Source organism: Actinomycetota bacterium, assembly GCA_030017835.1.
Classification (GTDB): domain Bacteria; phylum Actinomycetota; class Aquicultoria; order UBA3085; family Oleimmundimicrobiaceae; genus Yes70-04.
In genome coordinates, this window is the sequence record JASEGU010000004.1 from 1 (window position 1) to 57,274 (window position 57,274).

Below are 57,274 nucleotides of genomic sequence, written 5' to 3' on the forward strand. Positions count from 1 at the left end.
CTGCGTCAGGCTTTCGCCCATTGCGCAAAATTCCCCACTGCTGCCTCCCGTAGGAGTCTGGGCCGTGTCTCAGTCCCAGTGTGGCCGATCACCCTCTCAGGCCGGCTATCCATCGCGGTCTTGGTAGGCCGTTACCCCACCAACAAACTAATGGAACGCGAGCTCATCCTAGAGCGGCCTTGCGGCCTTTCTTGGCATCCTCATGCGAAAACGCCAAGGTATCCGGTATTAGCCCGAGTTTCCCCGAGTTATCCCAGACTTTAGGGCAGATTGCTCACGCGTTACTCACCCGTTCGCCACTATCTCACTCCCCACTCTGCCGAAGCTTTGTGAGGCGAGACCGTTCGACTTGCATGTGTTAGGCACGCCGCCAGCGTTTGTCCTGAGCCAGGATCAAACTCTCCGTTGAAACTTGATCGACCATTCGATAAATCGAAGGGCCGAGTTTTAACGAGTTTTAATTGCTTTTTTCATCAGCTATAAGCTGATAGAGATCCGCTAGCTGCTAAGCTGTAAGCTTTTTACAATACTGTTTAGTTTTCAAAGACCGATAAACGCAAAAAGAAATGCTAACAGATGGTTTATGCCCTGTCAATAAGGAAGTTGAAAAAGGACAAAAAAATTACCGCCACTTTCTGCGGCGGCAAAAATACGAGGTTGCTTGACTAGTCTCGGACAAAGCTCCCTATATTTTTGTCGCCCCCATTCGGTAAATCACCAATCAAACCACTCCAAACAAGGTCTGCTTAAATGATCTCCTTATTATTATAACACCTCGAAATGGGGTGTCAATTGAGCCATAAGCCCCCATTCCTTAGACAATATTATCGGCAAATCACCCGCTAAAGCTCGCATATTGGTCCGTGCTATGGGCGGGCCTTAAAAGGTCCAATGATTTCGGCTTCGGTCACTATATAATCCGCCTTGACATCGTGGGACTCGAAGGGAACCTCGGCCACTATTTGGGCCTCAAAGGCGAGACCGATCGAGACGGCCCCCTCCTTTATGCCCTTTAGAAACCTGTCATAGTAGCCACAGCCGTAACCGAGTCTGCTCCCCGTTCGGTCAAAAGCCAGAGCCGGCAGTATAACCACGTCAATCTCGTCGGCCTTGACCAGGCGTCCCTTGGTTTCTATCGGCTCAAGTATGCCATAGGCGCCCTCTTGGGTCTCTCCATCAAGGCCGGCGATGCACACCATATCGAGCCTTCTCTCGCAAGCTTTGGAGACCGGGGCGCAGACCCTTTTGCCCATCCTAACCGCCCTTTCGATCATTTCGGCGGTCTCGACCTCGTCCTTGCATGATATATAGAAGGCGATGGTTTCGGCCCGCTTGATCTGTTCCATCGAGAAGAGGAGGGTCGATAGCTTCTTGCTCTTCTCTCCTCTTTCGACCACGGTGAGAACGGCCCTGGCCTTTAAGCTGATCTTTCGAAGCGACTCTTTATCCGGCAAGAATTCCCTTTCCACGCGGTATTATTTCAAGCAAGCCCCCGTTTTTCCTGCACAAAAAAATGATTGACAGCCCCTTTTGACGGGTCTATCATTGCTAAAATAAGCCAAATAAGCAAGCTTTTTGGAGATTTATTATGTATGTTATAGTCATCGGGTGCGGTCGGGTCGGGTCGCAGCTCGCCAAGAATTTGGCCAGTGACGGACATAATGTGGTCGTCGTTGACAAGGACGCATCCTCCTTCAGACGCCTCGGGTCCACCTTCAATGGTTTAACCTTAGAGGGGATGGGATTCGACGAAGAGGTCCTTCAAGAGGCCGGAATCGAAAAGGCCGACGCCGTCGCCGCCGTGACCGATTTTGATAATACCAATCTAATGATAACCGAGATGGCAACCAAGCTCTTCGGGGTGGAGAGAGCCATCGCCCGTCTCTACAACCCCGAAAAAGAACGGACCTATCAACAGCTGGGCTTGGAATACGTCTGCGGAACGCTCCTTACGGCCGAACGGATCTTGGACAAGATCGTCAGAGGCCACAGTCGCCATCTTCCCGTCGGCAGTGATGTCGAAATCATAGAGTTTGAAGCGAGCAAAAACCTGGAGAAGAAGAAGGTCAGCGAGATAGAGGTGGCTGATGAGATAAAAATATCGGCAATCGTCAGAAAGGGCGAGGCAATCCTGCCCGATGGAGAGACCTCCCTCCAAGAGAACGACCATATCTTCTGCGCTGTTCGTCGCTGGGCCATCCCGAAGATAAATAGGCTCATCCAGGATTAGGGGGACAATAAATGTACATCGTTATCAACGGCGGCGGCAAGGTAGGCTCCTTTTTGGCCGGCAAGCTCGGCAAGAAGGGCCATAGCGTGGCCCTGATAGAACGGGACGGCATCCTTTGCCAAAAACTCGCCGCAAACATGCAGAACGTCTTGGTCATAAACGGTGATGGCTGCGATGTCTCGGCTCAGGAGGATGCCGGCATGTCTCATGCCGATGTCTTCGCCTCGGTGACCGGAGATGATGACGATAATTTGGTCGCCTGCGAGCTGGCCAAAGTGACCTTCGATACTCCAAGGACAGTCGCCAGAGTAAATAACCCCAAGAATGAACGGATCTTCCATCGCATGGGCATTGACGCGATAAGCAGCACCACCATCATTTCGAGGCTCATCGAAGAGGAGGCCACCATCGGCGACGTCATAACGCTCTATACCATGAAAAAGGGTCAAGTTTCGCTGGTCGAAGTGGAGCTCCCGACCGATCGCTGCACCGTATGTAACAAGAAAATCGCCGAGCTTAAACTGCCCGAAGATTGCGTCATAGCCACAATTGTAAGGGGAGATGACGTCATAATCCCCACAGGAAGCACGACACTTGAAGCCGGAGATTCGGTTATAGCTATAACCAGGACCGAAAGGGAAAAAGAGCTTAAGAGGGCCTTGACCGGAGAGTCATGAAAAAAAAGGTCTTTGTCGAGTCGATCCCGAGCTACCTTGCTGGAATGGCAATAGAGATACTCTCGGTGCTCTTCCTTTCCGCATTCGCCTTCTTGCTTATAGCCCTCTTGGTGAGTTGGTATAGTTGATACAGAGACCGAGGATCCCCGATTATAAAAATATCGCCTTCTATGCCGGAAAGATAATCTTCGGCGTCGGGTTGCTGATGATCTTGCCCTTAATCACCGCCATTATTTTTGCCGAGTGGAGCCCGGCTTTAGATTTTTTGATCGGCATCTTCTCCTGTTTTACATTCGGCATATCGATGCAGCTATTCTTCCGGTCTGAACACGATCTAAGCTGGCTCCAGGGGATGGTTGTCGTCTCCTTCTCCTGGCTCTTGGCCATGCTGCTTGGTGCGATACCCCACTATTTGAGCGGCCATTTCGGCTCCTTTTTGGATGCCTGTTTCGATCTGATGAGCGGCTATACCACGACCGGCCTCTTTCTGCTCCAGGATTTGGATCACGTCTCCCATGCCATGAACATGTGGAGACACCTTCTGACTTACGCGGGGGGTCAAGGGATAATCGTGGTAGCCTTGACTTTCTTGGTCAGCGGAAGTGGCAGCGCCTTTAAGATATATGTGGGAGAGGGCAAGGACGAAAAGCTCCTTCCCAACATCATCCAGACGGCTCGAGCGATCTGGCTGATAAGCTTAAGCTATCTCTTCCTCGGCTCATTGATCCTCTGGGTAATAACCATCTTCGACGGCATGACCCCGACAAGGGGTCTGTTGCACGCCATTTGGATATTCATGGGGGCCTGGAGTACGGGCGGCTTTGCCCCCCAGTCCTTCAACACCGCCTATTACCACAGCCTCCTCTTTGAGATGGCCTCAATCGTGATAATGATAATTGGCTCCTTCAATTTTGCTCTCCATTGGGCCGTCTGGACCAAGAATCGCAGGGAGATCTATCGCAACATCGAGATAATCTCTTTCTCGGTGACCATCGCCATAGCTTTGGTAATAACTACGACCGGCCTCATGCGCCTGGGCGTATACCCCGAGGCGGTCGCGATGTTTAGAAAGGCCTTCTACCAGATAGCCTCCGGCCATACCACAACCGGCTTCATGACCATGCAGGCCAGATCATTCGTGAGGCAATGGGGCGAGATGGGCATGCTCGGCGTGATCATGGCCATGGCCATCGGCGCTTCGGCCTGTTCGACGGCGGGCGGATTTAAAGGTCTGCGCATGGGCATCATCTTCAAGGCCTTGGTCCAAGAGATAAGAAAGATGCTCTCTCCGGAATCCGCTATCGTAGTCGAAAAGATCCATCACATCAAGGAGATGGTGATGGGGGAGCGCCACGTCAGAAGCGCCATGCTGATAGTTCTCTCATATATCATGATTTATATGATTGCAACGATCGTCGGGATTTACTATCGCTACCCCTTCATCGAATCCCTCTTCGACGGCGTCTCGGCTGGCAGCAACACCGGTCTCTCTTGCGGCTTAACCTCGCCGGCCATGCCGGCCACCTTGAAGGTCGTTTACATAGCAGCCATGTGGATGGGCAGATTGGAATTTATGGCCATCTTTGGTCTGGTGGGCTTTTTGGTCGCCTCGCTCAGAGGAAGATGATCAACTCCAGAAATCATCAGAACAGTTAAGCATCTCCCAAATCTCTGGGCATTGGGGACAGGGGCAAGACATTCTTCAGATTTTTATCCCCGCCTTGTGCAAAAATTGTCGACCATATGGTAAGTGAGAGATTTGAGGAAGTGCCTGCAAGATGATATGATAACCTGGTCACCTCGAGAAGCGGCCGAAGTTTTTGGATTCGCCCTGAGAATAGAGGCTGCAAGAGCATAAATTTTAGGTCCGGGCTTTGGGCTCCAGGAGCGGTGGCGCTCTTTCGATGGCAAGCTTTACTATAGCCCATCAAGGAATGCCGGCCCTAAGCGACCTGAAAATCTCTGGAGGCGCATTATGAGGAAAAGGGAGCGCGACTTAAAGATCTTCTTAAACTATTTGGCCGGGATGGCTACGGAAATAATGACCACGATTATCATCGCAACGATATCTTTTCTGCTCGTCTTTTTGATCGTGAGGCGTTAATTGATACTTCGTCCCCGCCTTGAGGATTATAGAAATATAGCCTACTACAGCGGTAAGATAATTTACGGCGTTGGACTGCTGATGATTCTGCCCCTTGCAATTGCCGTTATATTTTATGAGTGGAACCAGGCTCTCAACTTCTTGATCGGTATTTTCTCCTGCTTCAGCCTTGGGCTGTCCCTTCAGGTATTCTTTCCTTCCAAGGAGGATTTAAGCTGGCTTCAAGGCATGGTTGTCGTCTCCTTCTCCTGGCTCTTGGCCATGCTGCTTGGTGCGATACCCCACTATTTGAGCGGCCATTTCGGCTCCTTTTTGGATGCCTGTTTCGATCTGATGAGCGGCTATACCACGACCGGCCTATTTCTGCTCCAGGATTTGGATCACGTCTCCCATGCCATGAACATGTGGAGACACCTTCTGACTTACGCGGGGGGTCAAGGGATAATCGTGGTAGCCTTGACTTTCTTGGTCAGCGGAAGTGGCAGCGCCTTTAAGATATATGTGGGAGAGGGCAAGGAGGAAAAGCTCCTACCCAACATCATCCAGACGGCTCGAGCGATCTGGCTGATAAGCTTAAGCTATCTCTTCCTCGGCTCATTGATCCTCTGGGTAATAACCATCTTCGACGGCATGACCCCGACAAGGGGTCTGTTGCACGCCATTTGGATATTCATGGCCGCCTGGAGTACGGGTGGTTTCGCCCCCCAGTCCTTTAACGTCTCTTACTATCATAACTTCGCCTTCGAGGTGATAACCGTCATACTCTTCATGGCGGGGTCATTCAATTTCGCCCTACACTGGGCCGTTTGGACCGGAAAAAGGCGCGAGATACATAAAAACATCGAAATTATCTCGTTTGCCACCACGATAACCATGGCGACCCTGATAACGTTGGCTGGGCTTGCCGCCTTAAACACATACCCGGAGATTACAGCGATGTTTAGAAAGGGCTTTTACCACGTCGCTTCCGGACACACTGGAACCGGTTTCATGACAGTCCACTCAAGGACATTCGTGAGGCAATGGGGCGAGATGGGAATGCTCGGCGTCATCACTTTGGCCATGGCCATCGGGGGTCGGCCTGCTCGACCTGTGGCGGCTTCAAGGGCCTTAGGGTCGGCATCATCTCTAAGGCCTTGCTTCAAGATGTCAAAAAGATCATATCTCCCGAGTCAACCGTCATCGTTCAGAAGATACATCACATCAAAGATATCGTCTTAAACGATAAGATGGTCAGGGGAGCCTTGCTGATAGTGTTATCATATATCGGGATATATCTTTTGGCCACGCTGGTTGGAGTCTATTATGGCTATCCGCTCGTTGATGCCCTTTTCGACAGCGTATCTGCGGGAAGCACTACGGGTCTTTCGTGCGGGGTAACCTCGCCGGCCATGCCCGCCCCGCTTAAGGTCGTATGCATCCTTGCCATGTGGATGTGCAGGCTCGAATTTATGGCGATCTTCGGACTCTTCGGTTTCATATTTGCGTCCTATGGGGGGAAGTGATGGACCTAAAAAGGTTTATGATTCTTTTGAAAATATCAATCTTCTCAGGCTTGCTTCTCCCCTCCTTTGTAGGGGCGACCGCCTTTGCCCTGACATCATCCACCCAGCTAATCGAGGAGCATCAGGACTACAACGGTAAAACTGTAACCTTCGAGGGAGAAGCCATCGGAGACGTCATGATCAGGGGCGAAAGTGCTTGGATACATCTAAACGACGACCCATACGGCAAGAACCGCTCCCGCGAACTATCCGGATACAATTCGGGCATGGCGGTATGGATTTCAGCCGATGAAGCAGGCAAAATAGAGACGCTTGGCAACTACAACAACTGGGGAGACCTGGTGAGAGTCGTCGGCACCTTCAATGCCGCCTGCTTAGAGCATGGAGGAGACATGGATATTCACGCAAGCTCCCTTTCCGTAATCAAGCCGGGAGAGGGCATAGATCACCCTATAAGGGCGGAGCGGATCTTTTGGGCAGCAGGCCTTGGGTTTCTATCCGCGACCCTCTTTCTTCTTAACAGGCGCAAGGCAAGATCATGATCAGCCCCGGCGGTCGCCTGCAGCTTAACATGATTCAGTCGCTTGCTGTATAATCTTTTCCACGCGGGAATAGCTCAGTTGGTAGAGCGTCAGCTTCCCAAGCTGAAGGTCGCGGGTTCGAGACCCGTTTCCCGCTCCAACCATACTCCCAAAACATTTAATTAGCAGTGCTTCAAAGAGGCTCGTGACCAAGGTGTCTACTTTTTCGGCGTCGCCTTCTTGGCCGCAGTCTCCTTCTTCGGCTTTTCGGCGCCCTTTTCCTCTTTCGGCTCAGGCGAAATGGCCTCTTGGGACTCGGATGATTTCAATCTCTCGATCCCTTTTTCGAAATTTTTTGTAACCTCATCCACCTTTACCTTAAGCTCCTTGCTCTTCTTTGCAAAATCCTTCTTTCCGGCGGCCACAAGCTCTTCGCTTTTGGCCTTCAAGTCCTCCCTGGTCTCTTTGCCCGCCTTTGGGGCCATAAGAAGACCGAGGGTGGCGCCCGAGATGGCTCCGGCCAAGAAACCGAGTACGGTCTTTATGGGACCACGCTTGTCTTTGGACATATCCCTCTCCTCTCTTCCGCGGTTATATATTCGATTTTAGCCAAGCAAAAAGATATTATCAAATCGAAGGGCGAATCTGAGTATGAGCAGAAGGTGCGCTCTAAAGCAGAAACCCCTTTATTAGCTGGCCCGATTTGACACGGGCATAAGGCTATTATAATATTGGCTCAATTTTAAGCGCGCAAAACCCACCCTCAAATCTGAGCGATTTACGGGGCAGAAGACACCCTCCCGTTTGGACAATGGAACTTTGGAGAACCGATGGCTCCAGAAATAAGGTTGGATAAATGGAAGGACCTATACTCTAAGCGGGCTCTGGCCCTAAAGTCCTCGGTAATCCGCGACCTCTTCATCGTCGCCTCGCGCCCCGACATAATCTCCTTTGCGGGCGGCATGCCCGATACCCGGAGCCTACCGATGAATCTCATAGCCGATGCGACCAGGAGGGTTCTGGAGAGAGAAGGGGCGGCGGCCCTCCAATACGGCTCCTCAGATGGGCATTTGGGTCTTAGGGAGCGCATAGCAAGCCTGATGAAGGACGACGGCATGGTCGTCGATGTCGAAGAGATAATAGTGACCGACGGCGGCCAGCAGGCCCTCGATTTTCTGGGAAAGATCCTGATAAACCCGGGCGACGAAATCATCGTCGAAGGACCAAGCTACGTCGGAGCCATTCAGGCCTTCTCCAGCTATCAAGCAAGATTTTTGTCCGTCCCCCTAGATGACGACGGCATTCAGATAGAGCCCCTTGAAAAACTCTTGAAAGACCTGAAGGAGGCGGGCAAAAGACCCAAGTTTTTGTATCTGGTGCCAGCCTTTCACAACCCGGCCGGGGTGACCCTCGCACTCGAAAGGCGAAGGAGGATAGTCGAGATGGCCAGGGAGCACTCTCTCTTGGTGATAGAGGATAACCCCTACGACCAGCTTCGCTTCGACGGAGAGCCGCTTGCCACTTTAAGGTCGATGGATGATTCGATCGTCTACATGAGCACCTTCTCTAAAATATTCTCTCCCGGGGTGCGCCTGGGTTGGATCGCTGCGCCCAAGCCGATCTTGGAAAAGCTCAACTTTGCCAAGCAGGCAGCAAACCTCTGTTCGAGCTCGTTCTCCCAAAGGGTGGTCGAAGAGTACTTCAACACCTGTCCCTGGGAGAAGTACCTCAAGAAACAGACCGACCTCTATAAGGAGAGACGCAACGTCATGCTCTCAGCTTTGGAAGAATTCTTTCCAAGCGAGGCCAGATGGACCCGCCCGATGGGAGGACTCTTCCTCTGGGTCACATTGCCCGACTACATTAATACTTCGGAGATGTTGGCCGAATCGATCGACCAAGCCAAGGTGGCCTACGTGCCGGGCGAAGCTTTCTTTACCGACGGCAGCGGCAAGAACTCGATGCGCTTAAACTTCTCCTATCCACACAAGGAGAGCATCAGAGAGGGGATTGAGCGGCTGGGAGATTTGATAAAATCACAGATGAGACTCTATGAGACCTTCACCAAGAAGCTTAAAATAGATGAGGATAAAAAGCGATGATATGGATGAGACATTAGGAGGAGATATGAGCAAGCCTAAAGTTGCCGTCCTGATGGGCGGACGCTCGCTGGAGAGGGAGGTCTCCCTAAAGAGCGGCCACCGAGTCTCCGAAGCCCTAAAGTCTAAGGGCTACCCCATAATCCAGATCGATGTAAGCGAGAACCTTGTAGATCTGCTCAAGCAAGAGCGGCCCGAGGTAGTCTACATCGCTCTACATGGCAAGTACGGTGAGGACGGAACGGTTCAGGAGCTCCTCGAGATACTCGACATCCCATATACCGGGCCGGGCGTCTACTCAAGCATCATCGGATTCGACAAGGCCATATCGAAGGAGATCTTTCAGATAAATTCCATCCCAACGGCCCCCTTCGTCTCCTTGAGCGAGGGCGCCTTCAAAGAGATGGGAGCCTCCGCAGCCCTGGCCGAGGTGATAGCGAAGATAGGTCTGCCCTTGATCGTAAAGCCGGCCCGGCAGGGATCGGCCCTTGGGATCAAGTACGTCAAGGAGCGGGGCGAGCTGGCCGAAGCCCTCCTTGGTGCCTTAAGCTACGACAAGAAGGTGATAATAGAGAAATTCATAAAGGGTAAGGAGCTTGCCATCAGCATCCTGGAAGAGGACGGCCAGCCTAAGGCCCTGCCGATAGTCGAGATCGTAACCGAAAAGGATTTCTTCGACTTCGAGGCGATGTATTCGATGGGAGAAACCAAATATTTCGTGCCGGCCCGGCTTTCAAAAGACGAGACCAAAGATGTTCAAGAACTGGCTGTAAGGGTCCATCGGACCCTTCTCTGCCGCGACGTCTCGAGGGTGGATATGATCCTCTCTGAAGACGGCCCGATCGTTCTGGAGCTAAATACCGGCCCCGGCATGACCGAGACGAGCCTCCTTCCGATGGCGGCCGAGGCGGCGGGGGTAGAATATGGCGACCTAGTCCAGCGCCTGATAGTGATGGCCTTAAAAAGAAGATGTTGACCCGCCCCGGCCGCCGCCCTATAATCTCTTTTTGGGCCCCCGTAGCTCAGGGGATAGAGCAAAGGTTTCCTAAACCTTGTGTCGCAGGTTCGATTCCTGCCGGGGGCACCATCTCTCTTTCATAATTTGCAAATCAGCTTAAGAGAGCCTCTCGGCTATGGACAGGCCGAACCTATTGGCGGCCGCCGGGCCGTTTGCGGTGATTATTCTGCCGTCCACCACCACGTTCTCATCGATTAAGATCGCCCCCTTCGACAGGAGGTCCCCCTTCATCGACCCAAAGACCGTAGCCCTCTTCCCTTGAAGCAGTCCGGCATTGGCGAGTATGACCGGGGCGATGCAGATGGCAGCAGTGATTTTTCCGGCTTTTAGAGACGCCTTGGCAAGATCCATGGCCACCTCGTCCTCGAAGTACTCCTTGGCTCCGGACCCGCCCACGAAGATGATCGCCTCGTAATCCTCCGCCCGTGCCTCCTTTAGGGCGATGTCGGCAAGGACGCGCGCCCCGCCAATCCCCCTCGACTCACGCCCCGTTGATGAGGCAACCGTAACCTTGGCTCCAAAAGACTCGAGAACGTGCCTCGGCTCCAGATACTCTTCGTCTCTGAAGTTATTGCTCGCAACAACCATCAAGACCTTCATCTTAAATCTCCTCCCCTTTTCTCGGTCGAAAAGACCGAGTAAAATCTTGTTAAATATTATGTTAAGCTATGGAGGATGATCCCTCAAGGAGGCGGGAAGGAGCTTAGCTTTTGATGGTAAGCATAGCGAAAGAGAGAGGTCTTGAGAAAAATAGACGCCTGATCAAGAGCCTTATCGGGCCAACCAGGGTAATATATACGGATGTGGACGGAACCCTGGTTGGCCCGAAGGGCTCTCTTTTTAGAGCGGCCGATGGCAGCCTCACTTTGGCTGCGGCCAAGGCCATAATGCTGGCGAGCGAACGTGGCATCGATATCGTGATGGTCTCGGGAAGAAGCGCCCGCCAACTCTTCGGCGATGCTCGAATTTTGGGCTTTAATAACTACATCGCCGAGATGGGCTGCGAGATAGTCTATGGAGGCGGATCGGAGATAGTCAAAAACTTCGAAGACCTGGCGGGGAGCGATGCCGGTCTCTATGAAGCCATAGCAAAATCCGGCTCGGTAGAGCTCCTCTTCGAGAGGTACCCTGGCAGGCTGGAATATCACACCCCTTGGTCCGAAGGAAGAAACTGCACTCATGTCTTTCGGGGTCATGTCGACATCGACCAGGCCATGAGCCTGTTGGAGAGGGAGGGCTTAAAAGATCTCAAGCTCATCGACAACGGAATAATCGCCCGTAGAGGCACGCTGGACAAATCCGTAAAAGAGATCCACGCCTATCACCTGATGCCGAGGTCGGCATCGAAGCAGAGCGGGCTCGCAAGAGATATGGAAATCCGAAAGATACCTAGGAAGACGACCATTGCCATCGGCGACGCCGTCTCGGACGTGGCAATGGCCGAGCACGTCGGAGTCTTCTTCCTGGTAAGAAATGCCCTGATGTCTAAAGAGTGCCTCGGACTTGAAGGGGAGATTGCAAAATACAAAAATGTCTTCGTCACCGAGGGCGAGGTGGGCGAGGGCTTTGCTGAGGTCGTTGAGCTTGCGTTGGAGGATCGATAGGATCACTTTCAAACACAAAAAGGGAGGGCATTCGCCCTCCCTTTAGTCTATGGGTCGCCCTCGCTCATTTTAAGGCTTATTTCCATCTGGCGTCGTCATGGACAGCCGCCTTCTGCTTTACAGCAGTACCACCGGTGCATTCTCATGTCAAACAATCAAATCACCTCCTTCCAAAGAGAAAGGATATGGTATAGTGTAAATCAAAATTTTAGCATAGATTTAAGCCGCCTTCAAACCAGCTCAGCGGTCGAGGTGCTTTAAGGCTATCTCTTCACCAAGCTCCTTAAGCAATTCGGCCGCCCGCTCGATCGACTCGTCCTTTGAGCCACCCGCTCTCTCAAGAAGAGAATAAGCCGCGGTCGCCCCAGCCTCCAAGATGCTTTCACCCGCCCCCTCTTCAACCACTCCGGCTACCACCACGCAAGGGACGCCAAGGCTCCTGGCAAGGCTAAGTACACCAAGGGGCGTTTTTCCGAAGGCCGTCTGGACGTCCAGCTTTCCCTCTCCGGTTATTACAAGATCCACCAAGGCCATTTTCTCCTTAAGATGAGAGACCGCGATGATGAGGTCGATGCCCGAATGCATCTTGGCCCCGAGGAAGACCATTAGGCCGGCGCCAAGGCCGCCCGCCGCTCCGGCGCCGGTCTTGTTCGCGACATCGATTCCAAGGTCCCTTAGGATGACATCCGCAAAATTTCTAAGCCCCCGATCCAGCATCTCGACGATCTTCGGATCGGCTCCCTTTTGAGGGGAGTAGACGAAGGCTGCGCCGTCCGGACCGTAAAGGTGGTTCTTCACATCGGAGGCGACGATAAAGTCGACTCCCTTGATCCGTTCGTCGATTTTGGAAGCATCGATCCTTGCAACTTTTTCTAAAAGAGCTCCGGAGCCGAAATCCTTTATTTCCTCGGCCGCCTCGTCGAAGAATTTTACTCCGAGAGCCTGGGCCATACCCATGCCTCCATCGGTCGTCGCGCTTCCGCCTATTCCTATGATAATCTTTGACGGCCGCCTTTTTAAGGCGGCCAAAACGAGTTCCCCCGTACCATAGGTGGTCGTAAATAAGGGATTTCTCTTCTCTTTCGGGATCAAGGATAGGCCTGAGGCGGCGGCCATCTCTAAAACCGCAACTTCCTCTTTCTTTTGGCCCAATTCCTCATTGATGAGACCAAAGAATGCCAGCGTCATCTCGCCAAGAGGTCCCGTGACTAAGGCCTCTATGCGCTCTCCGCCAGCCCCGGCTATTAGGGCGTCGACCGTTCCTTCGCCGCCGTCGGCTAAGGGGGCGGTGATTATGTGAGTCGCTGGTCGCACCCTTTCCATGCCGGTTTTGAGGGCGGCGGCAACTTCGGAAGCCGAAAGGGAGTCCTTGAATTTGTCGGGAGCGATGAGGACGGTGGCCAACTTGTCCCCTTTGCCTTCAGGGCCTCTTAAGATCTATGCCTCTCTTAAGAATGCTTTCTCTTCTGCGGTGTCGAGCATCTTAGAGACCTTGACGATCTCATAGCCCTCTTCAAACAAAAAATCTATGACCTTGGGCAGCGCCATTATCGTGTTTGTCCGGTTCTTCTGCTTGCACCCGATCAAAGAGCCGTTATCGTGAAAGAGGATTATCGCGCCATCGCGCACAAAGAGCTTGACCCGCCAGAGAATAGCCTTGGGCTTTACCCCTCGCCAATCGAGCGAGCTTAAGGTCCAGAGAACTATCCGATAGCCCTCTTTGAGAATCTCTCTTCTGGTCTTAGTCCTGGTAAATCCGCGGGGAGGACGGAAGATGTTGGTCTTGATCCCAGTGGCCCGAAATATCGATTCTTCGGCCCGAGCTATATCGCTTAAAATGGCTTTGTCCTTAGAGAGACCCATTTCGATGTGGCTGTGGGTATGATTACCTATCTCGTGGCCTTCGGCTACGATGCGTCTGGCTAGCTCGGGATACTTGTCGACGTAGCTGCCGGTCAAAAAAAAGGTCGCCTTGACGCCCTTATCGCTTAGAATATCCAGAATCTTTGGGGTGTTTTTGGGACTTGGACCGTCGTCGAAGGTTATGGCGACCATTTGGCTTAAGAGTCCTTGGCGAAAGACCCCCTCTTGACAGCCGATGCCATGATACTCCGAGTAGCTGGCAAAGATGGCCAGGGCCGCATATAGGACGAGGAATAAGAGGATGTAGCTCTGGCTTCCCCTGCCAATCTTAAGCAGGACGTTTCCATAAGGCAGGCTCCTAAGAAAGATTACCCCCGCTATCGACAAGGTCAGACCATAGGTTAGTTTGGGAAAAAAATACTTAAAGTACCTCTTCAAACAGCTTTTCTCCTTAAGAAGGATGGGGCTTCGAAGCGGAGCCCCATCCACAATTATCCATTACTCGCCCGGAACGAACCTGTCCTTTAGCTTCTCCATGACCATGGGCATCGTCGTGTATTCCATCTCTTCCAAGGGAAGACGATGGGGCTCGAAGGGGCCGTGAGCCCTTAAGTAATCGGCCGCATCCAGGGCCTTCTTCCTGGCATTGTCGTAGCTGGGATCGTCGAACATATCGCGCGGTCCCACGAAGTTACCGCCCGAAATCTGAAAGCCCAAGCAGACGACCCTGGGCGGTCCATCGAACCTGGTCGGGTTGGCCTTCTCCACCGATACCGGCATGAGCGGACCATGATGGGAGCCGCGCATCCAGCCAGCCACCGCATGGGGGAAAGAGAAGGGCTCGACGACTTCGCCCACGGCCGGCATGCCGCTCTGTGACCTGACGATCATCACCGGATCATCCTTTCCGACGTACCGACCGGCCATCAGGTTGAGCCGCTGGGTCGAGGTGACGGCCGCTATTTCGTTATCGCCCTTGCGGTAGACATGCTTGATGGCAAATCTGGAAGGGGCCCCGATGAAGATGAGCATGTTGTATAGCTCTTCGGGACAAGAGAAGGTGACCTTCTTGTGCTCCATCATATCGACGACCTCGAAGTTGAAGCCGTCATGCATATTCGGGTCTATAACCAGACCGATGGTGTTGAAGGGATCGGCAAACATCTTGTAGAGTGGCAGATTCCAGGCGCCAGGCTCCGTCTTGTCGGCCAAAAATATCAGAATCGGCTCGCTCTTTCTCTCTTCAAACTCCATCTCGGCAAAGCCGGGACCCATCCCCTTTAGGTTGCCGGAGAATGCATCGGACAACAGGTCTTGGCCCGCCCCGTACAGCTTGAGCTTCTTGGCAACCTCGGTTGTCTTCATGAAGGTCTCCCAAGCAAATTTGTGGATCTTCTCGTTCTCGATCCCGTGCTCATGGGTCATTATCAGAGCTATGTCATCACCCACGTGACCACAGTGAACATCGATGAGCAGACCGCTTTTCTTGGCCTTTTCGAGTTCTCCGGCCGACTCACCGAGCAGATCATCATGGACCGAAGAGTGACCGACATAGCCGCCCACGTCGGCCTTGATAACGCTCAGCGTAATCTTGTCTCCCATAAATCCTCCTTTAATTGAATATTCAGATATACATTCTATCTCAAAGAAACAAATCGTGCCTTACTTGCCTTGCGCAACAATGGGTCAACTGGGTTATCGAAAAGAACTCCCCTGCGCTTTACATAAAAGCCCCTTCTGATATTCTATTTTAATAGCAATTTGAACAAATTAAACCCCAAAGATAATTTACTAGAAGGCGGCGATTTGAGCAACGTGGAGACTTGGCACACAAAAGAGGTTTCTGAGGCGATCTTGTCCTTTAACACTTCCGGCGTGACCGGTCTTTCGGCTGCCGAGGCGAAAAAAAGGCTCGGCGAGGACGGCCCCAATAGCTTCAGGGAAGCCGAGACCATATCGCCGATCTCCCTTTTCTTTTCGCAATTTAATGACTTTATGATCTGGGTTCTCATAGTGGCGGCCATCATCGCAGGTCTCTTCTTGAAAGAGATGGTCGATGCGGCCGCCATTTTTGTGATCCTCATCTTGAATGCAGCCTTGGGTTTCATTCAGGAGTTTAGGGCGGAAAGGGCGATGGAGGCCCTAAAGAGGATGACCGCTCCCACGGCCCGGGTCTTAAGGGGCGGCCTGGAGAGCGTGATAGCGGCCGAGGACTTGGTGGCCGGAGACATAATCCTCTTGGAGGCTGGCGACTCCGTTCCTGCCGACGCAAGGATAATGGATTGCGCTGTATTCTACGTGGACGAGGCCTCCTTAACGGGAGAGTCTCTGCCCGAAGCCAAGGCGGCCGCTCGCCTCGCCGATGAGGGTCTCGCCCTTGGAAACAGGAGGAACATGATCTATATGGGAACCTCCGTCAAGAGCGGCCGGGCGAGGGCGATCGTCGTCGCGACCGGTCACTCAACCGAAGTGGGCAAGATAGCCGAATCTATCTTAAGCCCAAATGAGAAGACCCCCCTTCAGATTGAGCTCAAGAAGGTGGGCAAGACCATAGCCCTCATCTGCCTCTTCATCTGCAGCATAGTCTTTGCAACCGGAGCGCTGGGCGGCAAAGACCCTTCGTTAATGTTTTTGACCGCCGTCAGCCTGGCCGTGGCCGCCATCCCGGAGGGCCTTCCGGCCATCGTGACTGTCTCTTTGGCGCTCGGCGTTCAGAGCATGGCCAGAAATAATGCCTTGGTCCGCAGGCTTCATGCGGTTGAGACTCTCGGCTCTACCTCGATCATATGTACCGACAAGACGGGAACATTGACCCTAAACAAGATGACGGTAAGGCCAATTTATATTTCCAATCGGTTAATTCAGCTAGATGAGCCTCTTGCGGAATCCTATCCTAATGAGTTAAGTGACGACTTAAGAGCACTTTTCATCACGGCCGCTCTCTGTAACGACGCCAGGCTGTCGGGAAAGGATCTCATCGGCGAGCCAACCGAAGCTGCTCTGCTCAAGGCGGCCATGGACTTCGGCCTCGATAAAGCCCTGCTGGAGAAGAGGATGAAAAGGGTTAACGAAATCCCCTTCGATTCCGACCGCAAGGAGATGACCACGCTCCACAAAAGCGACGACGCCTTCCCCTTCGCAAAGGGCTTCGAATTCATATCCTTGACCAAGGGAGCTCCAGAGGCAGTAATCGCTCAATCAAAAGCCGTCCTCATCGAGGGCTCCATCCAGGAGCTAAGCGATGCCACAAGAGGCGAACTCTTGTCGGCCAACGAATCCTTGGCCGCCCAGGGATACCGGATGATGGCCGTGGCCTTTAAGGGAGCGAGGAATAAGGACGAAAAGGACCTCGAGAGTGATCTCATCTTCTCGGGCTTGCTCGGCCTGCTCGATCCGCCCAGAAAAGAGGTCTATGCGGCCATAGATACTTGCAAGAAGGCAAATATTCGGGTGATGATGATAACTGGGGATCATAAGCTTACGGCCGAGAGCATAGCCAAAGAGATCGGCCTTCTTGAGGGCGGCCAGACCCTTACCGGAAGAGAGCTCGATGAGATTGGCGACGACGAGCTCTCTGACCTTGTCTCAAGGATCTCCGTCTACTCTAGGGTCGCCCCCCTTCACAAAGTTAGGATAGTCGATGCCTTAAGAAATAAGGGCTATATAGTCGCCATGACCGGCGACGGGGTCAACGATGCACCGGCCATAAAGCGGGCCGACATCGGCATCAGCATGGGAATAGTCGGAACCGATGTCACCAAGGAGGCCTCCGACATGGTCCTGGCCGATGACAATTTTGCCACGATCGTCGGAGCCGTGCGTGAGGGCCGCCTCATCTTTGACAACATCAGAAAGTTCATTCACTTCTTGCTCTCCTGCAACATAAGCGAGGTCTTGACGATGTTTATCGCTATGGTCGCCTGGGGAAGGCTTGCCCTCTTGCCCGTCCAGATCCTCTGGATGAATTTGATAACGGATGGCCTTCCGGCCATGGCCCTTGGAGTCAGCAAGCCGGAAGATGGCCTGATGACCAGGCCGCCGAGATCGAGGGAGGACGGCATCTTGAGCGGCATTGCTCTGAAGAAGACTTTGCAGCAGGGGCTTCTCTTGACCGCCTGCGCCCTCTCAATATTCTGGCTGGGACTCTTCCGTTTGGGCCTTCCCCTTGATAGGATTCAGACCATGACCTTCAGCTCGCTCGTGGCAATCCAGCTCTTCCACGCCCTAAGCTATGGAAGCGAAAAATCGATATTATCGAGGGATGCCTTCAAAAACATGTTTTTGCTCGGGGCCATAGGGGGCTCTTTCGTCCTGCAGCTCCTCATAGTCTACTCCCCGCCGCTATCAAAAATATTTAAGACCACGCCGCTTCTTGGCAGCGACTGGCTCTATGTGGCAGCCTCGGTAGCCTTAACCGCGGGGGCCTTGGATCTTTTCAAGAGGTATGGAAGAGAAGGCCTATGAAGCTAAGATACCTCATATTGACCGTAATGCCTTGGATAGAGCTTAGGGGAGCCATACCTTTGGCGATCAAAGATGGGGAGTATCTGGCCGTACCCTTCATAATGGCCATAAACATCCTCATCTTCTTCCCGACCTACTATGGCTTGGAGTTGATGAGGCGCTGGGTCAAGGAGGGCTCTTGGCTAAGCCGGCGGCTCAAAGTGGTCGAAGAAAAATCGGCGCCGCTGGTGAGGAGGTACGGTCTTTTGGGGCTTGCGGTCTTTGTCATGATTCCGCTTCCCGGAACCGGAGCCTATTCCGGCACGGCGGCTGCCTGGCTTCTTGGCTTTAGGAAGAGGACGGCCTTCTTTGCGGTGGCCCTCGGGGTGATCCTGGCGGGAATCATCGTCTCGCTAATAAGCCTCTCTGTAAGGAGCGGGTTATTTGGGCTCCTCTAGAGCAAGTTCGACTATCCTTGAAACCAGATCTCCCATGTCCATGCCGGCCGCCTTGGCCGCATCGGGAAAGAGGCTTAAAGGGGTCATGCCCGGACTCGTGTTTATCTCCAGAACGTACGGCGTGCCGTCCTTTGAGACGATGAAGTCGACCCTGGAAAACCCCCGGCAAAACAGCATCTTGTGGACTCTGGTGGCGAGTTTTTGCGCCGCTTCGTTCGCCGCCCCAGGAATTCTGGCCGGAATCACATGATGACTCATTCCGGCGGTATACTTCGATTCATAGTCATAGATTTCACCCTCATAGGTGATCTCTAGGGTGGGAAGGGCAACAAGATCGCGGTTTCCAAGAACGCCGACGGTAATCTCCGTCCCCTCTATATGCTCCTCCACCAATACCTCTTCGTCATAGCGGAAGGCCTCCTTAAGGGCCGGACCAAGATCGGCCTCCTCCTTGACGATGCTCATCCCGATGGTCGACCCTTCGCAGGCTGGCTTGACGACTAGGGGTAGGTCCAGCTTAGAGATAATCTCCTTAAAAGCGTCTTTGGCCTCAAAAATAAAATCCGACCGCGTAAGGGGAATGAACTCGGCGGTCGGTACGCCCTCAAATTTGAGCAGTTTTTTGGTGACGATCTTGTTGAGACCAAGGGCGCTCGCCAGGATCTTGGAGCCGGTGTAGGGTATGCCGAGGATCTCGAGAAGACCCTGGATCGCTCCGTCCTCCCCCAGGCGGCCATGGAGGGCTATGAAGGCCACATCAGGCCGGGCCTCCTTTAGGCGCTCCGAGATATCTATATCCAGATCTATCTTGATTGCCTGGTAGCCCCGGCCAGCCAGGGCCTTGTAGGCCTCTTCGCCCGAGATGAGGGATATCTCCCTCTCTTTGGAGCTGCCGCCGCAGATTATCGCCACTCTAAGTCCGTTCATGTCCTCCACTAATGGCTAGGCTTCGCTCGCGTCGTAGCGTTTTAGGTCTTCTCTGAGCGACTCTATCTTCTTCCAAGCTATCTTCTCCTGCAGCCCCATCAGAGACTCGGCCCTCTCTATCAGGGCCTCCAGGCTCTTTTTAGTCTGCTCGATGAGTTCGTCGGCGATCAGCTTGGCCTCTTCGGTCCGCCTTGCTATCTGCATCCTGGTCGCTTCGCCGGACTGGGGAGCCATGAGAACCCCTATCAGAAGGCCGAGCGCGGCTCCAGCCAGTAGGCCGGCTCCGAAATTTTCCAGGCTGAACTCCCTCTCTTCGCCCATCTCTCTCCTTTCAAAAAGACCGATTTTATGGTTTATCTCTCTTCTTCTACAATAATATATAAGAGAGCGACAATTGCAAACATTATGGTTGCCGCGGCAGCGGCCGCTCCGGTGTCGTTGAAGATGAAGGCGGCCAGCGCCCCAGATGAGGTGCCAATAAAGCCCGCGACCAGGCTGGGGCGCTCCCGCTTAAGCTTATCGAAGAAGCCGACCGGGCGGAAGAAGAGCATCGGGGAGACGAGCAGGGTGGCAAGGAGTATCCTCGTCCAGACCGTATATTTCATGCCCCGGTAATTCATGGCTATCTTCCGTCTTGTGATTTCCAACAGCTCCTTTACCCCGCCCTCGTAGATCATCATGACGCTCCGCCCCGCATGGCTGGTCGCCCCGCCCCGAAATATGTCTATGGCCAAAAAGATGAGAAGGGCTCCGAGGGCGGCTCCGGCGACGTAGAGAAAGTGCCTCCTTTTGAGCGAGCCCTGAAACAGGACTATCAGAGTGATGGCGAAACCGACCGAGGCGGCTATGGTTCCTCCGACGTTGGCTCCCAGGGCGGGATGTCCTATCGCCACCACCACGGCCGCAAACATCAGGCCGGCCAGAAGATGGTGCGCTCTCAATCGAAGCTTCTTTACATCGAGCAAGGATGTTATGCCGATTATGCTCGCCCCGATCAGAATGCCCATATATTCGTTTCCGATGCCGTAAAATCTGGCTCCGATGTTGGGACAGTAGCCCAAGATTGAGGTCCTTATGAGGTTCCAGCCGGTCATCATGTCAAGGGTCAGGATGACCACGGTCAAGAGGCAGATCAGGACTATCGGCATAAGTTGCGAGCCCTTGAAATAGCGGGCGCACATGACGATGGCGCCCGCTATGGCTGATACGAGGAGAATCGGCAGAATCATGTGACCGTAGTCGATGGGGGCGAATATTTCGAAGGCCACGGGTATGCTGAGCAGCCAAAGAAAGATCACCTGGATGGCCCCCACCAGTCTCTTTGGGATATTTTTGAAGAATGAAACAAGGGCGGCCAGGATGACCATTATCGAAACTAAGGTAACATAGCCTTTGAGCAGCGGGACTCTGGCTATCGCTTTATTCTCATACCTGGTGCTCATCCGCCCCATGTAAGATGGGTCAACCCTTCTGTCCAAGAACCTTATTGGCCTGCCCGTCATCTCCTCTCCCTTTTCGGCGCCGAGGATGCTCAAGATGGTCGGGGCGATATCGGTGCTGTCGACTATCCCAGGCCACCTGGTCGTATCCGAGATCAAAAGGCCTCCATCGACGCTAGCTCCGATCATAATTGCGGGAGCCAGAAAGTTGCCCCGCTCCATCGCCTCAGGCGGGTTGGAGGGAGCGAGGAGCATTAGGGTGGTATCATCACCCAAGATGCTCAAAACCTCGCCAAGATAGCGGTCGACCGCCTCCATCTTGAATTTGCGCCTCTTGATGATGGCCTCTTCCGTATATAGATTATTTCTGCTCTCAAGACGAGTCGTATCCCCGAGCTCGACGACCAGAAGGTCGGATGTGGCAAGCAGGTCCTTGGTCTTTGTAAAGAGCGCGGCGTAGTCGGTTATCGTTCCCGTCTCTTTAGAGATAGTGTTGGTCGCGGCCGAGACGTCGCCAAGGTAAGTCAAGCCCAGCTCGTCCATGGTTATCAATGAGGCCTCCCTGTGAGGCTCGCCCACGTTATCGCCGTTTCCAATGAGGGCCGCCTTGAGGCCACCCTCCTTTAGGGCTTTGCCCAGAGAGCCCGGCAGGTTGCTTCTGGGGATCGTCTTCGAGGTGGCTATGATGTTGGCGATCGAAAGGTTGGCTATGCTGCCCAAGGGAGGCTCGATGCCGGTCCTCTGGAGAAAGATGTCGGACGCAAGGATTCCGCTTGGATGGACCTCGTCCCGGTTGAAAGATTCGCCAGCCGTCCCGCCCGTCTTGGTCTTTGCCCCGACTCCAATGCAGAGATAGCCGTCATAAGGGTTTGGACCCGCCTGGGTCCTGACGTTCATGAGGCCTGCGGCGCCCTCTTTGGCAATTTTTGATAGGTTCGGCGCCGCGGCCTCGGCAAGCTCGCTCGCCCCAAGACCGTTGGTGATGACCATGATAACTTTTGGTTTGGCTTCTGCGGCCGCCTTGGGCGCGCCTCCCAGGGCGGCCGCAAGTAAAGAGATGAGGGCGAACAAGAGAAGCGCCCTTAAGATGATGCTTTTACGAAGGGGGCCGGAAAAGGATATGTGGACTCATCCTCTCTTTAGAATTTAAGGGAGTTGTCTCGGCTCTATGCTACTCGGCCTCTTCGAGGTCTTGGTCGAAAGAGCTTGAGCCCATGACCGTTCGAAATATCCGCTCCAAGTCGTTTAATGACTTGAAGTCTATCTCTATCTTGCCCTTTTTTTCGGTCATCTTGATCCTGACCTTGGCAGAGAGCTTTTCGCTAAGGCTCCTCGCCATGGTCCTAAAGGCCTTGGGTTGAAGGGGCTTGGGGCCAGCGGCCTGCCTGCTGGAGGATAGAGATGACATCTTGACCGTGCTCTCAGTCTGGCGAACGGACATGCCCTCCTCCAGGATCCTTCTGGCCAGCTCGATCTGTCTCTCCTCATCGTCTAGGGAAAGAAGGGCTCTGGCGTGGCCGGAAGAGATTTCGTTCTTCTCCAGCATGGTTCTTACTTCGGCGGGGAGCTGCAATAGCCTGAGCGAATTGGTTACAGCAACCCGGCTCTTTCCCACGATGGCCGAGAGATCGCCCTGGGTCAGACCAAACTTCTCTATCAACTCTTTAAAGCCCTCGGCCTCCTCGATGGGACTTAGGTTCTCTCTCTGTATGTTCTCGATGAGGGCGAGTTCGAGCGATTCGATATCGCTGGAGTCCTTGACGATTGCCGGGATGGCCTCAAGACCAGCATCGGCAGCTGCCCTTAGCCTGCGCTCGCCGGCTATCAGTTCGAATCCTAACCCCTTGGTTCTGACCATGACCGGCTGGAGCACGCCAAACTGTTTGACCGATGAGACCAGTTCTTCGAAAGCCTTGGGGTCGAATTTTTTTCGCGGCTGGTTTGGGTTGGGCTCGACGGCCTTGATCGGTATCTCTTTTAAGATCGAGGAGTTTAAGATCGAGGAGTCGCCCCTTTCTTGGCCCTCTTGAGCCGCCGGAATCAGTGAATTTAACCCCTTGCCGAGGCCCCTTTTATTAGCCACGATCCATCACTTCCTTCGCGAACCCCTGGTAGGCAAGGGAGCCCTGACAGACCGGATCGTAGATGGTTATCGGCTGACCAAAACTTGGGGCCTCGCTCAGCCTGACCGTTCTTGGAATTATGGTCTTGTAGACCTTGTCCTTAAAATATTTGGCGACCTCGTCTACGACCTGCTGCGAGAGCTTGGTCCTTGAGTCGTGCATGGTCATTAAAACGCCAGCGATCTCGAGGTCGGGGTTGAGGTGCTGGCGTATCAACTTTACGCTCTCCAAGAGCTTGGAGAGGCCCTCTAGGGCGTAGTATTCGCACTGTATCGGGATTATGATCTGGTCGGCGGCCGTCAGAGCGTTCACGGTGAGAAGGCCCAGCGAAGGAGGACAGTCGATCAAAATATACTCGAAGTCTTCTCTCAAGGGTTCTATCGCCCTTTTAAGTTTGGTCTCTCTTGAAATGGTCGAGACCAGTTCTATCTCTGCGCCGGCCAGCTGGATGGTGGCCGGGACGACGAATAAGTTTTCGATCTGGGTCGACTCTATCAAATCCTTTATGGGAGCCTCTTCTATAAGGGCATTATAAACGCAGCTGCTCCTGCTCCCCTTGTCCAAACCAAGCCCGCTGGTCGAGTTGCCCTGTGGGTCCAAGTCGACCAAGACGACCCGCCTTCCGGCCTGGGCCAGACAGGTTCCCAAGTTTATGGTCGTCGTGCTCTTTCCGACCCCGCCCTTCTGGTTTACGATGGCTATCGCTCTGCTTTTTCTGTTCATGTCTTCACCCTTTATCGGCCCCGCCTAGGGGCCTCTTCTTTGGAATCCCAGCCCTTCTGGGGTATTGCTTGGGCGTGGGAACCAGTTTTTTTATTATCACGATTGTTCTTTTGGCTTCAACGAAAGGAACGTCTATCTCTCTTGCGGAGACCATGGCGCCCCCAAGCTCGTTTGCTCCCCTCTCTGCCGCGTCGATCTCGCTCAAGCTCAAGTTTGCTTTCTGGGCCAAGAGCGAACCGCCGATCTTAAGGATGGGTAAGGCATATTCCGCCAGAACAGAGAGGGGCGCAACCGCTCTTGCTAGAGCCAGGTCGAACTGCTCTCTGTTGTCCCTATTTATACCATAATCCTCGGCTCGGCAACAGACCGCCTGGATCCCATCAAGGCCCATTCTCTCTATCAAGCCCTGTAAAAAATCAACCTTCTTCTTGATGGAGTCCAAAAGAATCGTGTTTAAGTGGGGAAAGGCTATCTTTAGGGGCAGGCCCGGAAGGCCTGCCCCGCTTCCGATATCTATCACCCTCTCTGTGCAAGAGAAGTCGTGGACGAGCTTAAGGCTCAAGGAGTCAAGGAAGTGCTTGCTGGCGATCTCCTCCTCTTCGGTTATGGCGGTAAGGGCGGCCCTCTTGTTCCCTGCTACGATCTCGTCCAAAAAGATCTCAAAAAGCTTCATCTTTTCCTCATCAAGCTCGATCTTTAGGGCGCCAGCCCCCTTGACGAGAAGATCTCGGCTCTTCGCTCTCATTCGTCCGCACTCCGCTTTTTCCGCTCCAAGTGGATCAACAGCGCCAAGGCATCGGCCGGGGTGACTCCGGGAACCCGGGTGGCCTGCCCCAGCGAACGGGGGCCGACCCTGGCCAGGCCCTCGCGCGCCCTAAAGGAGAGGCCGTGAAGCTCGTGGAAGTCTGTCCCCTCGGGGATGAGCCTCTCTTCCATCTTCTTTTGGCGCTTTACCTGTTCCATCTGACGCTTGGTGTAGCCTTCGTATTTAATCTCCGTCTCGACAATTTTCTTGGCATCTGCCGAGACCTTCTCTCCTTTACGAAAATCTTCGTAAAGTTTAGGAAAGGATGCTTCGAGCTCATCGTGGCAGACTTCGGGTCGGCGCAGGATCTCGGCCAGGCTGGTCGGCCTCTTTATCCCACTGCTTTTCAGGGCTCTCAATGCCTCGTTGTTGGCCTGGCTTGGAACGAGCCTTGTGCTTTTAAGGCCGGCTGTCTCGACAAGAATGGCCCTCCTCTTCCTCTCCACCAGCTCCATCCTCTCTTTGGAGATGAGGCCAAGCTCGTGTCCTATCTTCGATAGCCTAAGGTCTGCGTTGTCTCCTCGCAAGATGAGCCGATGTTCGGCCCTTGAGGTATACATGCGATAGGGCTCGGCATGCTCCTTGGTCACCAGATCGTCTACGAGAACTCCCATGTAGGCCTGGGAGCGCTCCAGGACCAAGGGGGGCTTCCCTTTGACCTTTAGGGCGGCATTTATTCCGGCCAGAAGACCTAGGGCAGCCGCCTCTTCATATCCGGTCGTGCCGACTACCTGGCCGGCCATAAAAAGGCCGTCTACCAGCTTGGTCTCCAGATTCGGCTTGAGCTGGCTCGCGATGACGTAGTCGTATTCGACGGCATATCCCGGTCTAACCATCTTTGCCCTTTCGAGGCCGGGGGTGGATCTGACCACCTCCAGCTGCGCCTTGGCCGGAAGTGCCGTGGTGAGCCCTTGCAAGTAGACCTCGTTGGTCTCCAGGCCCTCGGGCTCGATAAAGACCGGGTGGCGGGCCTTTTCCGGAAAATTTACAACCTTTCTGTCGATCGAGGGACAGTTTCTCGGGCCGCGACTCTCTATAATTCCGGTCTTAATCGGAGAGAGATGCATCAGACCAAGAAGTTTCTTGTGCGTCGCCTCGTTGGTATAGGTGAGGAAGCAAGGAATGTTGGGCGTCTTCCTGGGCTTGGAGGAGCCGGAGAAGCTCAAGGGGCCCGGGTCGCCGGGCTGAATCTCCATTTTCGAATAGTCGACGCTCCTTCCATCCAGCCTTGGAGGGGTGGCCGTCTGAAGCCTTCCCAGCTCAAAGCCAAGCTCCTTGAGGCTTCCGGAAAGCGCTCTTGCAGGCGCTTCGCCCATCCTGCCCCCCGCTATCTCAGTGTCGCCGATGACCAGGCGGCCATTTAGAAATGTGCCCGTCGTCAGGATGACCACGGAAGACCGATGGCCCCGCCCGTCCTCCAGTTCGACCCCAAGGATTCCCGTCCCTTCCTTTTTGATTCCGCTTACCGTTCCCGGAATTCGAGAGATACCTGCCCGCAAAAGGAGCTTTGCCATCTTGGCACCATATTTCCGTTTGTCTATCTGAGCTCTCAGTGCCTGGACGGCAGGGCCCTTGCTCCTATTTAACATCTTGATCTGGATCAGCGTCTCATCGGCGAGCCTAGCCATCCACCCACCCAGAGCATCAATCTCTTTTACCAGATGTCCCTTGCCGATCCCTCCGATAGATGGGTTGCAGGGCATCAGGGCCACCCTCTCCGCATCCATGGTTATTATGGCAACCCGCAGACCCATCCCAGCTGCAGCCAAAGCTGCCTCAGAGCCAGCGTGACCTGCTCCAATGACGATGCAATCGAAGGGTTTTTCCATCTAGCCCCTCTTCCTCTCCACCAGCTCCATCCTCTCTTTGGAGATGAGGCCAAGCTCGTGTCCTATCTTCGATAGCCTAAGGTCTGCGTTGTCTCCTCGCAAGATGAGCCGATGTTCGGCCCTTGAGGTATGCATGCGATAGGGCTCGGCATGCTCCTTGGTCACCAGATCGTCTACGAGAACTCCCATGTAGGCCTGGGAGCGCTCCAGGACCAAGGGGGGCTTCCCTTTGACCTTTAGGGCGGCATTTATTCCGGCCAGAAGACCTAGGGCAGCCGCCTCTTCATATCCGGTCGTGCCGACTACCTGGCCGGCCATAAAAAGGCCGTCTACCAGCTTGGTCTCCAGATTCGGCTTGAGCTGGCTCGCGATGACGTAGTCGTATGCCCTGCTTGTTGATGTTGAGATTTTGTCTTTAGGGGGCGCCCCTTGCGACCTTGCGGGGCAAAGCCGAAAACCAAATTCTGTCAGGTCTTCTTTAAGATTTTTTTTGCGTCTGGACATGGTAAGAAAGGTGAAGCCGAGAGAGGCTTTTGGGGCTTTATGGCTTGGAGGGAGCCCCCCCGTCGCAAGGAGGACGGTCTTGGCGCCAATGTTTCCCCCGAACATGGTTTTGACTCCAGCGGCTCTTCCCTCCTTAACGATCAGCCCATCGACCAGATCCTGCCAAAAGGAGATATTGGAAACCTCTTCTAGCGCCGTCTTTGTGTCGACTAAATGCTCTCGTTTCAAGGAGCGAGCCTCCCTGGCAACCTCATCTTGGCCGTCCCCGCCTTTAAAAGGAAAGGATCCGCTGACAAGCTCGATCTCTCGAAGCAAGGCCCCCCTTGCGGCCTCGCTAAAAGAGGGAGGATCTTCTCGGCGGATATTGTTGTCTAGCGAGAAAGAGACCATCAAAACCCTCATGCCCATGCGGGCTGCTGCCCAAGCTGCGCGGGCCCCACACGGGCTTGCCCCAACCACTATCAAATCATATCTTTCTATCTTTTGCTCCTTTGATTCAACGCTATTTGCCAAAAGTTCTCGTCATGAGAACTTTTGGCAAATAGCGCTCTTCACTTTCCGATGCAGAACTTTGAGAATATCCTGTCCAAGAGCTCATGGTCGGCGCCCACACCCATTATCCCCTCCAGGCTGTCTATAGCCTCTTTGATGAAGAGGGCGACGCACTCCTCGGGCTCCTTCGTCCGCAGGCCACTCTCGGCCCGGTCGAGGCTGGCCCTGGCCTCATTCAGCGCCTTGTAGTGCCTTGCATTCGTTATCACGATCTCATCCTCTGCCATCTCGGATCCCAAGACGGCCCCGCCGATGAGCTCTTTTAGCTGTTCGAGCCCTTGGCCGAATTTTGCAGAGACCGAGATGCTCCCTTTGGCTGAAAAAATCCTCTCTGCCTGGGCAACCGCCGTCTCCAGCGCCGCGTCGGATTTATTCAAAACAACAATTGTCTTGTCTGGATCAAGCCGAGAGAAAATCCCGCAATCCTCCTCGCAGATCTCTTCGCTCGAGTCGAGAACAAAGAGGGTCAATTCCGACTCCGCCACAAGATCCAGGCTCTTGGCTATGCCCTTCTCTTCCGCTTCGTTCTCGGGTCTCCTGATGCCCGCCGTGTCGTTGATGACGACGGGAAGGCCGCCTATTTCCATCCCCTCTTCAATCACATCCCTGGTCGTTCCCGGAAAATCGGTCACTATGCATCTGTCTTGGCCCGTAAGGGCATTGAGCAGACTCGACTTCCCGACATTAGTCCGTCCTATTAAGGATATGACTGCCCCCTCCCGCAAGATGCGCCCTTTTCCCCAGGTGGCAAGGAGCTCGTCTATCCTTTCCAAAAGGTCTTTTGTAAGCCCTGCTCCCTCTTCGTGAAGCAAGGGGGGGATGTCCTCCTCGGAAAAATCAATGTTGCACTCCAGTGCAACCAGGAGGTCCCATGCGCCGCACAGAACCCCTTTAATCCTTGAGGAGAGCGCGCCCTTGAGCTGCCTGTGCGAGGCGGCTAGGCTTCGTGCCGTTTTGGCGTTGATGGTGTCGATGACGGCTTCGGCTTGGGCCAGATCTATGCGGCCATTCAAAAAAGCCCTTTTGGTAAATTCTCCTGGTTCAGCCGGTCGCGCTCCGGCCTCAACCAGGGCGTGAAAGGTCTCCCGCAAAGGGATTCTGCCGCCATGACAGTTGATTTCGATGGTGTCTTCTCTGGTGTAGGTGGCAGGTCCCTTCATCGCCGAAACCAGAACCTCATCTATGGTGTCGGCCCGGCCCGGATGAGCAATATAGCCGTGAACGATCCTGTGGGTTGCCTCTCCGAGGTCCGTGCCCCTGGGGGAGCGAAATAGCTTTTCGGCTATCTCGAAAGCATCTGTGCCGCTCATCCTGACGATGCCTATTCCCGAGCTGCCGGGGGGGGTGGAGATGGCGACGATGGTGTCCTTTTCCTCTTTCATATCGCCTCAGAATTACTGGGGTATTTCCAGCTAACCACCCTCGGGCAACTAGCTGTTTCACGTGAAACATGGATCTCTGTTCGAATATGCGATCCCTCAGTCCGGGCGAATTATAACCCTTCTTTCGGGATCAACGCCATCGCTTTCCGTCTTAACTCTAGGATCGTCGTGCAGGCTCTCGTGGATTATCTTGCGCTCAAAAGCGCTCATGGGCCTGAGCGAAACGGGCCGCGCTTCGCGGACTGCCTTTTCGGCCATCCTTTCGGCCAAGCTGGCTAGCGAGGTCTCCAGGCGAGCCCGGTACTCCTCTATGTCCAAGGATATGAAGCGCTTATTCTCCTCGTCTTTGTTCTCAACGATTGAAAGTATGAGCTGAAGGGCCTGAAGGGTCGAGCCCCGTCTGCCGATTATAATTCCCAGGTCGTCTCCGCTAATGCTGTACTTTAGGACGCCCTCCGTTTCTTCGCAGTCAACCTCGGCCTCCAGCCCAAAGGCGTCCAGTACTTTTTGAAGAAGATTCATTCCTTTTTCCAACGATTATTCCTCCGTGGAAGACCGATTGTTTCCGTCTGGTTGGCCGCTAAGGCGGGTTTCTCTCGCGACTCTTACAAGCCCCGCCGGGGCTAGTTCATCGCCCTGGCAATGGCCTGATGCTGAGCGACGCTCAACATATTATATACGACCCAGTAGATGAGGACGCCGGCCGGAAAGCTCAAACAGATGACTATCATAAATGCCATCATCGGCAGCATCATCTTGTCTTGTTGCGGGTCCGTCGAAATAGCTTTCTGCATACCGTATTGGCTGATTATTACCAACAAGAAGAGTACGACGAACGGCCCTATTGCTGTGGCTTTGCCGCTCGAAAGTGCCGTCTTGAAGCTAGTTGTCAAGCTTGGAATGCCGAGGAAGCTCGCCTTTTCAAGTGTTTCGGTCAAGGGCCCGCCTGAGGAGAGGAGCCTAAAGAGCGCGAACAATATCGGAAGCTGGAGGAGAAGCGGAAGACATCCGCCAAAGGGGTTTACCTTGTTCTCCTTGTAGAATTTCATCAGCTCTTGGCCCTGCTTCTCCTTGTCGTTTTTGTGCTTCTCTTGGATCTTTTTAACCTCGGGTTGCCACTTCTTCATCCCCTCAGTGGCCCGGACTTGCTTGACCACCAGGGGGGTCATCAATAATTTTACCAAAACGGTCAGCGCAACAATTGACCAACCCCAATTATTAATGTAGCCATTGAAAAGCTTTAAAAAGAAGAGCAAAAGATCTATTATTGGCGTTAAAATTTGAGACACTTCTCACCTTCCTTGTCTATTTTAAGGGATCATGGCCCCCATCAGAGAACGGATGGCACCTTAAGAGCCTCTTCGTTGCCAAGGCCGCTCCTCTTGCCGGGCCGTATTTATCGACCGCCTCGATGGCATACTGGGAACAGGTTGGAATGAATCGACATCTTGGGGGGAGCACTGAGGAAACCGTTCTTTGATAAGCTCTTATTATAGCAATAATAATTTTTTTCATTTAATAAGATCTTCCGCTCTTCTTGTGAGCCTTCTAAGCGCTTTTTCAATCTCGTGATAGCTCTTTCCTTTTATCTTTCTTCTGGCAATAAACACTATATCGGTGGACTTATTAAGCTCCAGCCCACTCAAACGAAACGCCTCTTTGAGGCGTCGCCTTATCCGGTTCCTCTCAACCGCCCCTCCGAGCTTTCGGCTGACCGAATAGCCGACCCGGCTCTGGCCGGTGCCTCCGTTTTTTAAAATTAACATCACCAGGAGGTCATTTTTTATGGCCCTGCCTTGAGCATAGACCTTTTCAAAATCTCTCTTGCTTTTCAGGCTTGCCGTTTTGCTTTCGCCCATGCCTGGCCCCTGTCAGGCTGAGATCTTGGCCCTTCCTTTTCGGCGCCTTGCGGCCAGGATTGCTCGGCCAGCCCTCGTGCTCATGCGCTTTCTAAAGCCGTGGGTTTTTTTTCTTTTTCTTACATTGGGCTGAAATGTTCTCTTCAAGTATATCTTCCTTCTCTCGTTTAGCTTGCCCGTTAAAACTGAGTAATTATAGCGTGGGCCATTTGGGGTGTCAAGAAAAATGAGGCATTCTTGACATTAAAAAACCTGTTAGTCGGCGCCCTTCTTCTCTCCCGCCCTAGTCACCAGCGGCAAAATTTTGATATAATTTATTGGAAACTTTGGCGCTTTTTGAAGCGGCTTGAAAAGGATGAAAAGAGACTCTCGCCCCGAAAGGGCTTTTCTTCTCTGTTTTCTAAGCCTTTTCATTTCTTTCCACATCTGTGGAAAGAAATGTGTAAAAGTGCGCCATTAGCCCTGTTGGCATGCTTCATGAAAAAATTAATCTTTGGCTGAAGCTTAAGACGTCCTTGGTCCGGTGAGCTCGGCCGAACTCTTTGCGGGCCCCATCTTGGGCGGATACTTTTGTGGAGGAAGCTGTGAACAAGTTTTTGGAGAGGGTCCTGTCCGAAAAAGAAGATGCTAAAAAAGAGAGCCTCGCTCGGGAGGCCGCCCCTTCTTGCGCTGAGGAGAAGGGGGCCTCTTCCTTCAGGGGGTTTGCGCGAATAGCAATATATGACTCTCTCTCTTCGCCGCCACAGATAATTGAGCTCTCCTGCCAGGACCGCCAAGAGTTCATCGATTCTCTGGGAGCCAAGATATATCAGCTCTCTCACGAAGGGGGCGGGAACGCACCCTTTGCCGCCATCAAGGAGCTGGTCGAAAACCTCATACACGCCTCCTTTAAGGAGGTCGTCGTCACGATCCTAAACAAGGGGAACACCATAAGGATAGCCGACCAGGGGCCGGGAATCGCAAATAAAGACAAGGCCCTTGAGCCCGGTTTCTCGACTGCCACCAGCGAGATGAAGCACATCATAAAGGGGGTCGGCTCGGGCCTTCCAATCGTAAAAGAAATAGTGGGCCTATCAGGTGGGGTCATGAAGATAGAGGACAATCTTGTATCTGGGTCGGTAATAACCATGGAGTTTAAAAAGATCCCCGAGCTGGGCGGGGTAGAATTGCCCGCCAAAAAGAAGCCTTCTCCCCTTACGATGACGCTTTCCAATCGGCAAAAAAAAGTGTTATTCTTAGTTGCTGAGGTCGGCCCAATCGGTCCCTCAGAGATGGCCTCTGAGCTAAGCATGAGCCTTAGCACTGCCTATAGAGACTTAAGGTCTCTAGAGGACTTGGGACTACTTAGGGCTGACGACAGGGGCCGAAGGGTCTTGTCCCAAGAGGGCGTCGACTTTATGGAAAACTTTTTCGACCAAACAGGGTGATTTCTTGCAAGCAGACATCGCGGAGGCCTGGAAAGAGGCCGTAAAACAATTAAAGGCTGGGATGAGTGCTCCCATATCGAAGGCTTGGTTCGATAACACCTCGGCGGTTGATATGTCAAATGGTGTCGTCTTTATATCGGCTCCCAATAATTTCATCAAAGAGTGGCTCGAGACAAGACACGTCGACTCAATAAAAGAGACCCTGTCGGCTATCTTAAACGAGGATGTGCTCGTAAGCTTCATTTCTAAAGAGTTAGAAGGGGTCGCCACGTCGCCCAGGACCAAGATTCAATCAAAACCGCCAGAGACCGAGGCGAGGGGTGGGGCCGGCCTCTTAAATTCAAAATATACCTTCGAAGCTTTCGTGATCGGAAGCAGCAACCGGTTCGCCCACGCCGCCGCATTGGCCGTGGCGGAGCTTCCTTTTAAGGCTTACAACCCGCTGTTTATCTATGGCGGCGTGGGCCTTGGAAAGACTCACCTGCTGCAGGCTGTCGGCAACTATGTCTCCCAGCATAACCGCGAACTTAAAATTAGGTATGTTTCGACGGAGAAATTTACCAACGACTTCATCAGCTCAATTGGAGATAGGGGCAAAATCTCTGGTTTTCAAAATAAATATCGCAAAGTTGATGTGTTGATGATAGACGACATCCAGTTTATAGCCGGCAAGGAGGCGACCCAAGAGGAGTTCTTTCACACATTTAATAATCTATATGAAGCGAATAAGCAGATGGTTATCACTAGCGACCGCCCACCAAAGGATATCTCAACCCTAGAAGACCGCCTTCGTTCGAGGTTTGAGTGCGGCCTCATCACCGATGTCCAGCCACCTGATCTGGAGACAAAGATAGCCATTTTAAAGAGAAAGCTTAGCGATAACGACGTCGTCTCTTTCGAGGTTTTAGAGTTCATTGCTTCCAGGGTCCACTCGAATATTAGGGAGCTTGAGGGGGCGCTGACTAGGGTTCTTGCCTTTTCCTCCTTCACAAAAACCCCGATAGATATTAAGCTCGCCGAGGAGGTTTTAAGGAATATATTCTCAAACAAAGAGAGCCGACCGATATCGATTCAGGCCATACAGAATGAGGTCTGCCGCTTTTTTGGGATTTCAAAAACCGAGCTCGTCGGAAGCCGGCGGAGTCAGCCGATTGTTTATCCTAGACAGATTGCTATGTACCTATCGAGAGAATTAACTGATATGTCTCTTCCAAAGATCGGCGAGGAGTTTGGTGGAAGAGATCACACAACGGTGATGCACGCCAATTTAAAGATAGAAAGGCTAATAAGCGAAAGGCGGGAGATATATAACCAGATTCAGGAGTTAATTAATAAGATAAAACAGAGATCTTAATAACTCTAAGCCTGTTGATTATTTGTGTATCAATTATTAACAATTTTGGGATTTAAAAATTTCACAACTTTTATTAATAGTTCTAAATAATTTATTAGATGTTTGTGAACAATTAAGAGACGGGGCAAGCTCTGTAATTAACAATTCAACAAGCTCTAATATTATTACTATTTTTATTTATTAATATATCAATCAATACTAAGAGGTGTTTAAATGTTTATCACTTGTGAGCAGAAAGAGTTATTGGAAGAGATTCAAGTAGTTCAAAAGGCCGCATCCATCCGGAGCACCCTCCCCATCTTAAGCGGCATACTTTTTAGCGCTTCGGCCGGCAGGCTACATCTTACCACCACCAACTTGGAATTATCTATACATTCCAGCCTGCCGGCCGAAGTCAAAGAAGAGGGATCTTTAGTCGTTCAGGCTCGCCTAATTGGAGAGATCATTAAAAACCTTTCTGATTTAAAAATAGAAATGTTTTTAGATTCCTCCACAAACCAACTAAAATTAACCAATTCCAAGTCGGTCTTCAATATAAAAATCCTTTCGCCAGAGGACTTTCCAAAGTTTCCCACGGCCGAGTTGGACAATCAGTTCACCATCAAGTCGGAAGACCTCTCTAACGCTATAAGACAGGCCATAAAAGCCGCCTCTATTGATGAGACTCGGCCCATCTTGACCGGCGTCCTTATTGTAGTAAATAAAAATAGGTTAAAGATGGTTGCCACCGACAGCTATCGTTTAGCCATAAAAGAGATCCCAATAATCAACAAAGAAGACGTCAAGATAAAGGCCATCATTCCCTCAAGAACGCTCGGGGAGCTTCTTAAGATTGTCTCTGATGGACGGAGCGAAGTAGTGGTGGGAGAGATGGGAAATCAACTCGCCTTTAAGATTAAAAATACCACCCTGATAACTCGGCTAATAGAGGGGCAGTATCCAAACTATCAACAGATCCTCCCAGAAAAGTATGAGATGAATTTTGTGGTGGATCGAGAAAATCTTCTTGGCGCCGTAAAGAGGATATCCTTATTTACCCAAAGCAACTCTTTAATAAAAATGGCGGCAAGAGATGGCTCTCTTGAGCTCAGCGCCTCTGCTGCTGAACTTGGTGAGGCCAAAGAGGCAGTAGATTATAGGGGGACGGGAGACGGATTGACAGTGGCCTTTAATAGTCAATATCTGATCGACGGCCTTAGTAGTATTCAGGGAGAGGAGGTATCCTTTGATATGATAGACAACATGAAACCGACCTCAATCACAGGAGACAAGAAGGATGACTTCCTCCACCTCTTAATGCCGGTTAGAACCGGATGATAAAATATATTATTATATTAAAAAATAGGAAAAAGATTGCATCTTTTTAGAGCAGAGCTCCTCAGCTTTAGAGGTCACAAAGAGGCTTCATTCGAGCCCATCCCTGGCATAAATGTGATAATCGGTGATAATGGCTGCGGCAAAAGCAACCCGCTAGAGGGAATCTTCGTCCTTATGAGAGGGAGGTCCTTTGGGACGAGCCAAGACGATGCTTTGATTCAACTCGGAGAGAGGGCGTCGGTAATTAGGGGGAGGTTTAAGGGAGAGAAGAGAGACTCTAAAATCGAAATGGGCATAAATGCTGACGCCGGAAAAGAGATTAGACTGAACGGCTTAAGGCTGGAGAAATTAAAAGATCTTAAGAGTTCTTTTGGAATAGTCACCCTCTCTCCTGAGGATCTTAAGCTCGTCAAAGGTGGCCCCGAAGAGAAGAGGGCGCTCATGGATGAGGCTGGGGGGCCCTTGGCCCAAAATATGACCATGCGAGGATGAGCCCTTTTAAGGTTTTAAAGCAACGAAACAACCTCTTAAAACAGATCAAATTTGGGAGAGCAGGCCCGCTCAAGCCCTGAGATATGGAACGAGAGACCGATCATAACCGGAAAGAGGTTGATGGATGAGAGAAGAGAGACGGTTCAGCCTTTGAGCGAAGTCTGTCAAGATGTCTTCAATGAGATTTACGGCCAGAGGCGCAGCCTGAGCCTAATGTGTTCGAACGAAATCTTTAAAAAAGACTCTCCGTCGAGGAGCCTCTCAAAGACCTCTTGGAAAAAGGGGGGGGCCGATGAGATTGAAAGGGGAACAAGCCTCATCGGCCCCCATAGAGACGACCCAACGATCCTTCTTGGGGGAAAAGAGGGGCCCAGGCCATATGTCTCCCAGGGCGAACAGAGGGCCATCAGCTTGGCCCTGAGGCTGGCCCACTATGAGCTCTTGTGTAGAGATGAACACGGGATGAACCTGTTTCTAATGGACGACGCCATGTCGGAGATGGACGAGAAGAGAAGAGACAACCTCTTAAATTTCATCTCCGGGCTCAAACAGACCACAATCACCAGCACAAATCTCTACTACTTCAAGGACGAGCATCTTAAAATGACGAACCTGATTGAAATGGGAGAAGGCGAGAGGAAGAGCAAGGCTTGTTGAGGGACATCAAGGATGTTTTACGAGACCTAATATCCGACCTCAACATGGGCAAGCTGATGGAGGAGGCCAGGATCGTAAGGGGCTGGAGAGATATAGTCGGCGAGCACGTCGCCGAGAATAGCTCCCCAATCTCGCTTGTGCGCGGCACCCTCTTGATAGGAGCCTACAATTCAGCCTGGTCGAATCAGCTCAGCATGATGAGGACAGGCCTCGTGGAGGAGATAAACAGCCACCTTGGCAGAGAGGTCGTAAAAGAGATAAGGTTCAAGCTGATCGAAAAGGCGAAGGAGGAGAGCGATGAGGCCGCCCCCGAAGAACGCACGAGTCTTTTTGGCGAGGGAGAGAAAAAGAAGATTCTTGGCGATCTCTTGTTAAATGTCGAGGATGCTGAGGTGAGAGAGAGCCTAAAAAGGGCCATTTTCCTAGATGATCAAAAATGATTAAAAGCAGACACATTTTTTAGCGGGAGGAAAGCGATTGAGCTCTGCGGAGTATAGCGCAAAAGATATAACCGTTTTAGAGGGCCTTGAAGCGGTCAGAAAGAGACCGAGCATGTATATCGGAAGCACCGGCCCCAAAGGCCTCCACCACCTCGTTTACGAGGTGGTGGACAACAGCATCGACGAGGCCCTGGCCGGCTTCTGCACCGCCATCGAGATCTATGTTCACGGAGACAACTCGGTAACCGTTATCGATAACGGAAGGGGAATCCCGGTCGAAAATATGGCCGGCTACAATCGGCCGGCCCTCGAAATCGTTTTGACCAAGCTCCATGCTGGCGGCAAGTTCGGTGGGAGCGGCTATAGGGTTTCGGGCGGCCTTCACGGCGTCGGCATATCGGTGGTGAACGCCCTTTCAAAATCGCTCATGGCCGAAGTCTGCCGAAGCGGCAAGGTCTTTAGACAGGGCTACGAGCGAGGCATTCCCACGGGCGAAATGGTTGAAATGGGCTCATGCAAAAAGAGCGGGACCAAAATAACCTTTCTGCCCGACAAAGAGATCTTCGACGACATCATCTTCGATCTCGACATCCTCTTGCAGAGGTTCAAGGAGACGGCCTTCTTAAACAAGGACCTCAAGATCAAGGTGGTCGATGAGCGGCCAAGCGAACCCATCGAGGTCGCTTACCAATATTGGGGAGGGATCATCGACTTCGTCGGCCATCTGAATGGAAACAAAGAAATTGTCCACAAAAAGGTCATCTATATCGAGGCCGAGGAGGGCGGCAACTTCATGGAGGTGGCCGCCCAATACAATACCGGCTACTCCGAAGGCATCTTCACCTTCGCCAACAACATCAATACCCACGAGGGCGGAACCCATTTGAGCGGCCTTCGGGCTGCCCTGACCAGAACCCTAAACGACTATGCTAGGGCCAAGGGTTTTTTAAAGGAGAAGGACGAGAACCTGACGGGCGAGGACATCAGAGAGGGCCTCACCCTGGTCCTTAGCGTGAAGCTCTTCGAGCCCCAGTTCGAAGGACAGACCAAGACCAAGCTTGGCAACAGCGAGATAAGGGGCTTTGTCGACGGCGCGGTCTCGGCGGGGCTTTCCGAATTTTTGGGGGAGAACCCGAAGGAAGCAAAGGCGATAGTCTCCAAGGCGGTCTCGGCCTCGCTGGCCAGACAAGCCGCAAGGAAGGCCAGGGAGATCACCAGAAGGAAGGGACTGCTCGAAAATACCTCGCTTCCGGGAAAGCTTGCCGATTGCTCCAGCAAGGACCCGGCCGCCTCCGAGATCTTTTTGGTCGAGGGCGATTCGGCCGGCGGCTCGGCCAAACAGGCCAGAAACAGGGAATTCCAGGCCATCCTTCCCTTAAAGGGCAAGATATTAAACGTGGAAAAATCGAGGATCAACAAGATACTCGGCAGCGAGGAGATCAGAGTCATCATTTCGGCCCTCGGCACCGGCATCGGCGAAGAGTTTGACCTGGACGGGGCCCGCTACCACAAGGTGATAATCATGACCGACGCCGACGTCGACGGCGCCCACATCCGCACCTTGATCCTAACCTTCTTCTACCGCTACATGCAGCCGATGATCGAGGCTGGCTATGTCTATATCGCCCAGCCCCCGCTATACAAAGCGAGCAAACAGAAGAAGGCGACCTATGCCTATGGCGACAAAGAGCTGGAGGAGGTCTTGCTCGAAATGGGCAAGGAGGGGACGACCATCCAACGCTACAAGGGTCTTGGAGAGATGAATCCCGACCAGCTCTGGGAGACGACGATGGATCCGGAAGAGAGGACGCTCCTTCGGGTTACCCAAGACGACGCTGTTGCGGCCGACGAGATTTTCACCATCCTCATGGGAGACCAGGTCGAGCCGCGCAGACAGTTCATAGAGAAACACGCCAAAAGCGTTCGCTTCCTGGATATATAGGAGAATAATAGATGTCATCACGAGCGCAGCTTTTTGGAAACAAAACAGAACCGGTCTACATCGAAGAGGAGATGAAGCGCTCATACATCGATTACGCCATGAGCGTGATCGCCGGGCGTGCCCTGCCCGATGTGAGAGACGGCCTTAAGCCGGTCCACCGCCGCATCCTCTACGGCATGTACGATCTTGGCATGGTTCCGGGCAAGCCCTATATGAAGTGCGCCCGCATCGTAGGAGAGGTTTTGGGAAAGTATCACCCCCACGGCGACAGCGCCGTCTATGACGCTCTGGTTAGGATGGCCCAAGACTTCTCCTTGAGATATCAGCTCATCGATGGCCACGGAAACTTCGGCTCGGTCGACGGCGACAGCCCGGCCGCCATGCGCTATACCGAGGCTCGCCTCTCCAAGCCGGCCATGGAAATGCTGAAAGACATCAACAAAGAGACGGTCGATTTCGCCCCCAACTTCGATGAGACCCTGAGCGAACCGACGGTTCTGCCCTCGAGGCTTCCCAACCTCCTTATCAACGGCTCCTCGGGGATAGCCGTCGGCATGGCGACCAACATTCCGCCTCACAACATGGCCGAGGTCATCGATGCCGTCGTCATGCTGATCGATAAACCAGAGGCCGGCATAGAGGATCTGATGACTCAGATTAAGGGACCAGACTTTCCTACCGGGGGACTCATCGTCGGCACGGCCGGCACAAAAGAGGCCTATCGGACCGGGCGCGGCAACGTGATTATGAAATCCAAAACCCACATCGAAGAGACGAAATCGGGAAAGCACAGGATCATCGTGACCGAGATCCCGTTTCAGGTCAACAAGGCGCGTCTGACCGAGAAGATTGCCGAGCTCGCCAGGGAGAAAAAGATAACCGAGATAAGCGACCTGCGCGACGAGTCCGACAGGAGCGGCATGCGTCTGGTCATCGAGCTGAAGAGGGAGGCCGTTCCCAAGGTCGCCTTAAACAAGCTATTCAAATATACCCAACTCAAAACGACCTTCAATATCATAACGCTGGCCCTGGTCGACACGGCTCCCAAGGTCCTCAACTTGCTCGAGGCCCTGAAGTACTACCTCGACCACCAGAGAGAGATCATCGTTAGAAGGACGAGGTTTGATCTGGCCAAGGCTGAAGCCAGAGCCCACATTTTGGAAGGGCTTTTGGTTGCCCTGAACAATTTGGACGAAATGATAAAGCTTATCAAGTCGTCAAAGACGGTCGATATCGCCCGCTCAAGCATCATGGAGCGCTTCTCTTTGAGCGAGACTCAGGCCCAGGCCATTTTGGATATGCGCCTACAGAAGCTGACCGGCCTTGAGCGCGAGAAGATAGAGACCGAACACAAAGAACTCCTTGAGGCGATCGCCGAGCTCAAAGCCATCTTGGCCGACGAGAAGAGAGTCTACGCCATCATCAAGAGGGAAATCCTTGAGATCAAGACGAACTATCTCGACGAGAGGCGCACCAAGATAGTTCCGGCCGAGGATGACTTGGAGGAGGAGGACCTCATTGCCGAAGAGCAGATGATCGTCTCGATAACCAATTCGGGCTACGTCAAGCGCTTGCCCGTCGAGACCTACCGCCAGCAGCAACGGGGCGGCCGCGGGGTCATCGGCATGAATCTCAAGGACGGGGACGTGGTCGAGCACATGTTCGTCTCCTCAACCCACGATTACGTCCTCTTCTTCTCCAACGAGGGCAAGGTCTACCGGGTCAAGGTTCACGAGCTCCCCTTGGGCAGCCGCACATCCAAGGGGCAGGCCATCGTCAACATCCTTCCCTTTGGGCCGGGCGAAAAGATAGCGGCCGTCATCGCGGCCAAGGGTTTTGAGCAGAGCAAATATATCATAATGGCGACCAAGCTCGGTCTGGTCAAAAAGACCGAGCTCAAAGAGTACGACACCGCAAGGCGTGGCGGGATAATTGGTTTGAACCTGAAAGAAAATGACGAGTTAATAGGGGTCAAGCTGGTAGATAAGGATGACAGAATAATCCTCGTCTCCGAGCTGGGTCAATCGATTTGTTTCGACGAGAGCGACGTTCGTCCGATGGGCCGGGCCGCCTCGGGGGTCAAGGGGATCACCCTAAATCTGGCCGACGTGGTCCTTGCGATGGACGTCGTAAGAAACCTCGGCGAGCTCTTCGTCGTCACCAATAACGGTTATGGCAAGCGGACACCGATCACCAAATACCCGGCCCAGGCTCGGGGCGGAAAGGGCGTTCGCACGATCAAAAAGTTTGAGAGCGGGGAAAGGCTGGCCGGGGCCAAGGTGGTAAGCGATGAGCACGAGATCATGCTCATCTCGGCCGAAGGCTTGGTGATCAGGACGGCGGCCAAAGGGATAAGCCGGATGGGCCGGAGCACCCGCGGGGTTAGGGTCATCAACCTTAAAGAGAACGATGTGGTGAGCACGGTCGCCAAAGTGGCCAGCGCCAGGGCCTCAGAGGAAAACGGGGATGGAGTCTGAAAAAAAGGAGAGCCGCCCCAGGCCCTTTGAGGTTATAGAACATACGGCTGATGTCGGGATAATCGGCTACGGCGGGGACCTAAAAGAGGTTTTTGAAAACACCGCCATCGGCATGTTCAGTCTAATTACAGAACTTAACGCCGTTTCAAAAGATCTTGAGATTCAAGTGGAGGTCGAAGCGGAAGATGTTGAGGGACTGATGGTGGCCTGGCTTAACGAATTGATCTATCTCTTCGAGACCAAGGGGGTTCTATTTAAAGAGTTCGACATCCTGGAGCTCAGCGAAGAGGGGCTAAGGGCCGTGGCCCGCGGCGAGGAGTTAAATCCTATCAAACATGAGATCAAAACGGAGATAAAAGCAGCCACCTATCATATGCTCAAAGTGGAGAGCGAAAAAGAACGCTTAAAGAGCCGAGTCATATTTGACGTTTAGCCCAGTAAAAAAAGGGAGGCGGTTGCAATCAAGGGCATCGAAAAGATCGGCGAGTATTGCTACAGAATCCCCAAAGAGACCCGAAGCGACATGTTGGTCGACGGGATAATATTCTCCGACGAAAGCCTTTTTGCAACGGACGAATCGTCTAAGGCGCTGGAGCAGGTGGCTAACGTCGCCACCCTTCCCGGAATAGTCAAAGCTTCCTTTGCTATGCCCGATATCCATTGGGGATATGGCTTTCCCATTGGCGGGGTGGCCGCTGTGCGAGAAGAGGACGGCTTCATTTCGCCAGGCGGGGTTGGCTTCGACATCAGCTGCGGGGTCAGGCTCCTGAAGACGTCCATGATTGCAAGCGAGATAGAGCCCGATCTAAAATCCCTTATGCACGAGCTCTCCCGAAACATCCCCAAAGGGCTTGGGCGCAAAGGAAAGATCTCGCTTAACCAGAGCGAGCTCGAAGAGGTGCTGGACAAGGGGATCGAATGGGCTCGAAAGCGGGGATTTGCCAGTAAAGACGAGACGAATCGCATCGAGGAGAGCGGGCGGCTGGCCGGTGCAGATCCTGGCGCGGTCAGCAAGAGGGCCTTCGATCGAGGCGCTAGTCAGTTAGGCACGCTCGGCTCGGGCAACCACTTTTTAGAGGTGCAGGAGGTGACCGAGATTTTTGATTCGGCCAGCGCCAAGGCTTTTGGAATATTTAAAGGTCAGCTTATGGTCATGATCCACTCCGGCTCAAGGGGCCTTGGTCATCAGGTCTGCACCGACTACGTCAAGGTGATGGACGGGGTGGTCAAAAGAATGGGCCTTACCCTGCCAGACCGCCAGCTCGCCTCCGCCCCCATCGCTTCACCTGAGGGACGCAATTACTATGGAGCAATGGCGGCTGCGGCCAATTATGCCATGGTCAACAGGGGGCTTCTGGCCTTCTGGGCCAAAGAGTCCTTCGAGAGCACCTTCTCGGCGACCGCCAAAGAGATGGGCATCGAGCTTCTCTACGACGTCTCTCACAATTTGGCCAAATTCGAAGAGCATGTGGTGGACGGCAAGCAGATGAAGCTATGTGTTCACCGAAAGGGGGCCACCAGGGCCTTTGGGCCCAGCCTCTTGCCCAAAGATTCTCCCTATAAAGAGATCGGTCAGCCGGTCATGATCCCTGGGGACATGGGGCGAGCCTCCTACGTATTGCTTGGGACGGAGGAGTCAGAAGAGAGGGCCTTCAGTTCGACCTGTCACGGGGCGGGGCGCGTCATGAGCCGCACCCAGGCCAAGAAGAGCATCGGGCTGGACCAGTTGAGAAAGGACCTCGAAGAGAGGGGAGTCATCGTCTTGGCCGGGCAGAAATCAACCCTGGCCGAAGAGGCTCCGGGCGCCTATAAAGACGTCGATAGGGTGACTCTGGTTTGTGAAGGTGCCGGCCTCTCTAGGCGAGTGGCCAAGCTGCGGCCACTTGGCGTGATAAAGGGCTAGGGAGCTTGGCCGCTCGGGATAGAAAAAATTAAACAGAACGCTAAGAAGTGTTTGATATATTTTAGTTTGCTGGTTAAAATAATGAGGCTAGATTTTGAGAGCGGGCCTATAGCTCAGTTGGTTAGAGCGCACCCCTGATAAGGGTGAGGTCAGTGGTTCGAATCCACTTAGGCCCACCATTTGAGAGAAGAGGCTATAACGCAAAAGGCGCGCAGAGCATATTTGGCGCCTTTGTTAATGGAGTCTCTTTGGGCCTTCTCTTAAGGCCGATTGGCGAGTTGGGGGATTAGCTCAGCTGGGAGAGCGCCGCCCTTGCAAGGCGGAGGTCGTCGGTTCGAATCCGATATCCTCCACCAACCACGCTCCTTGCGCGGATCCCTTTCGAGCCAACCTCTTTTCGAAACCCACCTCACCCACGATCTGTAGTAGCACGGGCTTTTGGTGGGATGGGGAAAAAGAATCCCTCATACAATCGAGGCCCAAACGGGCACGAGCCTTTGGTCGGCCTCTTTTGCTTTGGCCGAAAGCTCCGCCCTCTTCGCCGATGGTCAGGATGACCGTCCCGCCTATAGCGATTTTTTCACCGACGGCCGGGTCCTGGTCCAAGACGTAGCCCGTAACGTTATCTGGAATTTCAGAAGGATAATCATAGTCTACCAGAAGCCCAAGGTTTTCAAGCTTGGCTGTTGCTCCCTCCTCGGTCATCCCCTTGACGTTAGGCATATTTATAAAGGGCTGACCCTTGCTGATCTCCAAGGTTACGGTCTCTCCCGCCGCGATCTCTTCGCCGGCCGCCGGGGTCTGGCCGACGACTCGACCTATTTCAAGCGGACTGTAGACCTCTTCTATCTCTGGCACCAGGCCAAGTCGTTCCAAGAGCCTTACGGCCTCATCTTTGCTATTGCCAGCGAGATTGGGCATTAGCATCGGGCCCCCCTCGCTCACGATTAAATCGATCTTGGTGCCGGGAGGAACTTTTTTATTAGCTTTTGGAAGTTGGCCTATGACAGTATCCTTCTCCGCCTCTTCGTCCGCCACAACGTTGACTTTTCCAAGAGCAAGGCCAGCCCGAGCTATGGCCTCGATGGCTTTATCGCGGGTCATGCCCTCCACGTCGGGAACGGTTACGGCGCTCTCGAGCGTGACAGTAACCGAGCTCCCCTTTCTGACGCTTGCGCCTGCCTCAGGGTCCTGCTCGACCACCCGGCTCTTTCGATCATCCTCTTTGAAATCATTTTCATTTGCAAGCTTAAGGCCGGCCTCATCCAGAAGGGAGACGGCCTCTTCCAGGGTCTTATCGCCAAGGTCCGGAACGACCACCCGCCCTCCGAAGAGAAGATTAAAGATCAGAAAGGCGCCCAGAAGGACGGCCAGCCCAAGGGCTCCGAGCTTAAAATAAGGGGTTAAGTTTTTTCGCCTCTTCTGATTCGGCCCTCTGCGAGGGGCTGGGGCGGCCTCTGTGAGCGGCATTATGCGGGTCTGCCCCGAGTCGGTTTCGACGGGCGGAGGCGGCTGTTTTATGGGCAGGTCCTTTGAGATGCTCAAAAGGTCCTGTTTCATCTCTTCGGCCGAATGATAACGACCGGCCGGATTCTTCTCGAGCGCCCTCAAGATGACTTGCTCTAAGGGCCTAGAGATCTCACTATTCAATAAAGATGGCGAAAGCGGCTTCTCTTGGACCTGCTTCATGGCGACGGCCACCGGGCCATCCCCCTTGAAGGGGAGCTGGCCCGTTAAGGCCTCGTAGAGGACTATGCCAAGCGAGTAGATATCGGTAGCGCGGCCGACCTCGATACCCTGAGCCTGCTCGGGGGAGATATACTCGGCCGTGCCCATAACCGAGCCGGTCTGGGTCATTGAAGCCCCTCCGGCTCTGGCTATTCCGAAATCGGCCACCTTAACCTGACCGTGAGGCGCAATGATTATGTTTTGCGATTTTATGTCGCGGTGTATGACGCCCCTTTGATGGGCGAAACCTAGGGCCGAACAGACCTGTATCGCCATCTCAAGCGTCTCGTCGACGGGCAAGGGGGCCTGAGCCTCAATGAGCTGCTTTAAGTTCCAACCCTCCAGGTACTCCATTGCTATGAAATAGGTCTCGTCCTCGTGGCCCCAGTCATAAATGTTTACGATGTTGGGATGATTTAAGCCCGCAGCCGCTTGGGCCTCGACCTTGAATCTGGCGACGAAGTTGGTCTCCTGTGCGAACTGGGGATGGAGGACCTTGATGGCCAGGGTGCGGTTTAGGACCGAGTCCTCAGCCCTATAGACGTCGGCCATGCCGCCTTTGCCGATCTTCTCTATGACGTTATATCTCTTGCCAAAAGTCTTTCCGACCATAGTGATTGCCAAAGCCACCCTTCAAGAATAACTTATTCTATCAGATAGAAAAAAAATCCAAAAGGAGAAATGAGGTCCTTTTTAATGGGGCGTAGCCGTCATTCGCTCTCTTTAAGGGCCTCTTTTAGCACGAGCTTTGCCAAGGGAGCCGAAACCCTGCCACCTTGGCCCCCATTCTCTACCAAAACGGCGACCGCAACCCTTGGGCGGTCGGCTGGGGCAAAGCCCACGAACCAGCCGTGAGGCTCGCCCTTGGCGAGCTCGGCCGTTCCCGTCTTTCCGGCCACCAGGACTCCGCCCACTCTGGCGGCCGCGGCCGTTCCGCTCTTAACTACCTCGACCATCATCTCGGAGACGGCCGCGGCCGCCATAGGCCCTATTGGCCGGCCAAGTTCTTTTGGCTCGGCCTTAAAGATCGATTCCCCGCTCGGCCTCAATATCTCCTTGACGAGAAAGGGCTTCATCATGCGGCCGTCGTTCGCGATCGCTGAGGCGCAGAGGGCCATCTGAAGCGGGCTGACAAGCAGCTCTGCCTGGCCGACGGCGCTCCAAGCCAGCTCGACCTCGTCCATCTCGGCTGCCTTTGGAATTCGACTCTCCTTGACGGCCAGCTCGAAATCGATCTTCTCATTGAAGCCGAACCGCTCCGCGTAGTCGACTAAGCCCTTGGCTCCCAAGTCGAGACCGACCTGAGCAAAGACGGTGTTGGCAGAGAGGGCAAAGGCGCTTTTTAGGGAGAGCGTGGAGTAGTCCTTCTTATCATAATTTGAAACGATGTTTCCCCCAACCTTAAGTTCGCCGGGGGCCGGATAGACTGAGCCCAAGGTGGCCTTGCCGGAATCCAGAACCGCCGCCGTGCTCAGCATCTTAAAGGAAGAGCCGGGAGGGTAGAGACCCTGGGTGGCTCGATTTAGAAGAGGTGAAGAGGGGTCATCTATCAAGGTAGACCAGCTATCGTCAAGCAGCATCGGATCGAAGGTCGGGCTGGTGGCCATGGCCAGGATCTCGCCCGTCCTTGGGTCTATGGCAAGAATCGCTCCCACCTTGCCCTCTAGAGCCGCCTCTGCGACCTTCTGGACGGGAAGCCGGATCGAGAGGACGACATCGTTTCCGGGCGGGTCGTTTCCGGCCAGCCGATCGAAGAATTCTTGGGCCGTATCATCGCCCGATCTTGCCAGCAGATAGTCGTTAAAGGCGAGCTCGATGCCGGAGCGGCCATACTTGATGCTGTTGAAGCCGATGACGCTGGAGGCCGTCTCGCCAAGAGGATATAGCCTCTTGAAAGACCCGTTAGAGGCGACACTCTCGGCAAAGACGGCCCCGTCGGCCGAGAGTATCCGGCCCCGCTCGACCTGAGCCTCTTCGGCTAGAGCCCGCCGGTTGGCGGGACTGGACAATATTCTTTTGGCTGCAAAGGCCTGAAGATATGAGAGATTCAAGATTATAAGGATGAAGGAGAGGGAGAAAAAGAGCCCCATCAGCCTAAGTCGCCTATTCATTCGCTCAAGGCCTCCTTGGGAGCCGAGATCACGAGCAACAGGCCGAGCAAGATGAAGTTGGAGAGGATGGAGCTTCCTCCATAGCTCATGAAGGGCAGGGTTATGCCGGTGAGCGGTATCAGCTTGGTGGTGCCGGCCATGATTATACAGGCCTGAAGCGAAAAGATGGTTATTAGCCCAAAGGCGAGATATTTTCCGAAATCATCCCGGGCTCTTAGGCTGATCTTAAAGCCCCGATATGCCATGAGCATATAGGTCAGAACGACGGCCACTCCACCAAGAAGCCCAAGCTCTTCGGCCAGAGCCGAAAAGATAAAATCGGTATGTACGGCCGGAATTAGGGAGGGATAGCCGTTTCCAAGCCCGGATCCGAAGACGCTCCCGCTCGATACGGCAAAGAGGGACTGGACGATCTGATAGCCCTTGCCATCCGGATCGGTCCAGGGATTGAGCCAGATGTCGACCCGGGTCTGGATGTGAGTGAATATGAAATAACAGAATATGGCCCCGGCGGCAAAGAGAAGTGCCCCCGTGATGATGTAGGCGGGTCGGCCTGTGGCGACATAGATCATGGCAAGGAAGGTCCCAAAAAAGAGGAGAGAAGATCCGAGATCCTTTTCAAGGATCAGAATGACGAGCGAAATCAGCCACATCATGATGAGTGGGCCGAAGTGTTTTATGTCGGGAATCTCCACCCCCTTAACTTTTCTTTTGGCCAGAGAGAGGAGCTCTCCCCTATCCTTCAGGTAGGCGGCCAGAAATACTATTATGCAGAGCTTGGCGATTTCCGCCGGCTGAAAGGAGAGCGGGCCGAGCCTCAGCCAGAGCTTGGCACCGTAGATCTCGCGGCCGAAGAAGGCCGGCGAGAGGAGGAGCATTATCGAGATGAGGGCAAAGACGTATTTGTAGTTCTCGAGCTCACGATATGGGACTCTCTCGAAGAAGAGCAGAGTCAAAGTCATGGCCAGTATCCCGACGCCCGCCCAGAGGAGTTGGATCCAGACCAGGCCCGGCTTGAGCCGATAGATGGCGAGCGTCCCGAGCGATGTCAAGGCGAGGGCGAGCGGGAGCATAAAATAATCCGCCCTGGGAGCGAAGAAACGGCAAGCCATATGGGAGGCGACGGCCAAAAGGAGAAAGATCGAAGTGAAGAGGAGAGAGCCGGGCGAGATAAAACCATGGGTGGCCAGGTCCAAAGAGATGGTTCCCACGAAGGTGAAGGCCACCACCAAGATTAACAGGCGAGCCTCTACGTTTCTCGCCCTCACGACAAGGCCTCTTTGAGGCTGGATAGCGAGGCCAAAATAAGCGTTATGACCAGAAAGAAGGCAACGAAGCAGCCGGGGTTCATTTGGGGCAGCGGCACAGAATTCTTCTTGGTCGTCAAGGTATCAAAGGTGAGCCCCTCTTCTTCGAGGTATTCGACCAAGACCACGGTGACGTTATCCCTGCCGCCTTGGCGGTTAGCCGCAGAGACGAGCTCCTCGCAGACGGCCTGGGGCTCCTCTTTCTTGCCCACTATCTCAAGGATCTCGGCGTCGCTCAACATCGAGTTCAAGCCGTCGCTTGCCAAAAGGAGGCGGTCGCCGTCTTTCAGCTTTAGGGTGAACACGTCCGGATCGGCCATTGCGCTTGCCCCGAGCGATCTGGTTATGACGCTTCTTAAGGGGTGGAGGTGGGCCTCTCTGCTCGTCAGCTTGCCCTCGGCTACCATCTGGGCTACCAGCGAGTGGTCCTGGGTCAACTGGACCAGCTCTCCGCCGCGCGCAAGATAGGCCCGGCTATCACCAATGTGCCCGATATGAGCCGCCCTGTTGCTTATGAGAAGGACGGTCAAGGTCGTTCCCATCCCCTTGAGCTCGGGGCTAACGATGCTCCTTTGATAGATGCCCCGATTGGCCCTCCTCATCGTCGAGAGGAGGTTCTTTTTTGGATCGCCCTCCATCTTTAAGCTCTTTGCTATCGAGATGAGGGCCAACTTGCTCGCTATCTCGCCACCCTTGTGGCCGCCCATGCCATCGGCCACGGCAAACAAGTTGCCGCCCGCGATATAGGCGTCTTCGTTGACCTCTCTAACCATTCCGATATCGGACTTAGCCCCGAAACTTATCACCCGTCATCACTCCAAAAATTCAAAGAGCGTCCGGCCGAGCTGAATCTTGTCGCCGACCTTCAAGGGACGAGCCCCCCAGAGCCGCTCGCCGTTTAAGAAGGTTCCGTTGGCGCTCTCCAAGTCATCCAAATAGAACGCATCGTCCTGGCCGTATATCAGAGCGTGTTCCTTGGAGACGAAGTCGTCCATGATCCTAACATCACTGGAGTCATCCCTTCCGATCGAGAGCTCGCCGCTTATCTCAAACATCCGGCCCGCTTCCAAGAACTGGCTGTCCAAGACGACGAGCCGCGGCTCCTTGGCCGGCCCCTCGGCCATCTTCGTTCCAAGGGGCTGGCCTTCGTCAAGATCGCTCCCGATCCTCCTAATGAGCGAAAAGAGGAACAGATAGAGGAGGATCAGAAAAATGATCTTTAATGCTATCTGGATCAGACTAAACATCGCTGATGTTAAACTCCAATCTGGTCTTTCCGACCGTTATGACATCCCCCTGTTTTAACTGGGCTGATTCCACCACGCAGTCATTGAGCAGGGTGCCATTGGTGCTGCCAAGATCTTTTAGGATATACCTTCGGCCGTCTTTTCTTATCTCGGCATGAAGGCGAGAGGCGCTCTGGTCCATAACGTTGATATCGCAGCCGGAAAGGCGTCCTATCGTAGTCGTCTCCTTTTCGAGAGGAAAGACGCTATCCTTCGAGCCCCGGCTGCCTCTCTGCAAAAGGCGGGCCTTTGGGTCTTTCTGCTCGAGCTCAAAGGCTTCAATGGCTATTGGGTCGACTTCGAGCGTCTCCACCCTCATCTCGCCCAAAGATAGAGAGACGTCTTTAGTCAGCTCAACCTGGGGCTTGGCCAGAAGACGGCAGCCCTCCTTTTTGGCCGTTTCCTCCACAAAGTTCTTTAGTTCGGCCAAAAAGGTCTCTCTCATCGGTCCCGTAGCCTCGAAATCATCGGCGCTCAAGGCGACCAAAAAGGAGCTTGGGGCGATGAACCCGCTCAAGGAGAGCCGCTTCTTTCTCTCCATCTCCCTAGCCAGGCCCTTCGCTATCTCGACCGGATGGATGCCTGACTTAAATTGCTTGGCAAAAAAGCCCTCCACCAGGCCCTCCAGTCTTTTTTCCAGCTCGCCGAGCAGGCTCAATCCCCCCCCCTCATCTCTTCGGCCCCCAGGTTATCTTTATGTAGTGAAAGATGGCGATGAATATTATAAGCATTATAAAGGAAAAAGAGACCCTTTGCAGAGCCTTGCCCAAATCTAGGGGAGGGCTTGCGTGAAGCGTCGGGAGCCACATCTCTCCGAGGAGGAGGACGACGCCCCCAAGTCCGGCCGCGATGAGATCGGCCAAGAAGCGTTTGTTTTTGGCGAGCAAGGCCACCAGAAAGGCGGCGGCCGCCCAGATGAGGGGCATCAGGAGAAGCGCCGGATCCTCGATGAATGCTTCAAGCAGGATAAATAGGGTTGAGAAGGGGTTTGTGGTAGCTTTTATCTTTAGGGCTAACTGGGCTGAGCCGGCAAATAGGTCGTATGCCTCAAGCGCGAAGGCGCCGGCCGCGCCGCCTATGGCAGCCGGGATCGGATCCATGATGACTCCGATTGCAAGGGGAAAGAGATGCGAGAGGCCGAGTCGGCCAAGGAGCGGTGCAGCAAGGAAAGAGGCGCTGGCCTCGGGAAAGCTTCTTGCAAAGTTCAATATATAGAGGGAGGCTAGGGCTAAAAAGATCAAAGAGAGGGAGAAGGAGAAGGCGCCTATGGCCAGCGCGGCGGCGAGCGCCACGGTGACCAAGCCAAGCAGAGGGGAGAAGAGGGCTACAAAGAAGGTGACAAGGGATAGGATCGCCCCGATCTCCTCCGAAAAGAAGGAGGACCCCTTAAGGCCGAGAAAGAGGAAGCCCCCCAGAAGGGCGGCCGAAAAGAGCCTTGCCGCGACCAGGGCTCGCTTTCCCCCCATCTCTTCCAAGCCTTCTTTTATGAAAGCCAGCTCCTCGTCGAAGAGGCCGCCTTCTCCCACATACGCCCCGGCCGCCCTTGCAAAGAGGGGACTAAGCGTCCGCTTGGGCCGGCCTTTGGCCTGCAGCAGCCTTTCAAGCTTGTAGCGCAGACTCGTGACCGTCCTCTGCCTCTTGTCGGGGTTTTTATTTAAGGCTTCGGCAATCACGTGGTCCAACTCTTTTGGCACGCCGGGGACGACCCGGCTCAACGGCGGCGGCTCTATGTTGATGGTCTTGTATATGGTGGCCGCCGCCGTCTCGGCCTCAAAGGGGTTTTCGCCAGCCAGCATGGTATAGATTAGGACTCCCAGAGCAAAGATGTCGGTCGCCTCATCGACGTAATCTCCCTTAGCCTGCTCCGGAGATACGTAGCCGAGGCTTCCCAAAAGCTCCTTATCCACTGTGAGGCGAGGCGCTTTCTTAAGGCGGGCTATCCCGAAATCCATGACCTTGATCCGTCCGTCAGCAAGGAGCATTATGTTGTCGGGCTTGATATCCCTATGGATGACCTCGTTCTGGTGGGCATACTCTAAAGCCAGCGCCACCTGAGATGCTACGGCGACCGCCTCTTCGGGAAAGAGGGCCCCTTGCGTCTCAAGGATAAAGGTTAAAGTGAGCCCGTCTATGTATTCCATAATCAGATAAAAATTATCATCATCCTCGACGAACTCATATAGGGTCACGATATTTGGATGTTTCAAGAGAGCTGTCGTGTTGATCTCGCGCATCGTTCTAAGGTCGCTTTTGCCACCTTTTGCCACCTCTTTTATGGCCACCTCTCGCTCCATCTTGCGATCGAACGCCCGGTAGACCCGGGCAAAGCCGCCGGCTCCCAGCTCTTCTATGACTTCAAATCTCTCCAGAAAAAGGCCTCTATCCAAAATGTCTCCAACGATGGTTTTAATCAATTTTACTAACTTTGGGCGTCATTAACCAGCTTCGCTTCACCTCTTCAAAAAAATGATATAATTCTTGATAAATCGGCCCCATCGGGGCCGACCCGATCCACTTGCGCCGGGGTGGTGAAATTGGCAAACACGCTAGGTTCAGGGTCTAGTGCTCGAAAGGGCTTGCGGGTTCGAGTCCCGCCTCCGGCACCATCATCGATCAGCATCAGCAGTCAAAACAATCGGAAGGAAACCGCCTCCCATCATGTCCGAGCAACAAGGTAGATATCCTCCCAAGCGCAAAGTCAGATACATGAAGAAGCCCAGGAAGAAGAGGGCTTCGCCCCTTGGCCCCTTGCTTCTCTTCGTCATCGTGGCCGCCATCATCTACTTTGTCGCAAAAGGCGGCGGCGAAGACGTAAGCGCCTACGACTCCTATGTCTTGGAGATAAACAAGCTTGCCAGGGCCTCCAATGAGATTTCCAAAGATTTCTTCCTCCTCCGGGCCGAGGCCTTCACGATCACAAGGGGAGAATTTAGGGCGAGGATGGATAAGAATTATAACGATAGCTTTGAGATATTCGGAAGGGCGGCCGCGATCGAGCCGCCGCCCAGCCTGGAGGGGGCTCACGCCTATGCCAGGCTGGCCTTCGATTTAAGGGCGGACGGCATGGAGCTCTATGGTCCGGCCATGGCCAGCGTCCTTGAGGAGGATAGATCGGAGGCCGTCTCAAACAAGCTCTCGACTGCTCTCAGATACCTGATCTTAAGCGACGAGGCCTATTTCCGCTTCGAAGAGGATGCCAAGGGCCTTCTTGCGACCAAGGGGGCGACCTCCTCCCTCATAGGCTCAGAATTCGTCGAAGATGATGATATTTCGGACAGCTCCAAAGTCAGCGCCTATATCAAGGGGCCCCAGGCCCCTGAGGTCGAGGTCGAGACGGCGGCGGGGTCGGAAAGCAAAGTCCTTCGAGGGGTCGCCGTCACCGGCCTTGTGGTGAAGCCAGCCCGGATCGCCTATGACGAGGCGACCAAGGTGGCCACCCTGCCCGATGTCAGCGAGGTCTCGGTCGAGGTGACGGTCGAAAATCAGGGCGACCTGACCGAAAGCGACCTGACCGTCAGGGTTATCGTTGAGACGGCGGATGGGACCGATGTGGGGGCAAGGAGCGCAAAGATAGTAAGCATCGCCTCCGGAGAGAAAAAGGTCGTCTCAATAAAGGGGATCAAGGTCGCAAAGGGCGGAGCGATAAATCTGCTCAAGGCGACGGCCGTCCCGGTCGAAGGGGAAAAGATCACCACCAACAATACTAGGGAGCTTAAGTTCAGGGTGGGCTAGGGCCCGGTCAAATCGGCCCTTGCCTGGCTCCGGGCCTCTTCGTAGACGGCCCTGATGGGAACCCCGTCCTTTAGGGCGGCCTCTCTGCAGTCCTCATATTCCGGCGAGGCGCTTATGGCCCCGCCCTCAAAATGGCCGATCTTGACCCCAATCTCGCCGTAAATGGTTTTGACCTTAACCGTCTTGCGGGCGGCCTTCTTCCTGGAAAGCGGGCTAATCCTGATTCCCAGACTCCCTGTCTCCAAAAAGAAGGCTCTTATCAGGCTCTCTTCCTTCTCCTTGTGGACGATGGCCGAGAGGGCGACGGCCGGGCGCATCTTTTTCATGTAAATCGGAGTCAACCAGGCGTCCAGGGCGCCCACCGTAAAGAGGCGCTCGATTATGTGGCCGAATAGCTTTGGCTCCAGATCGTCGATGTTGGTCTCGATGAGGATCACCTCATCCGCTCGGTCGGTCTCTCTCCCATCGCCCTCAGTCTCTCCGATTATCAGCCTAAAGATGTTTGGCGACTCTAAATCATAAGAGCCGGCTCCATAGCCGACAAAGAGCACTCTTGACGGGGGAATTGGCCCAAACTCGCTTACGACGGTCTTTATTAGGGCCGCCCCGGTTGGGGTAGTAAGCTCGAGGGGGATATCGCCGCCATAGATGGGAGCCCCCTTTAGAAGCTCCAGGGTGGCAGGGGCGGGCAAGGGGAGCTCGCCGTGGTCGCATCTGACCGTTCCGCTTCCCGTTTTGATGGGAGAGGAGAAGGCTTTTTCGATGGCGAAGTGGCTAAGGCCGACGGCGCCTCCGACTATGTCGACGATGGAGTCGACTGCTCCGAGCTCGTGGAAGTGAACCGCCTCCACCGCTTGGCCGTGGAGGCGGCCTTCCACCTCGGCCAGGGCCAAAAAGATTTGGACGGCGAGCTCTTTGACGCGCACCTTAAGGGAGCTCTCTTCGATCAGGCGCTTAATATCTCTCCAGGGGCGAGCCTTGCCGTCCTCTTTTGAGACGATCTTAATCGAAGTTGCGGCAAGGCCCGCCCTCGTCTCTCTGCTTGCGCGGATCTCGCAGCCCTGAAGGCCCAAGGAGGCGATGGCCTCTTCAACGGCATCTAGCGGCAGGCCGGCGTCTATCAGGGCTCCCAAAAACATGTCTCCGCTTATTCCCGATGAGCAGTCGAAATAGGCTATCCGCATCCCCTTTAATCCTCCCCCTTCAAGGCGTTTATTCTGGCCGCGATTGTGCCGGCCCCAAATCCGTTGTCGATATTTACAACGGCTATTCCAGGAGCGCAGGAGTTCATCATGGTCAGAAGGGCGGCCAGCCCTCCGAAGCTTGCGCCATAGCCGATGCTGGTTGGAACGGCGATTATGGGGCAGGAGACGAGTCCCCCCACCACGCTCGGAAGCGCTCCATCCATGCCGGCGATGGCGATTATCACGTTGGCCGCCTCAAGCCGACTTCGGAAGGATAAGAGGCGGTGGACGCCGGCCACCCCGACATCGTATATCCTTTCGACCTTGGCTCCGAGCATATCGGCCGCTATGGCCGCCTCCTCGGCGACCGGGATGTCCGAGGTCCCACCCGTAAGGACGAGGACCTCTCCTCGCTTGGGCAGGGTCCCTTGGCCCACGGTTATGATCCTTGCTCGCGGGTGGTATCTAGCCTTGGGCACTAAGCCTAAAACCAGGTCGAAAGCGGCCTGGTTGGCCCTGGTGGCCATGAAGCTCGTCCCTGTTTTGGCCAGTGACTCGGCTATCTCGCCGATCTCGGCCAAGCCTTTACCGGGGCAGAATATCGTCTCGGGCGCAGAGGTCCTCAAGGGCCGGTGATGATCCACCTTGGCAAAGCCGAGGTCTTCGAAGGGAAGGTCGCGGAGCGCCTCGAAGGCCTCGCCCGCTTCGATCTCACCTTCGGCGAGCCTTACCAGAAGCTCTTTTATCCTAGCCTCCATGGGCCTCCTTAAGCTGAGGCAGAGCGAGCGCTTCGCCCCCCTTTTCGCAGATGAATAGACGATCGAATCCAAAAGAGGAAAAGTCGGCGAGCAGATTCGCCTGAATCATCCTCTCGGCAAGCTTGGTAAGGCCGCCAAAATCCAGCTCTATCTTTGCGGACTTCGGGCCGAGCGATCTGACCCTTACATGGGAGATGCCCAGACCCTTGACGGCCGCCTCGGCTCGGTCGATTCGGCCGAGCAGCTCTGAGGTTATCCTCTGACCATCCCCAATCCTTGTGGCAAGGCAGCTCTGAGGCGGCTTGTTCCAGAACGGGGAGCCCATCGTTTTAAGGATCATCCTAACCTCGCTCTTGCCCATGTTCAGTTCGGCCAAGGGGGAGAGGACGCCAAATTCTTTCAGGGCCAGAAGGCCGGGGCGGTCGTCCAAGAGATCGTCTGAGTTCGTGCCGTCAATGAGGGTCGAGGCGCCCACCTTGGATGCTGTCTCCATCATCTTAGATAGGATCAGCCGCTTGCAGAAGTAACATCTCTTTTTGCCGCTTTCCAAGAAATCTTCATCACCCAAGGGGTCTATCTCGACTATCAGGGGCTTAACGCCGAGGGTGGCAGCCATCTTCATTGCCGCCTCAAGCTCGCCACTTGGAAGCAGGGGGCTGGCGGCGGTGACCCCGATTGCTCCAAATCCCAGCGCTTCTTTGGCGGCGGCAAGGACGAGGAGGCTGTCGGCTCCGCCGGAGAACGCCACCAAGACAGATTCAAAGGAGGCAATCCGTTTGACGAGGGAGTCGTAACAACTTGGCCTAGCCATATTCATGCTCCTTAAGGCAGAGTTAAAATAAGTATATCAGGCTTAAAGCGAATGCAAAGCGGCCAGCTTTTGTGTATAATTTTACAATCTTTATCTTCGCTTAGGAGGAGCAAGTTGACTTTTTTTGAAGGGAACCCCGCGACGACCATCGGCCTTGTGGCCCTTATTGCCCTCTGGCTTCTCATCTTGACCATTAGGTTCATATCCCTAAAAAGGAGCTTAAAGAGGGTGAACAAGGCAGCAAAGAAGGGCGATGTGGCTGCCCTGATCGGTCAGCTCGCCGATGAAGTCATCTCGTTTTCCGGCCGGCTAAATGATCTAGAGGGGGCCCAAGCAAGGACCGCAACCCAGCTTAAGGGGGCGATTCAACGGGTCGGCCTCGTCAGGTTCGATGCTTTCGGTGACATCGGAGGGGGCTTAAGTTTTGCTCTGGCCATCTTGAACGAAAATGGCGACGGCCTGGTCATAAGCACAATAAACGGTCGCACCGACAGCCGCTCATATGCTAAGGTGGTAAAGGGCGGCGAACAGACCGCTCACTCCCTCTCGAGCGAGGAGCAGGGGGCGATTGCAAAAGCCATGGGTTCGAGGGGAGCTCATCGCGGCGAGGTGGCCGACAGGGAATGGCAAAATGAAGAAATTTGAGAATAACAAGATAGCCTTCTTGGGACCCAGGGGGACCTTCACCGAAGAAGCCCTCCTCTCGGTCGTCAAGGTGGATGAAGAGAACCTTTTGCCCTGTGCAACGGTTCACGAGGTCATAGGGGCCATTGAGACGGACCGGGCCGATAGCGGCATAGTGCCGATAGAGAACTCCACCGAGGGCTCGGTCAGCGACACCCTGGATGCCTTGACCTTTGAGGCGGAGAACTCCCTCATAGAGAGGGAGATAGTCTTTCCCATCCGCCACCGCCTCCTGGCCAGACCAGGCACCGAGGTTAATGAGATAGAGACCGTCATATCACACCCTCAGGCGGCCGCCCAATGCCGGGCCTTCTTGAGGAACAATCTGCCCGGTGCTGAGATAATTGCGGCCAACAGCACGGCTGATGCCGCTCGCATGGTGGCGGGTGAAAGGACTCGGGCGGCCGCCATCGGAACCGAGCTTGCGGCCAAGATCTACGGCCTTAAAGTAATAAACGACAACATAGAGGATTTCAAGGATAACAAGACGCGCTTCGTTCTCTTAGGCAAGGAGCAGGCGAAAAGGACCGGCAAAGATAAGACTTCGATCGTCTGCTTCATCTACGAGAACCGGCCGGGAAGCCTTCTTATGATTTTGCAGGAGTTCGCTTACCGCTATATAAACCTGACCAAGATCCAGTCGCGTCCGACCAAGAAGAGCCTGGGAGACTACTGCTTCTGGATAGACTTCGAGGGCCACATCGAGGACGAGAAGATAGCTTCGGTCATGAAGTGTTTGAAGTGCAAGTTCAGGGACGTCAAGGTCCTGGGCTCTTACCCGATGGCCGGAAAATGATGGAGAAGAAATGCTAGATCAGAGATTCGTTCGGGAGAATCTTAAAGAGGTCGAAGAGGCCCTGGGCAAACGGGGAGCCGAGATCGATCTCAAGGAGCTGATGCTCCTCGATGCGAGGAGGAGGGAGCTTCTGGTGGAGGTCGAGGCGCTTAAGGCCGAGCGCAACCGCGCCTCGGAAGAGATAGGCCAAATGAAGAGAGAGA

At 53.9% G+C, this 57,274-nt stretch carries 57 protein-coding genes, 5 tRNA genes, 1 rRNA gene and 2 pseudogenes (1 of these 65 cut by a window edge); 34 read left to right on the top strand and 31 right to left on the bottom strand.

What is annotated here, in order from left to right:
* A 16S ribosomal RNA gene (locus tag QMD53_01765) occupies window positions 1–409 on the bottom strand; the annotation flags it as partial.
* A 457-nt stretch (window positions 410–866) separates the two neighbouring features.
* Entirely contained in the window at window positions 867–1,454 is a 588-nt protein-coding gene (locus tag QMD53_01770) for a 5-formyltetrahydrofolate cyclo-ligase (GenBank protein MDI6799405.1), read from the bottom strand.
* 134 nt (window positions 1,455–1,588) lie between these two features.
* Between QMD53_01770 and QMD53_01775 the strand changes: the two genes are divergently transcribed.
* From QMD53_01775 to QMD53_01815, 9 genes are all read left to right on the top strand, one after another.
* Window positions 1,589–2,230, top strand: a complete 642-nt coding sequence (locus QMD53_01775) for an NAD-binding protein (protein ID MDI6799406.1) — start codon at window positions 1,589–1,591, stop codon at window positions 2,228–2,230.
* Window positions 2,231–2,241: 11 nt separating this feature from the next.
* Entirely contained in the window at window positions 2,242–2,907 is a 666-nt protein-coding gene (locus QMD53_01780) for an NAD-binding protein (GenBank protein MDI6799407.1), read from the top strand.
* Window positions 2,904–3,035 carry a hypothetical protein gene (locus QMD53_01785; protein ID MDI6799408.1) on the top strand — a complete coding sequence of 44 codons (132 nt, stop codon included), beginning with the start codon at window positions 2,904–2,906 and terminating at the stop codon, window positions 3,033–3,035. The genes QMD53_01780 and QMD53_01785 overlap by 4 nt, the downstream gene beginning before the upstream one ends.
* On the top strand, window positions 3,032–4,534 hold the full coding sequence (locus tag QMD53_01790) for a potassium transporter TrkG (protein ID MDI6799409.1): 1,503 nt from the start codon (window positions 3,032–3,034) through the stop codon (window positions 4,532–4,534). The genes QMD53_01785 and QMD53_01790 overlap by 4 nt, the downstream gene beginning before the upstream one ends.
* A gap of 348 nt (window positions 4,535–4,882) precedes the next feature.
* Window positions 4,883–5,011 carry a hypothetical protein gene (locus QMD53_01795; GenBank protein ID MDI6799410.1) on the top strand — a complete coding sequence of 43 codons (129 nt, stop codon included), beginning with the start codon at window positions 4,883–4,885 and terminating at the stop codon, window positions 5,009–5,011.
* The gene (locus QMD53_01800; protein ID MDI6799411.1) at window positions 5,012–6,232 is read left to right on the top strand and encodes a potassium transporter TrkG; all 1,221 of its coding nucleotides are present in this window, start codon (window positions 5,012–5,014) and stop codon (window positions 6,230–6,232) included.
* Entirely contained in the window at window positions 6,136–6,516 is a 381-nt protein-coding gene (locus QMD53_01805) for a potassium transporter TrkG (GenBank protein MDI6799412.1), read from the top strand. Before QMD53_01800 ends, QMD53_01805 begins: the two co-directional genes overlap by 97 nt.
* A complete protein-coding gene (locus QMD53_01810; protein ID MDI6799413.1) occupies window positions 6,516–7,058 on the top strand; it encodes a hypothetical protein in 543 nt (180 codons plus the stop codon). Before QMD53_01805 ends, QMD53_01810 begins: the two co-directional genes overlap by 1 nt.
* Window positions 7,059–7,121: 63 nt before the next feature.
* Window positions 7,122–7,197: transfer RNA gene (locus QMD53_01815), tRNA-Gly, on the top strand.
* 58 nt (window positions 7,198–7,255) lie between these two features.
* Here the strand turns inward: QMD53_01815 and QMD53_01820 are convergent.
* A complete protein-coding gene (locus QMD53_01820) occupies window positions 7,256–7,606 on the bottom strand; it encodes a YtxH domain-containing protein (GenBank protein MDI6799414.1) in 351 nt (116 codons plus the stop codon).
* Between the two features lie 261 nt (window positions 7,607–7,867).
* Here QMD53_01820 and QMD53_01825 point away from each other — a divergent pair, with 261 nt between their 5' ends.
* The 3 genes from QMD53_01825 (at window position 7,868) to QMD53_01835 (ending at window position 10,223) form a co-directional block, all read left to right on the top strand.
* Entirely contained in the window at window positions 7,868–9,139 is a 1,272-nt protein-coding gene (locus tag QMD53_01825; protein MDI6799415.1) for a PLP-dependent aminotransferase family protein, read from the top strand.
* A 25-nt stretch (window positions 9,140–9,164) separates the two neighbouring features.
* The gene (locus tag QMD53_01830) at window positions 9,165–10,112 is read left to right on the top strand and encodes a D-alanine--D-alanine ligase (GenBank protein MDI6799416.1); all 948 of its coding nucleotides are present in this window, start codon (window positions 9,165–9,167) and stop codon (window positions 10,110–10,112) included.
* Window positions 10,113–10,147: 35 nt separating this feature from the next.
* Window positions 10,148–10,223, top strand: a tRNA-Arg gene (locus tag QMD53_01835).
* A gap of 27 nt (window positions 10,224–10,250) precedes the next feature.
* On the opposite strand, the gene QMD53_01840 is transcribed toward QMD53_01835, so the two are convergent.
* On the bottom strand, window positions 10,251–10,754 hold the full coding sequence (locus QMD53_01840; GenBank protein ID MDI6799417.1) for a DJ-1/PfpI family protein: 504 nt from the start codon (window positions 10,752–10,754) through the stop codon (window positions 10,251–10,253).
* Between the two features lie 113 nt (window positions 10,755–10,867).
* Here QMD53_01840 and QMD53_01845 point away from each other — a divergent pair, with 113 nt between their 5' ends.
* Entirely contained in the window at window positions 10,868–11,758 is an 891-nt protein-coding gene (locus tag QMD53_01845) for an HAD-IIB family hydrolase (GenBank protein ID MDI6799418.1), read from the top strand.
* A gap of 240 nt (window positions 11,759–11,998) precedes the next feature.
* Here QMD53_01845 and QMD53_01850 read toward each other — a convergent pair whose 3' ends face one another.
* From QMD53_01850 to fbp, 3 genes are read right to left on the bottom strand one after another with little or no spacing between them, the layout of a single operon-like run.
* Window positions 11,999–13,162, bottom strand: a complete 1,164-nt coding sequence (locus QMD53_01850; protein ID MDI6799419.1) for a glycerate kinase — start codon at window positions 13,160–13,162, stop codon at window positions 11,999–12,001.
* A 33-nt stretch (window positions 13,163–13,195) separates the two neighbouring features.
* Complete coding sequence (locus tag QMD53_01855; GenBank protein ID MDI6799420.1) at window positions 13,196–14,059, bottom strand: polysaccharide deacetylase family protein; 864 nt, start codon at window positions 14,057–14,059, stop codon at window positions 13,196–13,198.
* Between the two features lie 60 nt (window positions 14,060–14,119).
* The gene (fbp, locus tag QMD53_01860; protein ID MDI6799421.1) at window positions 14,120–15,223 is read right to left on the bottom strand and encodes a fructose-1,6-bisphosphate aldolase/phosphatase; all 1,104 of its coding nucleotides are present in this window, start codon (window positions 15,221–15,223) and stop codon (window positions 14,120–14,122) included.
* Window positions 15,224–15,436: 213 nt separating this feature from the next.
* Here fbp and QMD53_01865 point away from each other — a divergent pair, with 213 nt between their 5' ends.
* Together QMD53_01865 and QMD53_01870 are read left to right on the top strand one after the other, a co-directional pair.
* Window positions 15,437–18,085, top strand: a complete 2,649-nt coding sequence (locus QMD53_01865) for a cation-translocating P-type ATPase (protein ID MDI6799422.1) — start codon at window positions 15,437–15,439, stop codon at window positions 18,083–18,085.
* On the top strand, window positions 18,082–18,522 hold the full coding sequence (locus tag QMD53_01870) for a small multi-drug export protein (protein ID MDI6799423.1): 441 nt from the start codon (window positions 18,082–18,084) through the stop codon (window positions 18,520–18,522). Before QMD53_01865 ends, QMD53_01870 begins: the two co-directional genes overlap by 4 nt.
* Here the strand turns inward: QMD53_01870 and QMD53_01875 are convergent.
* The 15 genes and pseudogenes from QMD53_01875 to rpmH all read right to left on the bottom strand — a co-directional run bounded on the left by QMD53_01875 (window position 18,505) and on the right by rpmH (window position 30,818).
* Complete coding sequence (locus tag QMD53_01875; protein ID MDI6799424.1) at window positions 18,505–19,449, bottom strand: D-alanine--D-alanine ligase; 945 nt, start codon at window positions 19,447–19,449, stop codon at window positions 18,505–18,507. The two genes, QMD53_01870 and QMD53_01875, sit on opposite strands and share 18 nt — an antisense overlap.
* Before the next feature lie 15 nt (window positions 19,450–19,464).
* Window positions 19,465–19,770, bottom strand: coding sequence for a YtxH domain-containing protein (locus QMD53_01880; protein ID MDI6799425.1), 306 nt, complete (start codon window positions 19,768–19,770; stop codon window positions 19,465–19,467).
* A 32-nt stretch (window positions 19,771–19,802) separates the two neighbouring features.
* Window positions 19,803–21,959: a hypothetical protein gene (locus tag QMD53_01885; protein ID MDI6799426.1), complete on the bottom strand. Its 2,157-nt coding sequence runs from the start codon at window positions 21,957–21,959 to the stop codon at window positions 19,803–19,805.
* Window positions 21,960–22,059: 100 nt separating this feature from the next.
* Window positions 22,060–22,971 (bottom strand): ParB/RepB/Spo0J family partition protein, encoded by a 912-nt coding sequence (locus tag QMD53_01890; GenBank protein ID MDI6799427.1) that lies wholly within the window; start codon window positions 22,969–22,971, stop codon window positions 22,060–22,062.
* Window positions 22,964–23,734, bottom strand: a complete 771-nt coding sequence (locus QMD53_01895) for an AAA family ATPase (GenBank protein MDI6799428.1) — start codon at window positions 23,732–23,734, stop codon at window positions 22,964–22,966. The genes QMD53_01890 and QMD53_01895 overlap by 8 nt, the downstream gene beginning before the upstream one ends.
* 4 nt (window positions 23,735–23,738) lie before the next feature.
* Window positions 23,739–24,479 (bottom strand): 16S rRNA (guanine(527)-N(7))-methyltransferase RsmG, encoded by a 741-nt coding sequence (rsmG, locus tag QMD53_01900; protein MDI6799429.1) that lies wholly within the window; start codon window positions 24,477–24,479, stop codon window positions 23,739–23,741.
* On the bottom strand, window positions 24,476–26,368 hold the full coding sequence (gene mnmG, locus QMD53_01905) for a tRNA uridine-5-carboxymethylaminomethyl(34) synthesis enzyme MnmG (protein ID MDI6799430.1): 1,893 nt from the start codon (window positions 26,366–26,368) through the stop codon (window positions 24,476–24,478). The genes rsmG and mnmG overlap by 4 nt, the downstream gene beginning before the upstream one ends.
* A gap of 3 nt (window positions 26,369–26,371) precedes the next feature.
* Window positions 26,372–26,752, bottom strand: a pseudogene (locus QMD53_01910) (FAD-dependent oxidoreductase).
* A gap of 90 nt (window positions 26,753–26,842) precedes the next feature.
* A pseudogene (locus QMD53_01915) lies at window positions 26,843–27,331 on the bottom strand (FAD-dependent oxidoreductase).
* Window positions 27,332–27,423: 92 nt separating this feature from the next.
* The gene (gene mnmE, locus QMD53_01920) at window positions 27,424–28,806 is read right to left on the bottom strand and encodes a tRNA uridine-5-carboxymethylaminomethyl(34) synthesis GTPase MnmE (GenBank protein ID MDI6799431.1); all 1,383 of its coding nucleotides are present in this window, start codon (window positions 28,804–28,806) and stop codon (window positions 27,424–27,426) included.
* A gap of 96 nt (window positions 28,807–28,902) precedes the next feature.
* A complete protein-coding gene (jag, locus tag QMD53_01925; GenBank protein MDI6799432.1) occupies window positions 28,903–29,328 on the bottom strand; it encodes an RNA-binding cell elongation regulator Jag/EloR in 426 nt (141 codons plus the stop codon).
* A gap of 101 nt (window positions 29,329–29,429) precedes the next feature.
* On the bottom strand, window positions 29,430–30,095 hold the full coding sequence (locus QMD53_01930) for a membrane protein insertase YidC (protein MDI6799433.1): 666 nt from the start codon (window positions 30,093–30,095) through the stop codon (window positions 29,430–29,432).
* 16 nt (window positions 30,096–30,111) lie between these two features.
* Window positions 30,112–30,321: a membrane protein insertion efficiency factor YidD gene (yidD, locus tag QMD53_01935; GenBank protein MDI6799434.1), complete on the bottom strand. Its 210-nt coding sequence runs from the start codon at window positions 30,319–30,321 to the stop codon at window positions 30,112–30,114.
* Window positions 30,318–30,665, bottom strand: a complete 348-nt coding sequence (gene rnpA / locus QMD53_01940; protein MDI6799435.1) for a ribonuclease P protein component — start codon at window positions 30,663–30,665, stop codon at window positions 30,318–30,320. The genes yidD and rnpA overlap by 4 nt, the downstream gene beginning before the upstream one ends.
* Window positions 30,666–30,677: 12 nt before the next feature.
* Window positions 30,678–30,818 carry a 50S ribosomal protein L34 gene (rpmH, locus tag QMD53_01945; protein ID MDI6799436.1) on the bottom strand — a complete coding sequence of 47 codons (141 nt, stop codon included), beginning with the start codon at window positions 30,816–30,818 and terminating at the stop codon, window positions 30,678–30,680.
* A gap of 419 nt (window positions 30,819–31,237) precedes the next feature.
* Here rpmH and QMD53_01950 point away from each other — a divergent pair, with 419 nt between their 5' ends.
* From QMD53_01950 to QMD53_02015, 14 genes are all read left to right on the top strand, one after another.
* Window positions 31,238–32,092 (top strand): ATP-binding protein, encoded by an 855-nt coding sequence (locus tag QMD53_01950; GenBank protein ID MDI6799437.1) that lies wholly within the window; start codon window positions 31,238–31,240, stop codon window positions 32,090–32,092.
* 4 nt (window positions 32,093–32,096) lie between these two features.
* Window positions 32,097–33,446, top strand: coding sequence for a chromosomal replication initiator protein DnaA (gene dnaA, locus QMD53_01955; protein ID MDI6799438.1), 1,350 nt, complete (start codon window positions 32,097–32,099; stop codon window positions 33,444–33,446).
* A gap of 213 nt (window positions 33,447–33,659) precedes the next feature.
* Complete coding sequence (dnaN, locus tag QMD53_01960) at window positions 33,660–34,763, top strand: DNA polymerase III subunit beta (protein MDI6799439.1); 1,104 nt, start codon at window positions 33,660–33,662, stop codon at window positions 34,761–34,763.
* A 36-nt stretch (window positions 34,764–34,799) separates the two neighbouring features.
* Window positions 34,800–35,255: an AAA family ATPase gene (locus QMD53_01965; protein MDI6799440.1), complete on the top strand. Its 456-nt coding sequence runs from the start codon at window positions 34,800–34,802 to the stop codon at window positions 35,253–35,255.
* A gap of 51 nt (window positions 35,256–35,306) precedes the next feature.
* A complete protein-coding gene (locus QMD53_01970) occupies window positions 35,307–35,912 on the top strand; it encodes a hypothetical protein (protein MDI6799441.1) in 606 nt (201 codons plus the stop codon).
* The gene (locus QMD53_01975; protein ID MDI6799442.1) at window positions 35,906–36,352 is read left to right on the top strand and encodes a DUF721 domain-containing protein; all 447 of its coding nucleotides are present in this window, start codon (window positions 35,906–35,908) and stop codon (window positions 36,350–36,352) included. Before QMD53_01970 ends, QMD53_01975 begins: the two co-directional genes overlap by 7 nt.
* 37 nt (window positions 36,353–36,389) lie before the next feature.
* Window positions 36,390–38,294, top strand: a complete 1,905-nt coding sequence (gene gyrB / locus QMD53_01980) for a DNA topoisomerase (ATP-hydrolyzing) subunit B (GenBank protein MDI6799443.1) — start codon at window positions 36,390–36,392, stop codon at window positions 38,292–38,294.
* A gap of 11 nt (window positions 38,295–38,305) precedes the next feature.
* Entirely contained in the window at window positions 38,306–40,771 is a 2,466-nt protein-coding gene (gene gyrA, locus QMD53_01985) for a DNA gyrase subunit A (GenBank protein ID MDI6799444.1), read from the top strand.
* Complete coding sequence (locus QMD53_01990) at window positions 40,761–41,204, top strand: archease (GenBank protein ID MDI6799445.1); 444 nt, start codon at window positions 40,761–40,763, stop codon at window positions 41,202–41,204. Before gyrA ends, QMD53_01990 begins: the two co-directional genes overlap by 11 nt.
* Window positions 41,205–41,294: 90 nt before the next feature.
* Window positions 41,295–42,674 carry an RtcB family protein gene (locus tag QMD53_01995; protein ID MDI6799446.1) on the top strand — a complete coding sequence of 460 codons (1,380 nt, stop codon included), beginning with the start codon at window positions 41,295–41,297 and terminating at the stop codon, window positions 42,672–42,674.
* 102 nt (window positions 42,675–42,776) lie between these two features.
* A tRNA-Ile gene (locus tag QMD53_02000) sits at window positions 42,777–42,853 on the top strand.
* Window positions 42,854–42,954: 101 nt separating this feature from the next.
* Window positions 42,955–43,030, top strand: a tRNA-Ala gene (locus QMD53_02005).
* Between the two features lie 160 nt (window positions 43,031–43,190).
* A complete protein-coding gene (locus QMD53_02010) occupies window positions 43,191–43,598 on the top strand; it encodes a hypothetical protein (protein ID MDI6799447.1) in 408 nt (135 codons plus the stop codon).
* Window positions 43,599–43,670: 72 nt separating this feature from the next.
* Window positions 43,671–44,081 carry a hypothetical protein gene (locus QMD53_02015; GenBank protein MDI6799448.1) on the top strand — a complete coding sequence of 137 codons (411 nt, stop codon included), beginning with the start codon at window positions 43,671–43,673 and terminating at the stop codon, window positions 44,079–44,081.
* 1,031 nt (window positions 44,082–45,112) lie between these two features.
* Here QMD53_02015 and QMD53_02020 read toward each other — a convergent pair.
* Genes QMD53_02020 through QMD53_02045 form a run of 6 tightly spaced genes read right to left on the bottom strand, consistent with a single transcriptional unit; the run spans window position 45,113 to window position 51,493 of the window.
* Window positions 45,113–46,513, bottom strand: a complete 1,401-nt coding sequence (locus QMD53_02020; GenBank protein MDI6799449.1) for a penicillin-binding transpeptidase domain-containing protein — start codon at window positions 46,511–46,513, stop codon at window positions 45,113–45,115.
* A complete protein-coding gene (locus QMD53_02025) occupies window positions 46,510–47,781 on the bottom strand; it encodes an FtsW/RodA/SpoVE family cell cycle protein (protein ID MDI6799450.1) in 1,272 nt (423 codons plus the stop codon). Before QMD53_02025 ends, QMD53_02020 begins: the two co-directional genes overlap by 4 nt.
* Window positions 47,778–48,626 carry a Stp1/IreP family PP2C-type Ser/Thr phosphatase gene (locus QMD53_02030; protein MDI6799451.1) on the bottom strand — a complete coding sequence of 283 codons (849 nt, stop codon included), beginning with the start codon at window positions 48,624–48,626 and terminating at the stop codon, window positions 47,778–47,780. Before QMD53_02030 ends, QMD53_02025 begins: the two co-directional genes overlap by 4 nt.
* 6 nt (window positions 48,627–48,632) lie before the next feature.
* Entirely contained in the window at window positions 48,633–49,067 is a 435-nt protein-coding gene (locus QMD53_02035; protein ID MDI6799452.1) for an FHA domain-containing protein, read from the bottom strand.
* Entirely contained in the window at window positions 49,060–49,764 is a 705-nt protein-coding gene (locus QMD53_02040) for a DUF3662 and FHA domain-containing protein (protein MDI6799453.1), read from the bottom strand. Before QMD53_02040 ends, QMD53_02035 begins: the two co-directional genes overlap by 8 nt.
* A gap of 10 nt (window positions 49,765–49,774) precedes the next feature.
* Window positions 49,775–51,493, bottom strand: coding sequence for a serine/threonine-protein kinase (locus tag QMD53_02045; GenBank protein MDI6799454.1), 1,719 nt, complete (start codon window positions 51,491–51,493; stop codon window positions 49,775–49,777).
* A 132-nt stretch (window positions 51,494–51,625) separates the two neighbouring features.
* On the opposite strand from QMD53_02045, the gene QMD53_02050 reads away from it, so the two are divergent.
* Both QMD53_02050 and QMD53_02055 read left to right on the top strand, forming a co-directional pair.
* Window positions 51,626–51,712, top strand: a tRNA-Leu gene (locus tag QMD53_02050).
* A gap of 52 nt (window positions 51,713–51,764) precedes the next feature.
* On the top strand, window positions 51,765–52,838 hold the full coding sequence (locus QMD53_02055; protein ID MDI6799455.1) for a hypothetical protein: 1,074 nt from the start codon (window positions 51,765–51,767) through the stop codon (window positions 52,836–52,838).
* Here the strand turns inward: QMD53_02055 and larC are convergent.
* From larC to larE, 3 genes are read right to left on the bottom strand one after another with little or no spacing between them, the layout of a single operon-like run.
* Window positions 52,835–54,022 (bottom strand): nickel pincer cofactor biosynthesis protein LarC, encoded by a 1,188-nt coding sequence (gene larC, locus QMD53_02060; protein ID MDI6799456.1) that lies wholly within the window; start codon window positions 54,020–54,022, stop codon window positions 52,835–52,837. The genes QMD53_02055 and larC overlap by 4 nt on opposite strands.
* Before the next feature lie 5 nt (window positions 54,023–54,027).
* Entirely contained in the window at window positions 54,028–54,780 is a 753-nt protein-coding gene (larB, locus tag QMD53_02065) for a nickel pincer cofactor biosynthesis protein LarB (protein MDI6799457.1), read from the bottom strand.
* The gene (larE, locus tag QMD53_02070) at window positions 54,770–55,591 is read right to left on the bottom strand and encodes an ATP-dependent sacrificial sulfur transferase LarE (protein MDI6799458.1); all 822 of its coding nucleotides are present in this window, start codon (window positions 55,589–55,591) and stop codon (window positions 54,770–54,772) included. Before larE ends, larB begins: the two co-directional genes overlap by 11 nt.
* Before the next feature lie 114 nt (window positions 55,592–55,705).
* On the opposite strand from larE, the gene QMD53_02075 reads away from it, so the two are divergent.
* The 3 genes in view from QMD53_02075 to serS are tightly spaced (at most 10 nt apart) and all read left to right on the top strand, a layout consistent with a single transcriptional unit that may run on beyond the window.
* Entirely contained in the window at window positions 55,706–56,236 is a 531-nt protein-coding gene (locus QMD53_02075) for a DUF4446 family protein (GenBank protein MDI6799459.1), read from the top strand.
* Window positions 56,223–57,071 (top strand): prephenate dehydratase, encoded by an 849-nt coding sequence (gene pheA, locus QMD53_02080; GenBank protein ID MDI6799460.1) that lies wholly within the window; start codon window positions 56,223–56,225, stop codon window positions 57,069–57,071. Before QMD53_02075 ends, pheA begins: the two co-directional genes overlap by 14 nt.
* A gap of 10 nt (window positions 57,072–57,081) precedes the next feature.
* Window positions 57,082–57,274 carry the beginning of a serine--tRNA ligase gene (gene serS, locus QMD53_02085; protein MDI6799461.1) on the top strand. It continues 1,079 nt past the right edge of the window, so only the first 193 of its 1,272 coding nucleotides appear in the window; it begins with the start codon at window positions 57,082–57,084; its stop codon lies beyond the right edge, outside the window.

Excerpts from the sequence above, each read along its gene's own strand:
- QMD53_01775 (MDI6799406.1), top strand. The coding sequence starts at position 1,589 with ATGTATGTTATAGTCATCGGGTGCGGTCGGGTCGGGTCGCAGCTCGCC.
- QMD53_01780 (MDI6799407.1), top strand. The coding sequence starts at position 2,242 with ATGTACATCGTTATCAACGGCGGCGGCAAGGTAGGCTCCTTTTTGGCC.
- QMD53_01785 (MDI6799408.1), top strand. The coding sequence starts at position 2,904 with ATGAAAAAAAAGGTCTTTGTCGAGTCGATCCCGAGCTACCTTGCTGGA.
- QMD53_01795 (MDI6799410.1), top strand. The coding sequence starts at position 4,883 with ATGAGGAAAAGGGAGCGCGACTTAAAGATCTTCTTAAACTATTTGGCC.
- QMD53_01810 (MDI6799413.1), top strand. The coding sequence starts at position 6,516 with ATGGACCTAAAAAGGTTTATGATTCTTTTGAAAATATCAATCTTCTCA.
- QMD53_01820 (MDI6799414.1), bottom strand. The coding sequence starts at position 7,606 with ATGTCCAAAGACAAGCGTGGTCCCATAAAGACCGTACTCGGTTTCTTG.
- QMD53_01825 (MDI6799415.1), top strand. The coding sequence starts at position 7,868 with ATGGCTCCAGAAATAAGGTTGGATAAATGGAAGGACCTATACTCTAAG.
- QMD53_01830 (MDI6799416.1), top strand. The coding sequence starts at position 9,165 with ATGAGCAAGCCTAAAGTTGCCGTCCTGATGGGCGGACGCTCGCTGGAG.
- QMD53_01840 (MDI6799417.1), bottom strand. The coding sequence starts at position 10,754 with ATGAAGGTCTTGATGGTTGTTGCGAGCAATAACTTCAGAGACGAAGAG.
- QMD53_01845 (MDI6799418.1), top strand. The coding sequence starts at position 10,868 with ATGGTAAGCATAGCGAAAGAGAGAGGTCTTGAGAAAAATAGACGCCTG.
- fbp (MDI6799421.1), bottom strand. The coding sequence starts at position 15,223 with ATGGGAGACAAGATTACGCTGAGCGTTATCAAGGCCGACGTGGGCGGC.
- QMD53_01870 (MDI6799423.1), top strand. The coding sequence starts at position 18,082 with ATGAAGCTAAGATACCTCATATTGACCGTAATGCCTTGGATAGAGCTT.
- QMD53_01875 (MDI6799424.1), bottom strand. The coding sequence starts at position 19,449 with ATGAACGGACTTAGAGTGGCGATAATCTGCGGCGGCAGCTCCAAAGAG.
- QMD53_01880 (MDI6799425.1), bottom strand. The coding sequence starts at position 19,770 with ATGGGCGAAGAGAGGGAGTTCAGCCTGGAAAATTTCGGAGCCGGCCTA.
- QMD53_01895 (MDI6799428.1), bottom strand. The coding sequence starts at position 23,734 with ATGAACAGAAAAAGCAGAGCGATAGCCATCGTAAACCAGAAGGGCGGG.
- rsmG (MDI6799429.1), bottom strand. The coding sequence starts at position 24,479 with ATGAGAGCGAAGAGCCGAGATCTTCTCGTCAAGGGGGCTGGCGCCCTA.
- mnmG (MDI6799430.1), bottom strand. The coding sequence starts at position 26,368 with ATGGAAAAACCCTTCGATTGCATCGTCATTGGAGCAGGTCACGCTGGC.
- mnmE (MDI6799431.1), bottom strand. The coding sequence starts at position 28,806 with ATGAAAGAGGAAAAGGACACCATCGTCGCCATCTCCACCCCCCCCGGC.
- jag (MDI6799432.1), bottom strand. The coding sequence starts at position 29,328 with ATGAATCTTCTTCAAAAAGTACTGGACGCCTTTGGGCTGGAGGCCGAG.
- yidD (MDI6799434.1), bottom strand. The coding sequence starts at position 30,321 with ATGAAAAAAATTATTATTGCTATAATAAGAGCTTATCAAAGAACGGTT.
- rnpA (MDI6799435.1), bottom strand. The coding sequence starts at position 30,665 with ATGGGCGAAAGCAAAACGGCAAGCCTGAAAAGCAAGAGAGATTTTGAA.
- dnaN (MDI6799439.1), top strand. The coding sequence starts at position 33,660 with ATGTTTATCACTTGTGAGCAGAAAGAGTTATTGGAAGAGATTCAAGTA.
- gyrA (MDI6799444.1), top strand. The coding sequence starts at position 38,306 with ATGTCATCACGAGCGCAGCTTTTTGGAAACAAAACAGAACCGGTCTAC.
- QMD53_01990 (MDI6799445.1), top strand. The coding sequence starts at position 40,761 with ATGGAGTCTGAAAAAAAGGAGAGCCGCCCCAGGCCCTTTGAGGTTATA.
- QMD53_01995 (MDI6799446.1), top strand. The coding sequence starts at position 41,295 with ATGTTGGTCGACGGGATAATATTCTCCGACGAAAGCCTTTTTGCAACG.
- QMD53_02020 (MDI6799449.1), bottom strand. The coding sequence starts at position 46,513 with ATGAATAGGCGACTTAGGCTGATGGGGCTCTTTTTCTCCCTCTCCTTC.
- QMD53_02035 (MDI6799452.1), bottom strand. The coding sequence starts at position 49,067 with ATGTTTAGTCTGATCCAGATAGCATTAAAGATCATTTTTCTGATCCTC.
- QMD53_02055 (MDI6799455.1), top strand. The coding sequence starts at position 51,765 with ATGTCCGAGCAACAAGGTAGATATCCTCCCAAGCGCAAAGTCAGATAC.
- larC (MDI6799456.1), bottom strand. The coding sequence starts at position 54,022 with ATGCGGATAGCCTATTTCGACTGCTCATCGGGAATAAGCGGAGACATG.
- larB (MDI6799457.1), bottom strand. The coding sequence starts at position 54,780 with ATGGAGGCTAGGATAAAAGAGCTTCTGGTAAGGCTCGCCGAAGGTGAG.
- larE (MDI6799458.1), bottom strand. The coding sequence starts at position 55,591 with ATGGCTAGGCCAAGTTGTTACGACTCCCTCGTCAAACGGATTGCCTCC.
- pheA (MDI6799460.1), top strand. The coding sequence starts at position 56,223 with ATGAAGAAATTTGAGAATAACAAGATAGCCTTCTTGGGACCCAGGGGG.